The organism is Paracoccus stylophorae (assembly GCF_028553765.1).
GTDB classification, from domain to species: domain Bacteria; phylum Pseudomonadota; class Alphaproteobacteria; order Rhodobacterales; family Rhodobacteraceae; genus Paracoccus; species Paracoccus stylophorae.
In genome coordinates, this window is sequence record NZ_CP067134.1 from 3,030,879 (window position 1) to 3,084,097 (window position 53,219).

General features: G+C 67.5%; 63 protein-coding genes and 1 tRNA gene (1 of these 64 only partly in view). 17 read left to right on the top strand and 47 right to left on the bottom strand.

The genetic code is table 11. The features are described 5' to 3' along the window. Positions 1–737: the 3' portion of a TRAP transporter large permease gene (locus JHW45_RS14950; RefSeq protein ID WP_272858388.1), read on the top strand. Its footprint begins 565 nt before the window's first position; 737 of the gene's 1,302 nt are visible here — the last part of the coding sequence; its start codon lies beyond the left edge, outside the window; it ends in the stop codon at positions 735–737. Positions 738–815: 78 nt separating this feature from the next. On the opposite strand, the gene hflX is transcribed toward JHW45_RS14950, so the two are convergent. From hflX to dusB, 9 genes are all read right to left on the bottom strand, one after another. After that, positions 816–2,147, bottom strand: a complete 1,332-nt coding sequence (gene hflX, locus JHW45_RS14955; protein WP_272858389.1) for a GTPase HflX — start codon at positions 2,145–2,147, stop codon at positions 816–818. After that, the gene (hfq, locus tag JHW45_RS14960) at positions 2,148–2,381 is read right to left on the bottom strand and encodes an RNA chaperone Hfq (RefSeq protein WP_272858390.1); all 234 of its coding nucleotides are present in this window, start codon (positions 2,379–2,381) and stop codon (positions 2,148–2,150) included. Positions 2,382–2,491: 110 nt separating this feature from the next. Next, positions 2,492–4,120 carry a potassium transporter TrkG gene (locus JHW45_RS14965; RefSeq protein WP_272858391.1) on the bottom strand — a complete coding sequence of 543 codons (1,629 nt, stop codon included), beginning with the start codon at positions 4,118–4,120 and terminating at the stop codon, positions 2,492–2,494. Between the two features lie 11 nt (positions 4,121–4,131). Continuing rightward, on the bottom strand, positions 4,132–5,508 hold the full coding sequence (gene trkA / locus JHW45_RS14970) for a Trk system potassium transporter TrkA (protein ID WP_272858392.1): 1,377 nt from the start codon (positions 5,506–5,508) through the stop codon (positions 4,132–4,134). Between the two features lie 521 nt (positions 5,509–6,029). After that, positions 6,030–7,421, bottom strand: a complete 1,392-nt coding sequence (ntrX, locus tag JHW45_RS14975; protein WP_272858393.1) for a nitrogen assimilation response regulator NtrX — start codon at positions 7,419–7,421, stop codon at positions 6,030–6,032. Continuing rightward, the gene (locus tag JHW45_RS14980; RefSeq protein ID WP_272858394.1) at positions 7,418–9,682 is read right to left on the bottom strand and encodes a sensor histidine kinase NtrY-like; all 2,265 of its coding nucleotides are present in this window, start codon (positions 9,680–9,682) and stop codon (positions 7,418–7,420) included. The genes ntrX and JHW45_RS14980 overlap by 4 nt, the downstream gene beginning before the upstream one ends. A gap of 75 nt (positions 9,683–9,757) precedes the next feature. Next, positions 9,758–11,194: a response regulator gene (locus JHW45_RS14985; RefSeq protein WP_272858395.1), complete on the bottom strand. Its 1,437-nt coding sequence runs from the start codon at positions 11,192–11,194 to the stop codon at positions 9,758–9,760. Between the two features lie 12 nt (positions 11,195–11,206). Continuing rightward, positions 11,207–12,328 (bottom strand): two-component system sensor histidine kinase NtrB, encoded by a 1,122-nt coding sequence (locus tag JHW45_RS14990; protein ID WP_272858396.1) that lies wholly within the window; start codon positions 12,326–12,328, stop codon positions 11,207–11,209. Continuing rightward, on the bottom strand, positions 12,325–13,326 hold the full coding sequence (gene dusB / locus JHW45_RS14995) for a tRNA dihydrouridine synthase DusB (RefSeq protein WP_272858397.1): 1,002 nt from the start codon (positions 13,324–13,326) through the stop codon (positions 12,325–12,327). The genes JHW45_RS14990 and dusB overlap by 4 nt, the downstream gene beginning before the upstream one ends. Before the next feature lie 231 nt (positions 13,327–13,557). On the opposite strand from dusB, the gene JHW45_RS15000 reads away from it, so the two are divergent. The 4 genes from JHW45_RS15000 to JHW45_RS15015 all read left to right on the top strand — a co-directional run bounded on the left by JHW45_RS15000 (position 13,558) and on the right by JHW45_RS15015 (position 18,913). Next, positions 13,558–14,940 carry an L-serine ammonia-lyase gene (locus JHW45_RS15000; RefSeq protein WP_272858398.1) on the top strand — a complete coding sequence of 461 codons (1,383 nt, stop codon included), beginning with the start codon at positions 13,558–13,560 and terminating at the stop codon, positions 14,938–14,940. Between the two features lie 109 nt (positions 14,941–15,049). Continuing rightward, positions 15,050–15,958 (top strand): hypothetical protein, encoded by a 909-nt coding sequence (locus JHW45_RS15005; protein WP_272858399.1) that lies wholly within the window; start codon positions 15,050–15,052, stop codon positions 15,956–15,958. A 142-nt stretch (positions 15,959–16,100) separates the two neighbouring features. After that, positions 16,101–18,257 (top strand): YjbH domain-containing protein, encoded by a 2,157-nt coding sequence (locus JHW45_RS15010; RefSeq protein WP_272858400.1) that lies wholly within the window; start codon positions 16,101–16,103, stop codon positions 18,255–18,257. Then, a complete protein-coding gene (locus JHW45_RS15015; protein ID WP_272858401.1) occupies positions 18,254–18,913 on the top strand; it encodes a YjbF family lipoprotein in 660 nt (219 codons plus the stop codon). Before JHW45_RS15010 ends, JHW45_RS15015 begins: the two co-directional genes overlap by 4 nt. A gap of 174 nt (positions 18,914–19,087) precedes the next feature. Here the strand turns inward: JHW45_RS15015 and JHW45_RS15020 are convergent, their stop codons facing one another. From JHW45_RS15020 to JHW45_RS15035, 4 genes are all read right to left on the bottom strand, one after another. Continuing rightward, a complete protein-coding gene (locus JHW45_RS15020; RefSeq protein WP_419181811.1) occupies positions 19,088–19,291 on the bottom strand; it encodes a hypothetical protein in 204 nt (67 codons plus the stop codon). 197 nt (positions 19,292–19,488) lie between these two features. Beyond that, positions 19,489–20,271 carry a metal ABC transporter permease gene (locus tag JHW45_RS15025; RefSeq protein ID WP_272858402.1) on the bottom strand — a complete coding sequence of 261 codons (783 nt, stop codon included), beginning with the start codon at positions 20,269–20,271 and terminating at the stop codon, positions 19,489–19,491. 6 nt (positions 20,272–20,277) lie between these two features. Then, a complete protein-coding gene (locus JHW45_RS15030) occupies positions 20,278–21,078 on the bottom strand; it encodes a metal ABC transporter ATP-binding protein (protein WP_272858403.1) in 801 nt (266 codons plus the stop codon). Beyond that, on the bottom strand, positions 21,075–21,596 hold the full coding sequence (locus JHW45_RS15035; RefSeq protein WP_272858404.1) for a Fur family transcriptional regulator: 522 nt from the start codon (positions 21,594–21,596) through the stop codon (positions 21,075–21,077). The genes JHW45_RS15030 and JHW45_RS15035 overlap by 4 nt, the downstream gene beginning before the upstream one ends. 85 nt (positions 21,597–21,681) lie before the next feature. Here JHW45_RS15035 and JHW45_RS15040 point away from each other — a divergent pair, with 85 nt between their 5' ends. Next, a complete protein-coding gene (locus tag JHW45_RS15040) occupies positions 21,682–22,578 on the top strand; it encodes a zinc ABC transporter substrate-binding protein (RefSeq protein ID WP_272858405.1) in 897 nt (298 codons plus the stop codon). A gap of 143 nt (positions 22,579–22,721) precedes the next feature. Beyond that, a complete protein-coding gene (gene hemP, locus JHW45_RS15045) occupies positions 22,722–22,853 on the top strand; it encodes a hemin uptake protein HemP (protein ID WP_272860633.1) in 132 nt (43 codons plus the stop codon). Between the two features lie 28 nt (positions 22,854–22,881). Here the strand turns inward: hemP and JHW45_RS15050 are convergent, their stop codons facing one another. Further along, positions 22,882–24,432: a pseudouridine synthase gene (locus tag JHW45_RS15050; RefSeq protein ID WP_272858406.1), complete on the bottom strand. Its 1,551-nt coding sequence runs from the start codon at positions 24,430–24,432 to the stop codon at positions 22,882–22,884. 117 nt (positions 24,433–24,549) lie between these two features. Here JHW45_RS15050 and JHW45_RS15055 point away from each other — a divergent pair, with 117 nt between their 5' ends. Then, positions 24,550–24,999: a nucleoside deaminase gene (locus JHW45_RS15055; protein ID WP_272858407.1), complete on the top strand. Its 450-nt coding sequence runs from the start codon at positions 24,550–24,552 to the stop codon at positions 24,997–24,999. Positions 25,000–25,065: 66 nt separating this feature from the next. Further along, positions 25,066–25,139 (top strand) — tRNA-Gly (locus JHW45_RS15060). A gap of 77 nt (positions 25,140–25,216) precedes the next feature. On the opposite strand, the gene pheT is transcribed toward JHW45_RS15060, so the two are convergent. Next, positions 25,217–27,604 carry a phenylalanine--tRNA ligase subunit beta gene (gene pheT / locus JHW45_RS15065; protein WP_272858408.1) on the bottom strand — a complete coding sequence of 796 codons (2,388 nt, stop codon included), beginning with the start codon at positions 27,602–27,604 and terminating at the stop codon, positions 25,217–25,219. A 211-nt stretch (positions 27,605–27,815) separates the two neighbouring features. On the opposite strand from pheT, the gene JHW45_RS15070 reads away from it, so the two are divergent. After that, entirely contained in the window at positions 27,816–28,136 is a 321-nt protein-coding gene (locus JHW45_RS15070; protein ID WP_272858409.1) for a TM2 domain-containing protein, read from the top strand. A 29-nt stretch (positions 28,137–28,165) separates the two neighbouring features. On the opposite strand, the gene JHW45_RS15075 is transcribed toward JHW45_RS15070, so the two are convergent. The 7 genes from JHW45_RS15075 to JHW45_RS15105 all read right to left on the bottom strand — a co-directional run bounded on the left by JHW45_RS15075 (position 28,166) and on the right by JHW45_RS15105 (position 32,698). Continuing rightward, positions 28,166–28,603: an acyl-CoA thioesterase gene (locus JHW45_RS15075; protein WP_272858410.1), complete on the bottom strand. Its 438-nt coding sequence runs from the start codon at positions 28,601–28,603 to the stop codon at positions 28,166–28,168. Between the two features lie 67 nt (positions 28,604–28,670). Then, on the bottom strand, positions 28,671–29,654 hold the full coding sequence (locus tag JHW45_RS15080; RefSeq protein WP_272858411.1) for a magnesium transporter CorA family protein: 984 nt from the start codon (positions 29,652–29,654) through the stop codon (positions 28,671–28,673). 98 nt (positions 29,655–29,752) lie between these two features. Continuing rightward, on the bottom strand, positions 29,753–29,959 hold the full coding sequence (locus JHW45_RS15085; protein ID WP_272858412.1) for a CsbD family protein: 207 nt from the start codon (positions 29,957–29,959) through the stop codon (positions 29,753–29,755). A gap of 79 nt (positions 29,960–30,038) precedes the next feature. Further along, positions 30,039–30,989: a 2-hydroxyacid dehydrogenase gene (locus JHW45_RS15090; RefSeq protein WP_272858413.1), complete on the bottom strand. Its 951-nt coding sequence runs from the start codon at positions 30,987–30,989 to the stop codon at positions 30,039–30,041. Beyond that, entirely contained in the window at positions 30,989–31,321 is a 333-nt protein-coding gene (locus tag JHW45_RS15095) for a tRNA-binding protein (protein ID WP_272858414.1), read from the bottom strand. Before JHW45_RS15095 ends, JHW45_RS15090 begins: the two co-directional genes overlap by 1 nt. Next, the gene (gene proC / locus JHW45_RS15100; protein ID WP_272858415.1) at positions 31,318–32,133 is read right to left on the bottom strand and encodes a pyrroline-5-carboxylate reductase; all 816 of its coding nucleotides are present in this window, start codon (positions 32,131–32,133) and stop codon (positions 31,318–31,320) included. The genes JHW45_RS15095 and proC overlap by 4 nt, the downstream gene beginning before the upstream one ends. A 61-nt stretch (positions 32,134–32,194) precedes the next feature. After that, a complete protein-coding gene (locus JHW45_RS15105; RefSeq protein WP_272858416.1) occupies positions 32,195–32,698 on the bottom strand; it encodes a type III secretion system chaperone family protein in 504 nt (167 codons plus the stop codon). Between the two features lie 217 nt (positions 32,699–32,915). Here JHW45_RS15105 and cobD point away from each other — a divergent pair, with 217 nt between their 5' ends. From cobD to JHW45_RS15135, 6 genes are all read left to right on the top strand, one after another. After that, positions 32,916–33,881: a threonine-phosphate decarboxylase CobD gene (gene cobD, locus JHW45_RS15110; RefSeq protein ID WP_272858417.1), complete on the top strand. Its 966-nt coding sequence runs from the start codon at positions 32,916–32,918 to the stop codon at positions 33,879–33,881. A 191-nt stretch (positions 33,882–34,072) separates the two neighbouring features. Next, entirely contained in the window at positions 34,073–34,579 is a 507-nt protein-coding gene (locus JHW45_RS15115; RefSeq protein WP_272858418.1) for a hypothetical protein, read from the top strand. Between the two features lie 130 nt (positions 34,580–34,709). Further along, a complete protein-coding gene (ppk2, locus tag JHW45_RS15120; RefSeq protein ID WP_272858419.1) occupies positions 34,710–35,615 on the top strand; it encodes a polyphosphate kinase 2 in 906 nt (301 codons plus the stop codon). A 69-nt stretch (positions 35,616–35,684) separates the two neighbouring features. After that, the gene (locus tag JHW45_RS15125; RefSeq protein WP_272858420.1) at positions 35,685–36,578 is read left to right on the top strand and encodes a PhzF family phenazine biosynthesis protein; all 894 of its coding nucleotides are present in this window, start codon (positions 35,685–35,687) and stop codon (positions 36,576–36,578) included. Next, positions 36,575–36,874: a DUF1330 domain-containing protein gene (locus JHW45_RS15130; protein WP_272858421.1), complete on the top strand. Its 300-nt coding sequence runs from the start codon at positions 36,575–36,577 to the stop codon at positions 36,872–36,874. Before JHW45_RS15125 ends, JHW45_RS15130 begins: the two co-directional genes overlap by 4 nt. 39 nt (positions 36,875–36,913) lie before the next feature. Next, positions 36,914–37,381: a tellurite resistance TerB family protein gene (locus JHW45_RS15135; protein ID WP_272860634.1), complete on the top strand. Its 468-nt coding sequence runs from the start codon at positions 36,914–36,916 to the stop codon at positions 37,379–37,381. On the opposite strand, the gene JHW45_RS15140 is transcribed toward JHW45_RS15135, so the two are convergent. Genes JHW45_RS15140 through JHW45_RS15150 form a run of 3 tightly spaced genes read right to left on the bottom strand, consistent with a single transcriptional unit; the run spans position 37,378 to position 40,738 of the window. Continuing rightward, positions 37,378–38,688 (bottom strand): NAD(P)/FAD-dependent oxidoreductase, encoded by a 1,311-nt coding sequence (locus JHW45_RS15140; RefSeq protein WP_272858422.1) that lies wholly within the window; start codon positions 38,686–38,688, stop codon positions 37,378–37,380. The genes JHW45_RS15135 and JHW45_RS15140 overlap by 4 nt on opposite strands. Beyond that, complete coding sequence (locus JHW45_RS15145) at positions 38,685–40,043, bottom strand: glutamine synthetase family protein (RefSeq protein ID WP_272858423.1); 1,359 nt, start codon at positions 40,041–40,043, stop codon at positions 38,685–38,687. The genes JHW45_RS15140 and JHW45_RS15145 overlap by 4 nt, the downstream gene beginning before the upstream one ends. Continuing rightward, positions 40,040–40,738 carry a type 1 glutamine amidotransferase gene (locus tag JHW45_RS15150; RefSeq protein ID WP_272858424.1) on the bottom strand — a complete coding sequence of 233 codons (699 nt, stop codon included), beginning with the start codon at positions 40,736–40,738 and terminating at the stop codon, positions 40,040–40,042. The genes JHW45_RS15145 and JHW45_RS15150 overlap by 4 nt, the downstream gene beginning before the upstream one ends. Positions 40,739–40,938: 200 nt before the next feature. Between JHW45_RS15150 and JHW45_RS15155 the strand changes: the two genes are divergently transcribed. Further along, entirely contained in the window at positions 40,939–41,559 is a 621-nt protein-coding gene (locus JHW45_RS15155) for a hypothetical protein (protein ID WP_272858425.1), read from the top strand. A gap of 3 nt (positions 41,560–41,562) precedes the next feature. Here JHW45_RS15155 and JHW45_RS15160 read toward each other — a convergent pair whose 3' ends face one another. From JHW45_RS15160 to tuf, 22 genes are all read right to left on the bottom strand, one after another. Next, entirely contained in the window at positions 41,563–42,276 is a 714-nt protein-coding gene (locus JHW45_RS15160; RefSeq protein WP_272858426.1) for a hypothetical protein, read from the bottom strand. A 142-nt stretch (positions 42,277–42,418) separates the two neighbouring features. Next, positions 42,419–42,607, bottom strand: coding sequence for a 50S ribosomal protein L30 (gene rpmD, locus JHW45_RS15165; RefSeq protein WP_272858427.1), 189 nt, complete (start codon positions 42,605–42,607; stop codon positions 42,419–42,421). 10 nt (positions 42,608–42,617) lie between these two features. Then, positions 42,618–43,214 carry a 30S ribosomal protein S5 gene (gene rpsE / locus JHW45_RS15170; RefSeq protein ID WP_272858428.1) on the bottom strand — a complete coding sequence of 199 codons (597 nt, stop codon included), beginning with the start codon at positions 43,212–43,214 and terminating at the stop codon, positions 42,618–42,620. A gap of 111 nt (positions 43,215–43,325) precedes the next feature. After that, positions 43,326–43,685 (bottom strand): 50S ribosomal protein L18, encoded by a 360-nt coding sequence (rplR, locus tag JHW45_RS15175; protein WP_272858429.1) that lies wholly within the window; start codon positions 43,683–43,685, stop codon positions 43,326–43,328. A gap of 12 nt (positions 43,686–43,697) precedes the next feature. Further along, positions 43,698–44,231: a 50S ribosomal protein L6 gene (gene rplF, locus JHW45_RS15180; RefSeq protein ID WP_272858430.1), complete on the bottom strand. Its 534-nt coding sequence runs from the start codon at positions 44,229–44,231 to the stop codon at positions 43,698–43,700. A 12-nt stretch (positions 44,232–44,243) separates the two neighbouring features. Beyond that, positions 44,244–44,642, bottom strand: a complete 399-nt coding sequence (rpsH, locus tag JHW45_RS15185) for a 30S ribosomal protein S8 (RefSeq protein ID WP_272858431.1) — start codon at positions 44,640–44,642, stop codon at positions 44,244–44,246. Positions 44,643–44,653: 11 nt separating this feature from the next. Then, a complete protein-coding gene (gene rpsN / locus JHW45_RS15190) occupies positions 44,654–44,959 on the bottom strand; it encodes a 30S ribosomal protein S14 (RefSeq protein WP_272858432.1) in 306 nt (101 codons plus the stop codon). Positions 44,960–44,978: 19 nt separating this feature from the next. Beyond that, positions 44,979–45,539: a 50S ribosomal protein L5 gene (gene rplE, locus JHW45_RS15195; protein WP_272858433.1), complete on the bottom strand. Its 561-nt coding sequence runs from the start codon at positions 45,537–45,539 to the stop codon at positions 44,979–44,981. Beyond that, positions 45,539–45,844: a 50S ribosomal protein L24 gene (gene rplX / locus JHW45_RS15200; protein WP_272858434.1), complete on the bottom strand. Its 306-nt coding sequence runs from the start codon at positions 45,842–45,844 to the stop codon at positions 45,539–45,541. Before rplX ends, rplE begins: the two co-directional genes overlap by 1 nt. Continuing rightward, positions 45,844–46,212, bottom strand: coding sequence for a 50S ribosomal protein L14 (gene rplN / locus JHW45_RS15205; protein ID WP_101499588.1), 369 nt, complete (start codon positions 46,210–46,212; stop codon positions 45,844–45,846). Before rplN ends, rplX begins: the two co-directional genes overlap by 1 nt. Positions 46,213–46,288: 76 nt before the next feature. Continuing rightward, complete coding sequence (gene rpsQ / locus JHW45_RS15210) at positions 46,289–46,534, bottom strand: 30S ribosomal protein S17 (RefSeq protein WP_272858435.1); 246 nt, start codon at positions 46,532–46,534, stop codon at positions 46,289–46,291. Between the two features lie 12 nt (positions 46,535–46,546). Next, on the bottom strand, positions 46,547–46,753 hold the full coding sequence (gene rpmC / locus JHW45_RS15215; protein ID WP_272858436.1) for a 50S ribosomal protein L29: 207 nt from the start codon (positions 46,751–46,753) through the stop codon (positions 46,547–46,549). 205 nt (positions 46,754–46,958) lie between these two features. Continuing rightward, on the bottom strand, positions 46,959–47,372 hold the full coding sequence (gene rplP, locus JHW45_RS15220) for a 50S ribosomal protein L16 (protein ID WP_272858437.1): 414 nt from the start codon (positions 47,370–47,372) through the stop codon (positions 46,959–46,961). Between the two features lie 12 nt (positions 47,373–47,384). Beyond that, positions 47,385–48,095: a 30S ribosomal protein S3 gene (rpsC, locus tag JHW45_RS15225; RefSeq protein ID WP_272858438.1), complete on the bottom strand. Its 711-nt coding sequence runs from the start codon at positions 48,093–48,095 to the stop codon at positions 47,385–47,387. Then, positions 48,095–48,475 carry a 50S ribosomal protein L22 gene (gene rplV / locus JHW45_RS15230; protein WP_272858439.1) on the bottom strand — a complete coding sequence of 127 codons (381 nt, stop codon included), beginning with the start codon at positions 48,473–48,475 and terminating at the stop codon, positions 48,095–48,097. The genes rpsC and rplV overlap by 1 nt, the downstream gene beginning before the upstream one ends. Positions 48,476–48,480: 5 nt before the next feature. Next, entirely contained in the window at positions 48,481–48,759 is a 279-nt protein-coding gene (rpsS, locus tag JHW45_RS15235) for a 30S ribosomal protein S19 (RefSeq protein WP_272858440.1), read from the bottom strand. A 3-nt stretch (positions 48,760–48,762) separates the two neighbouring features. Further along, positions 48,763–49,599 carry a 50S ribosomal protein L2 gene (rplB, locus tag JHW45_RS15240; RefSeq protein WP_272858441.1) on the bottom strand — a complete coding sequence of 279 codons (837 nt, stop codon included), beginning with the start codon at positions 49,597–49,599 and terminating at the stop codon, positions 48,763–48,765. 95 nt (positions 49,600–49,694) lie between these two features. After that, the gene (locus JHW45_RS15245; protein ID WP_209055626.1) at positions 49,695–49,991 is read right to left on the bottom strand and encodes a 50S ribosomal protein L23; all 297 of its coding nucleotides are present in this window, start codon (positions 49,989–49,991) and stop codon (positions 49,695–49,697) included. After that, on the bottom strand, positions 49,988–50,608 hold the full coding sequence (rplD, locus tag JHW45_RS15250; RefSeq protein WP_272858442.1) for a 50S ribosomal protein L4: 621 nt from the start codon (positions 50,606–50,608) through the stop codon (positions 49,988–49,990). The genes JHW45_RS15245 and rplD overlap by 4 nt, the downstream gene beginning before the upstream one ends. Next, positions 50,605–51,471: a 50S ribosomal protein L3 gene (rplC, locus tag JHW45_RS15255; protein ID WP_272858443.1), complete on the bottom strand. Its 867-nt coding sequence runs from the start codon at positions 51,469–51,471 to the stop codon at positions 50,605–50,607. The genes rplD and rplC overlap by 4 nt, the downstream gene beginning before the upstream one ends. Before the next feature lie 11 nt (positions 51,472–51,482). Next, positions 51,483–51,791 carry a 30S ribosomal protein S10 gene (gene rpsJ, locus JHW45_RS15260; RefSeq protein WP_042247848.1) on the bottom strand — a complete coding sequence of 103 codons (309 nt, stop codon included), beginning with the start codon at positions 51,789–51,791 and terminating at the stop codon, positions 51,483–51,485. A 184-nt stretch (positions 51,792–51,975) separates the two neighbouring features. Next, positions 51,976–53,151, bottom strand: coding sequence for an elongation factor Tu (tuf, locus tag JHW45_RS15265; RefSeq protein WP_272858444.1), 1,176 nt, complete (start codon positions 53,149–53,151; stop codon positions 51,976–51,978). Positions 53,152–53,219 lie beyond the last annotated feature (68 nt).

Here is a 53,219-nt window from a genome sequence, read left to right on the forward strand (position 1 = left end):
TGTTTGCGGGCTATGTGGCGGTGCGCGCCTGGATGAACCCCGACCTGATCCCCGCCATCGACCAAAGCTTTTCGTTCCGGCAGAAGATCGTGGCCTCGCGCCGGCTGATCCCGGTCGCGCTGCTGATCGGCGGGGTGATCGGGTCCATCTATGCGGGGCTGGCCTCGCCCACCGATGCGGCGGCTTTGGGGGTGGTGCTGGCGACGGGTCTGGCGTTTGCGTCGGGATCTTTCAGCTGGCGGCTGTTCGGCGCGGCGGTGATGTCGGCCACCCGGACCTCGTGCATGATCGCGCTGATCCTGCTGGGGGCGGCGTTCCTATCGGTGTCGATGGGCTTTACCGGGTTGCCGCGCAATCTGGCCGCGTGGATTTCCGACATGAACCTGTCCGCCACCGCCCTGCTGATGGCGCTGACCGTGTTCTTCGTCGTGCTGGGCTGTTTCCTTGACGGCATTTCGGTGATCGTGCTGACCACCTCGATCATCATGCCGATGGTGTCGGCGGTGGGCATCGACCCGTTGTGGTTCGGCATCTATCTGGTGATCGTGGTCGAGATGAGCCAGATCACCCCGCCGGTCGGCTTCAACCTGTTCGTCATTCAGGGCTTGACCGGCATCGACATCCTGCGCATCGCCAAGGCCGCGTTTCCGTTCTTTCTGCTGCTGCTTCTGGGCGTCGTCCTGATCTGGGTATTTCCGCAGATCGTCACGTTCCTGCCCGGCCTGATGAGCGGCTGAGGATGCGACGGGCGGCGGGGCCGGGTTGCACGACGCTGATGACCGGCGATCCGCAGGCCCGTGCCGGACGGATACCCGTCACTCCTCGGGGGTGTCCAGCGCCTCGAACCCGGCCTTCTGCCGGGGCGTCCAGCGCAGGCGCAGGACAAGCCCGTCTTCGCCGGTCTCTTCCTGCTCGACCACGCCTGCCTCGTGCAGCCAGGCCCGTTTGCTGCCGTCGCCGAACCCAAGCCGGACGGTCGCCGTCTCGCGCGTTTCGTCCAGCGCGCGCGCCAGATGCGCGTCCATCGCCGCGATCAGATCGTCCAGCCCCTCGCCGGTCAGCGCGCTGACGGCCTGCACGCCTTCGGTGCGGGAATCGGTGCGGCGCAGCGCGGCGCGCGTGTCGGCCGACAGCGCGTCGATCTTGTTCCACACCTCGATCAGTTCCACATCCTCGTCCACGCCCAGGCTTTCCAGGATATCGGCCACGTCCGCGGCCTGTTCCTCGGTCTCGGGATGGCTGATGTCGCGCACATGCAGGATCAGATCGGCCTCCAGAACCTCTTCCAGTGTGGCGCGGAACGCCGCGACCAGTTCCGGCGGCAGATCGCTGATGAAGCCCACCGTGTCCGACAGGATGATCCTGCGCCCAGACGCGCCGCCGCCCGCATCGGGCAGCCGGATCGCCCGCATGGTCGGGTCCAGCGTCGCAAACAGCATGTCCTTGGCCATCACCCGCGCCCCGGTCAGCCGGTTGAACAGCGTGGATTTGCCCGCGTTCGTGTATCCCACCAGCGCGACGATGGGATAGGGTACGCGGGCGCGCGCCGCGCGGTGCAGCGTGCGGGTCTTGACCACCCGTTCAAGCTGGCGGCGAAGCCGGGTCATCTGGTCGTCGATGGCGCGCCGGTCGGCCTCGATCTGGGTCTCGCCCGGACCGCCGACGAATCCCAGCCCGCCGCGCTGGCGTTCCAGGTGCGTCCAGGCCCGCACCAGCCGCGTCCGCTGATAGGACAGGGCCGCCAGTTCGACCTGCAACACCCCCTCGCGCGTGCGGGCGCGGTCGGCGAAGATTTCAAGGATCAGCCCGGTCCGGTCCAGCAGCTTGACGCCCCATTCCTTTTCCAGGTTGCGCTGCTGAACGGGCGTGACCGGCCCGTCGACCAGCACCAGTTCCGCCTCGGCCTCTTCCAGACGCTGACCGATTTCGGCCAGCTTGCCCTTGCCCAGCAGCGTGCGCGGGTTGGGATCGCGCAGGCGCGCGACCTCCTGTCCCACGATCTCGGTTCCGGGCAGCGCATGGGCCAGCGCCACGGCCTCGGCCAGCGCATGTTCGGGCAGGCGTCGCTGTGTCCGCGCCTGCCCCAGATCGGGATGGATCACATAGGCGCGGGTCGGCCTTGCCTCGGTCGAGGTGGGTTCGGCCAATCAGTCCTCGCCTTCGTGCAGGTTGATCGGCTGGCCGGGCATGATGGTGCTGATCGCGTGCTTGTAGACAAGCTGGGACTGCCCGTCGCGGCGCAGCAGCACGCAGAAATTGTCGAACCAGGTGATGACGCCCTGCAGCTTGACCCCGTTGATCAGAAAGATCGTCACCGGCACCTTCGCCTTGCGGACATGGTTCAGGAACGCGTCCTGCAGGTTTTGTCTGTCACCGGCCATTTTTCGTTTCCCGTTTTTGTGCGGCGTGATCTTTCAGACATTTATGGCACGCCCTCACGCCATGCAAGCACCGGGAATGCCCGCACGTCAAGCCGCCAGTGCCGCGCGGATCAGCGGCGCCAGAACTCGGGCGAGAACAGCGCCAGGATCGCCAGCGTCTCAAGCCGGCCCACGATCATCGCGCAGGCCAGCACGATCTTGGTCAGCACGGGCAGGCCGGACCAGCCTTCCCACGGCGCGGAGGCGATGCCCGCCGTGCCGTCGAAGGCCGGGGTCAGCGGAATCACCGCCGCCAGCGGTCCGGTATTGGTCAGCGCCGCGATGGACAGGATGGTGGCGGTCTCGAACTCGATCTGCTTGATCGACACCAGCGCGACCGTGACCGCGATGGAGGTGGCAAACAGCATGAAGAAGATGAAGGACAGATACGCCCCCTCGTGCCGCAGCCGCCGCGCGATCCGCCCGCCCCCGGCGACCGAGCTGGGATGGATGATCCGCTCCATCTCGCGCTCGCCGTGGCGGGACAGGGCGTAAAGCCGCAGCAGCTTGACCCCGCCCGCCGTGGTGGCGACGCCCCCGCCCATCATCGCCAGCCCAGCCAGGATCAGGCCGGGCGATGACAGGCCCGACCACGCCCGCGCCCCCTGCCAATCGACCGAGTTCCAGCCCGTCGTGGTCAGATAGCTGAGCGCGTTGAACAGCCCGCCCCAGAACGCGGCCAGCGTGTTGCGCAGATCGGCCAGCATCCGCGGCGCTTCGGGTTCGGCGACGCCGGTTTCGATGGCGCCGATGAAGTGGCGCAGGAACAGCACCGTCGCCACCGTCCCGACCAGTGCTGCGGCCATGCGCAATTCTGGGTCCTCGATCAGCCGTTCGGTGGCGCGCAACTCGCCGCCCCCCGGCCAGAACCGCCGCGACAGCGCCGGGATCAGGAACAGGAACACCACCATTTCGCCCGCGACGCCCGAACTTTCCCCCGCCGGGCCGATCACGGGCGATATCCCGCTGGTCGCCAGCGTGCCCATCGCCCGGCACAGCGCGACCAGCGATTCGTCGCCCAGAAGCAGCAGGATCAGCCACATCGTCAGCGTCAGCCCGGCATAGACCGGCAGCACCGCCTGCGCGCTGCGCAGCAGGCGCAGGGCGGGCGCGTTCAGATCGGTGGTAAAATCGGGGGCGGACAGATGCGGCTGCGGCTCTCTGGGGTCGGCGGATTCTGGCAGACGCTCGAACTGTTCGCTGCGGCCATAGGGCGAGGACATGATCTCGAACCCGCCGACCCGCAGCGGCGCCAGAATGGCGATTGCCGCCACCAGCATGAAAAAGCCGCCCATCCAGCCGACCATCGCCCGCCACAGATGCAGCGGCGCGGGCAGCAGATCGGCCGAATACAGCGAGGCACCGGTGGTTGTCAGCGACGACACCATCTCCCACCAGGCGTTGAACAGCCCGGTATCGGGCAGGCTTTCCGCGAACGGCACCGCCAGGATCAGCGGCAGGACCGCCATCGCGGCCAGCATGTTCAGCAACGTGTCGCGCGCGCCCTGCCGCCTGCGATTGGCGACGGTGGCCAGCCCGATCATGCCCGACAGGATCAGCGCCAGCAGCGCGGTATACAGGAAATGCCGCGCAATCGCGTTCTCGTCCACGACCGAGGCGTAGGAGGCCGGCACCAGCATCGCCAGCGCCGCGATCACGGTCAGCTGGATCAGCAGGGGCTGGCGCGAAAAGGACGACACGGGCGGCTGTCTCAGAAAAAGTCGATCGAGACCTGCAGAAGGCGTTCGACCTCCGGCACGTCTGGGGTCAGGGCGAAGATCAGCACCAGATCGCCTTCCTCGATCCGCGTGTCCGAGGACGGCTTGATGATCCGGTCGCCCTTCTGGACCGCGCCGATCAGCACGCCTTCGGGAAATTCGATGTCGCGGATCGCGCGGCCGGACATGGGCGAGGTGGACAGCACCTGCGCCTCCATCACCTCGGCCTCGGCGTCGCCGATGGAATAGATGTCGCGCACGCGGCCGTGGCGGATATGGCGCAGGATGGTCGAGACGGTGGTGGCGCGCGGATTGATATAGGCGTCGATGTCCAGCGCCCCCATCAGCGGCACCAGCGTCGGATCGTTGATCAGCGAGATGACCATCTTCGCGCCCGCCTGCTTGGCGCGCACCGCCGCCAGGATGTTGGTCTTGTCGTCGTCGGTCACCGCCAGCACGGCGTCGGCGGTGGGCACCGCCGCCTCTTCCAGCAACTCGGCCGACAGGCCGTCGCCGTTCAGCACGATGGTCCGTTCCAGCCGGTCGGCGGCGAATTCGGCCCGCGCGCGACCCTTTTCTATCAGCTTGGCGCGGATGCGGTCCACCCGCGCCTCCAGCGCCCGCGCGACGGCAAGACCCACATTGCCCGCGCCGATGACGACCACCCGTTCCTGTTTCTGCGGCGGCTTGCCGAAGATTTCCAGCGTGCGGTTCACGTCGTCGATATGGGTGAAGATATAGACCTGATCGCCCGCGAACAGCTGATCGCCCGGGTCGGGCGCGAACAGCCTGCCGTCGCGGCGCACCCCGGTCACGATGGCCCGCAGGCTCGAGAAGATCTCGTTCAACTGGCGCAGCGGCGTGTTCAGCGCCGGACAATCATCCTCCAGCACGATCCCCAGAAGCTGGATCTTGCCGTTCAGGAATGTCTCGACATCGAAGGTCGAGGGCGCGGACAGGCGTTGCAGCGCGGCCTTGGCGACCTCGCGTTCGGGGCTGATCACCACGTCGATGGGCAGGTGGTCGGTGCGGTAGAGATCGGAATAGATCGCGTCCAGATAGGCGCTGCTGCGCAGGCGCGCGATCTTGCGCGGGACCTGGAACACGGAATGGGCGACCTGACAGGTGACCATGTTCACCTCGTCCGAATGGGTGGCCGCGATGATCAGATCGGCGTCGCGCGCCCCGGCCCGGTCCAGAACGTCGGGATGGCTGGCAAAGCCGGTCACGCCCTGCACGTCCAGCGCATCGGTCGCGCGGCGGATCAGTTCGCCGTTATTGTCGATCACGGTGACATCGTTGCGTTCGCCCGACAGATGCCGCGCGATCTGCCAGCCGACCTGCCCTGCCCCGCAGATGATGATCTTCATCCCAGTCCCCGTTCCCGCGCGGCGCACCGCCCTGATCTTTGCCTATGCCGCACACAGCCAGCGCGCAACCGTCTTGCGAAACGCGGCCCGCAAGTCCGGTGCCGCGACCGGGTCGGGCCGCAACCCTGAATTGCGATCCAGCCGCCGCCGCACTTGAAAAGAGAGCGGAAATCGGGTAGTTTAAATCCTTCGATCCTGAAGATTGCGGATGGCGCATCCACGGCGCGCGGGTCGGGCTGTTGCCGTCTGCCACCCGCAGGATCGGGCACGGGGCCTTGGGAAAAAGGCTCGTGAATCGGACCAGATGACACAACGCACGGAGATGGAGAATGCAGAAGGTGTTCGGCCGCGGTTTCCGTCTGCGTCCGTCGTCCGGCGCCTTGCCGCATCGTGTTTGTTCCCCCGAACGCCGTCACCCGTCAGGCTGATCCGGGCGCGGTCGGCGGTGCTGGCTGGCAGCGCATCGCCGACCTCGTTTCACGTCGCGACCGGACGGCGTACGCCAGCACCGATACCGCGATCTATTTGCCGGCCAGCATCTCTTCCTCGTTGCGCATCCCGCCCACCACGCCAAGCGATTTCAGCTTGCGGTGCAGGGCGCTGCGCTCCATCCCCACGAATTGCGCGGTGCGGCTGATATTGCCGCCGAACCGGTTGATCTGGGCCAGCAGATATTCGCGTTCGAACATCTCACGCGCCTCGCGCAGCGCCATGGCGGTGATCTGCGGCCCCAGGCTCAGCGCGTCGCTGTTGTCGGGCGTGGCCCCCTGCGGCTCCAGCTCGGATGGCTGGATCGGGCCGCTTTCCTCGGTCAGGATCAGCACGCGCTCGATCACGTTGCGCAGCTGCCGGATATTGCCCGGCCAGCGCATCGACTGCAACGCGGCCACGGTTTCCTCGGGCAATTCGCGCGCGGGCAAGCCCTGCGTGCGGTTGAACTGCTCGATGAAGCTGCGCGCCAGCAGGGCGATGTCGTCGCGCCGGTCGGCCAGCGACGGCACCGCCACGGGCACCACGTTCAGCCGGTCATACAGCTCCTGCCGGAACCGCCCCGCCGCGATTTCGGCCGGCAGATCGCGGTTGGTGGACGAGATCACGCGCAGATCGACGCGCACCCGGTCCGATCCGCCCGCCCGCATGAACTGCTGCTCGGTCAGGACGCGCAGGATCTTGGGCTGGGTCCCAAGCGGCATGTCGCCCACCTCGTCGAAATAGATGACGCCGCCATGCGCCTGTTCCAGCAGGCCCGGCTCGATCCCGCGTTCCGGGCTCTCGCGGCCGAACAGCACCTCTTCCATGCGTTCGGGTTCGATACTGGCGCAGGGAACGGTGACAAACGCCGCGCCTGCCCGCGGGCTTTGGGCGTGGACATAGCGCGCGGCCAGTTCCTTGCCCGCCCCCGGCTCGCCCGACAGCATCACCCGTCCGTTCGACTTGGCGACCTTGTCCAGATTGTCGCGCAGACGCTTGAACGCCGCCGACTGGCCCAGCATCTCGGTCGCGCGGTCGCCGCCCCGGCGCAGGCTGCTGTTCTCGCGCCGCAGCCGGCTGGTTTCCATCGCCCGGTTCACCACCACCATCAGCTGGTCGATGTTGAACGGTTTTTCGATGAAGTCATAGGCGCCCTGCCGGATCGCGGCGACCGCGATCTCGATATTGCCGTGACCCGAGATGATGATGACCGGCACATCGGGGTTGTTGCGCTTGACCTGCTTGAGGATGTCGATCCCGTCCATCCGGCTGTCCTTCAGCCAGATATCCAGCACCATCAGCGCCGGTTCCTGTTCGTTCAGCGCGTTCACCGCCTCGTCGGAATTGGCGGCCAGCCGCACCTCGAACCCCTCGTCCTTCAGGATGTCCGCGATCAGTTCGCGGATATCCCGTTCGTCGTCGACGATCAGAATGTCGCTCATATCGTTCCCGCCTCGTCCTTGTCATGCCTGTTTCTGGGTTGTGCGCCGCGCACCGGGTGACGTTCGCGCGGCAATCGGATCTCGGCCATGGCGCCATCGCGGCCGGGCGCATCGGTCAGCGCCAGGCTGCCGCCATGTTCCTCGACGATCTTCTTCACGATCGGCAGCCCCAGCCCGGTGCCCTGCGGCTTCAGCGTCACATAGGGCTCGAACAGCCGGGCGCGATCGCCGGGCAGGCCGGGGCCGTTATCGGTGATGCGGATGGTGACGCTGTCGGGACCCGCGCTCATCGTCACCTCGACCCGCGGGGCCCAGCCGTCCGCCGCGTCGGCGGCGCGTTCCTCGACCGCCTCGCCCGCGTTCTTCAGCAGGTTGGTCAGCGCCTGGCGCAGCATGCCCGCGTCGCAATCCACGATCACCGGCCGATCGGGAATGTCCTCGACCAGCGCGCCCTGCAGCGCGTCGCGTTGCAGCAGCACCGTCTCGCGCAGCAGCGCGGCCAGATCGGTCTCGACCCGGTCGGGTTCGGGCATCCGGGCAAAGCGGCTGAATTCGTCCACGATCCGGCGCAGATCGCCGGTCTGGCGGATGATCACGTCGACATACTGATCCAGCGACACCTTGTCCTCGGGTCCGGCCAGCGGCCCGAACTTGCGCCGCAGCCGTTCCGCCGACAGCTGGATCGGCGTCAGCGGGTTCTTGATCTCGTGCGCGACGCGGCGGGCGACGTCGCCCCACGCCGCCATGCGCTGCGCGCTGACCAGCTCGGTCACGTCGTCGAAGGCCACGACATAGCCTTCCAGCCCGCCATCGGTGCCGCGCCGCACCGCCATCCGCACCAGCAGGCTTTCGATCCGCCCGTCGCGCGCCAGCCGCACCTCGTCCTGGATCGTCTCGGCGACCGAGGCCGACAGCCGCGCAAACAGCGGCGCGAATTCGGGCACCGCCTCGGACAGCAGCGCGTCGATATCGCGCATCGGGTCCAGCCCCAGAAGCCGCGTGGCCGAGCGGTTGACGAAATCGATCTCGCCCGCCGCATCGAGGCCGATCACGCCTGAGGTGACCGAACTCAGCACATTGTCGAACAGGCGGCGCTGTTCGTCGCTGGCGCGATAGCTTTCGACCAGCTCCTCGCGCTGCGTCTTCAACTGCCGGGTCATGCGGTTGAAGCTTTCGCCAAGGGTCTGGATCTCGTCGCCGGTATCGGGTTCGGGCACCTGCACGTCCAGATTGCCGCGTCCGACCTGTTCGCTGGCCACGGCCAGCGCGCCGATGGGCCGCGACAGGCGGCTGGCGAACCACAGCCCCAGCCACACCGCCGCCGCGACCAGCAACAGCGCAAAGCCCAGATAGACCAGCGAGAATTCGAACAGCACCTGCCCGCGCGTTTCCTCAAGCTGGCGGTAATCGCCGACGGTGGCGCGGGTCTCGTCCAGCAGACCCAGAAGATCGCCGTCCACATCGCGTGTGACGTAAAGGAACCGGTCGGCCAGCGGCGGCAGCGGGACCAGGGCGCGGAACTCGTTGTTCTGCCAGTCCTCGATCAGGACCAGCCCCTCGGTCAGCGCCCGATCCAGCTGCTCGCCGGTCGGCGCCTCGTACCAGAACAGATAGCTTCGTTCGCCGCGCGCGCGGATCTCGCCCGCGCCGTTGACGATATAGGCCTCGCGCAGGCCGCGCTGGATCAGGGCCTGCCCCTGCACCAGCAACTGCCGCATCTCGCCGTCGTCGATCATCGGGTTGCTGCGGCCCGCCTGCGTCAGCACCCCGGCCAGCGCGCGCGCATCCTCGGTCAGGTCGCGGCGATGTTCCTCCTGATAGGCTTCGGCCGCCGCCTGCGAGGTGGTGACGACCTGCTGGACCCGGTCCGAGAACCATCCCTCAAGCCCGATATTGACCAGCAGCCCCGCGAACAGCGCCACCAGCACCGTCGGCACCAGCGCCAGCCCCGCAAACACCGCGACCAGCCGCGAATGCAGCCGCGATCCCGCAGCCGAGGCCCGCCGCGCCGAGATCAGGCGCGCCATGCGGGCCACCACAAGGCCGATCAGGCAGATCAGATACAAAAGATCCAGCAGCAGGATGAAGCGCAGCACGCGGCTTTCGACGCCGTGGCTCAGCGGCCCCAGCACGGTCATGGTCGCGACCGCCAGCAGCCCGCCGACCAGCAGGACGCCCCAGCTGAGAACGCCGCGCCACTGACGCGGAATCCTGATCCGTGCCAGCCTGTCCCAGCTCAGCCCTGATGCGGACTCTGCCATGTCCCCCCACTCGCCGTCTTGCGCGGCTTTGCCTGTTGCAGCTCCGTGACTCTGGCGCTGCCACCTGTGGCGGTTTTACATCAGTTTGCGGCGCCGTGTCACCTCGATATTCAGCTCGGTCAGCTTCTTGCGCAAAGTATTGCGGTTTATTCCCAACAGATCGGCGCAACGCAGCTGATTTCCGCCGGTCGCATCCAGCGCGATCTGCAACAGCGGGCGTTCGATCTCGCGCAGGATTCGCTGATACAGGCCGGGCGGCGGCAATTCGTCGCCATGCAGATCGAAATAGCGTTGCAGATGCGCCTCGACCGAATCCGACAGCCTGGCATTGCCCGGCGGCAGCGTCGCGCCCCATCCGGCGGATGCGGCGGCCCCGTCGCCCGCGGCAATCGCCGGCGGGTGCGGCGCCGATGTCTGGCTCAGCGTCTCGCGCATCTCGGCGCCGGTGACGGTCGCGCCGGTCGAGGTCAGCGCCAGCCTGCGCATGATGTTTTCCAGCTCGCGCACGTTTCCCGGCAGCGGATGCGCCCGCAGCAGCGCCGCCGCCTCGTCGGACAGGCGGCGTTCGGGCAGACCCTGCGCCGCCGCGCGGCCCAGCAGGTGATCGGCCAGCGGCAGGATGTCGTCGACACGCGCGCGCAGCGGCGGCACCGCGATGGTCACCCCGGCCAGCCGGTAATAGAGGTCCGAGCGGAGATAGCCGGCGGCGACATCGGCCTGCGGATCGGGGCCGCAGGTGGTCACGATGCGCGGCGCGCCCGGCTGGTCAGGTCCGGCTTCCAGCGATTCGATCAGACCGATCAGCCGCGCCTGCGCCGCAGGCTCGAACCCGGCCGGGTTCTCGATCACGATGGTTCCGCCCTGCGCCGCGTCCGCCGCGCGCGCGATCGCCCCGGCACCGGCATCGGCGGCAGTCAGGACCGCCATGCCGCGATCTCGGCGGTCCGACAGGTCGTGAAAGGACCGCGCGATGGTGCTTTTGCCGACGCCCGGCTCGCCCGCGATCAGCACCGGCAGATCGGCGTTCAGCACCCGCGCGACCATGCGAAACAGCGCCTGCATCGCCGGCGCCCGCCCGATCAGCGGCATGTCGCGGTCGGCGCCCCGGCCCAGCGTCGCGGGCGCGGGATCGGTCGCCGGTCTGCGCGGCCGGCTGGACAGCGCCGCGCGCGCCTTGGCCATCAGTTCGGGCAGATCGAAGGGCTTGGGCAGATATTCGAACGCCTCGGCCTCGGTCGCGCGGATTGCGGTGACGATGGTGTTCTGGGCCGAAATCACGATCACCGGCAGATCGGGCCTTGCCTGACGGATCGCGGGGATTCGGTCGATGCCGTTGCCGTCGGGCATCATCACGTCGGTGATGACCAGATCGCCGCGCCCCTCCTCGACCCATTTCGACAACTGCCCCAGGCTGCCGGTGGCGTGGACCCGGCAGCCCGCGCGGGTCAGCGCCTGCGTCAGCACCGTGCGGATGGTGCGGTCGTCGTCGGCGATCAGAACGGTTCCGTCCATGGCGTCAGGTCCTCATGCCTTGGGCAGCGAAATGCGAAAGCGCGTGCAGCCGGGGCGCGAGTTCACCCGGATCAGCGCGCGGTGATCGGTGACGATCTTGCCGACCAGCGCCAGTCCCAGCCCGGTCCCGTTCTCGCGCCCCGACACGAACGGCTCGAAGATCTGGTCGGCGATGGCCGCGGGCAGGCCCGGCCCGTTATCCTCGACCACGATCTGCAAGGGCAGCGGGCGTCCGGCGGGATCGTCCGCATCGGGCGGCAGGCGCAGGGCGTGGTCGTAAAAGCTGTGCAGCCGGATCGTCGGCCGGTCGGTGGCCGCCAGCGCCTCGGCGGCATTCTTCACCAGGTTCAGGCAGACCTGCGTCAACTGGTCGGCATCGGCCAGCGCCGGCGGCAGCGAGGGATCGTAATCCGCCAGCAGCGCGATCCGGCGCGCGAACCCGGCCTTTGCCAGCCGGCGCACGTTTTCCAGCACGTCATGGACATTCACCGCCGCCAGATGCGGCGGCGAGGTGTCGCCGAACCGTTCCACCTGATCCAGCAGCGACACGATCCGGCGCGTCTCGCCGACGATCATGTCGGCCATCTCGCGATCCTCGGGCGCGGCATTCATGCCCAGGATCTGCGCCGCGCCGCGGATTCCGGCCAGCGGGTTCCTGATCTCGTGGGCCAGCATCTCGGCCATGCCGACGGCGCTGCGCGCGGCGGTGCGCACGGCCCGGTTCTGATGCAGCATCCCGGCATCGTCGGCAGCAGGCACCAGCAGCAGCGCGACGGTCCCGCCGCCGCCGCCGGCCGGTCCGGCATGGACGGCGGCGCGCCGCGCGCGGTGGCCCCCGGCCCGGTCCGCGATCTGGAAACAGATCTCGGCCTGATACAGCGTCTCGCCGGTGCGCATCGCGCGGCCGATCAGATCGCGCAGCGACGGCCGGATGCGCAGCCGCCCGGCCACCGCCTCGGACTCCAGCGTCCTGCCAAGGGCCGAGTTGCGCGACAGGTTCAGCCACGATTCGGCCGCGTCGTTCATCGCCGCGATCCGCCCCGTCTCGTCCAGCACCAGGGCCGGCAGCGGCAGCGCGTCCCACCCCGGACCCGGCCGCGCCGGATGAAAGAAGCGGGCGGGCGCCGCCGTCATGCCGCCAGCCCCGGCGCATCGGCAAAGGCGCTGCGGATCAGCGCGACCGTCGCCGCCGGGCTGTCGGCGCGCAGCATCTCGGCGCGCAGGGGGGCGTCGTTCGCCTGCGCATACCAGCCCAGATGCTTGCGCGCGACGCGCAGGCCCAGCTCGGCGCCGTAAAAGCCCAGCATGTCGTGGTAATGCTCCTCGACCGCATCGGCCAGCTGCGCGCCGCGCGGGACGGCCGGGGCGGGCGTGCCCCACAGGCGATGCGCGATCCCGGCCAGCCGCCACGGCGCACCCTGCGCCCCGCGTCCGACCATGACCGCATCCGCGCTGGACTGCGCCAGCGCCGCGCGGGCCGAGGCCGCATCGACGACATCGCCATTGGCGACCAGCGGCGGACGGCCGGGAATCGCCGCGACCCGGGCAATGCGCGACCAGTCGGCCCGGCCCTTGTAGAACTGCGCCCGCGTCCGGCCATGCACGGTCAGCATCCGCACCCCCGCATCGCGGGCACGCGCCGACAGGTCGGCGGCGTTCAGGCAGGTGTCGTCCCATCCCAGACGCATCTTCAGCGTGACCGGCACCTGCACCGCGCCGACCACCGCGTCGATCAGGCTCAGCGCGTGGTCCAGATCCCGCATCAGCGCGGCACCCGACAGCCCGCCCGTCACCTTCTTGGCCGGGCAGCCCATGTTGATGTCGATGATCGCCGCCCCCATCCCCTGCACGATCCGGGCGGTTTCGGCCATCGCCCCGGCCTCGCGGCCCGCGATCTGCACGCTGACGGGCAGCGCACCCCCGGTCAGGGCCTTGGCCCGGATCGCCGCGCGGGTCGAGGGGCGCGGCGTCACCATCTCGGATGCGGGCACCATCTCGCTGACCATCAGCCCGGCGCCGTGCCGCGCCACCGCCCGCCGGAACGGCAGGTCGGTGATCCCGGCCATGGGCGCCAGAAAGACCGGCGGCCCAAGCCGCGTGTCGCCAAGGATGATCGGGTCCGGCAAATGCATCGTCATGTCCTTCGCCCGGCATCGCCCCTGTCGCAAGAATCGCCTCGGGGCGGCGGGTCCGCCTGTCTGCTGCGCGCGGGTCATTGCACAAGATACAGGCATCATGCAAATTTATCGGGCAGGCGCGACGCGCGTTTCACCTTGGCTCCATTCCGTGCCAAGGTCGCGTGCGGGCCGGCCGCGCGGGCCGCGCCTTGCGTCTTTTTCGCCACCTTCCTGCAAGGGTGCCACATGTTTCTGTCGGTCTTCGATCTGTTCAAGGTGGGCGTCGGCCCGTCATCCTCGCACACCATGGGTCCCATGGTCGCGGGCGCGCGGTTTCTGGATGCGCTGCGGCAACAACCGTTCCGGGCAAAGGGGCTGAAAGCCAGCCTGCATGGCAGCCTGGCCTTTACCGGCAAGGGCCATGCCACCGACCGGGCGACGATCCTTGGGCTGGCAGGTTTCGTGCCCGCCACGATGGACGCCGAAAAGGCCGAGGCCGCGCTGGCCGCGAACCGCGAATCCCGCGTCCTGACGCCCGAGGGGCTGGGCGAAGTGCGATTCGATCCCGAGGCCGATCTGCGCTTCGATTATGACCACGCCCTGCCCGGACACGCCAACGGCATGACGCTGGCCGCGACCGATGCGCAGGGCGACGTGATCTTTCGGCAGGTCTATTATTCCGTCGGCGGCGGTTTCGTGCTGACCGAAGAGGAGCTGGCCCGCAAGGGCGACGAGGATCGCAGCGACGCCGTCTCGCAGGTGCCCTTCCCCTTCGCCAGCGCCGCCGAGATGCTGGACATGGCCCGCACATCGGGCAAATCCATCGCCGACATGAAGCGCGCCAACGAACTGGTCTATCGCGACCCGGCCGATCTGCGCGAGGGTCTGATGCGGATCTGGCAGGTGATGCGCGACTGCATGGACCGGGGGCTTGCGGCCACCGGCACCCTGCCCGGCGGGCTGAACGTGCGCAGGCGGGCGCACGCGATCCATGAAAAGCTGTTGGCCGAACGCGGCATGAACCTGACCGCGCCGCATGTCATCAACGACTGGATGTCCACCTATGCCATGGCCGTGAACGAAGAAAACGCCGCCGGCGGACAGGTCGTCACCGCCCCCACCAACGGCGCGGCGGGCACGGTGCCGGCGGTGATCCGGTACTGGCTGGATCATGTGCCGGGCGCGTCCGAACGCGACCTGCCCGATTTCCTGCTGACGGCTGCGGCGGTGGGCGGGCTGATCAAGCACAACGCCTCGATCTCGGGGGCGGAATGCGGCTGTCAGGCCGAGGTCGGCAGCGCCTCGGCCATGGCCGCCGCCGGGCTGGCCGCGGTGCTGGGCGGGACGCCTGAGCAGGTGGAAAACGCCGCCGAAATCGCGCTGGAACATCATCTGGGCATGACCTGCGACCCGGTGAAGGGGCTGGTGCAGGTGCCCTGCATCGAACGCAACGGTCTGGGCGCGATCAAGGCGGTCAGCGCCGCCAGCCTGGCCCTGCGCGGCGACGGCAGCCATTTCGTGCCGCTGGACGCCGCGATCGAGACGATGCGCCAGACCGGCCGCGACATGTCCGAGAAATACAAGGAAACCTCGCTTGGCGGGCTGGCCGTCAACGTCCCCAATTGCTGAGACCCGGGCGACGGGCGATCTGCCGCCGCAGGCTGCGCACGACGCTTGCCCCGAGGGGCGGCGATTGCTAACGCTTTTGACAGTGATCCAAAATCAAAAAGGCCGCCCGATGTCCTCGCGTCTCGCCCTCATCGCCCTTGTGACCCTGCCGCTTGCCGCCTGCGAAGGCACCGGCCTGCCGGGTCTGGGCAGCCAGCAGGAAGCCCAGGTTCAGGGCCATCAGGGGCCTCCGGGCGTCTCGCCGCTGGAACAGCCGATCGAAACCGGTGCCGCCGAGGCCCGCGCCGTCGCCACCGCCGAGGCCGCGACCTACAACACCAACGCGTTCAGCGCGCGCGGCAATGAGCCCGCCTGGTCAGTGGACGTGGCCGGCAGCACCGCGATCTACACCACGCCGGAGAACCCAAAGGGGCGAGCGGTGCGCGTGGACCGGCTGGCCTTCGCCAAGGGGGTGGAATATGTGGGCGTGCTGAACGGCCGGCCCTTCGCGCTGACCGTGCGCGGCACGCCCTGCCGCGACAGCATGTCCGGCCAGCGTTTCACGATGTCGGCGGAACTGAAGGTCTCGGGGCGCACCGAACGCGGCTGCGCCGCGCCGGCCTCGGCCGACGTGGCATCGGCGGTGGCGGCAACCCGCGCCCCGGCCCCCGCCGCGCCCAAAGCGGCCGCGCCGAAACCCGCAGCCTCGCGCCCCGCCGCCGCAAAACCGGCCCCCGCACCGGCACCGGCCCCCGCCCCCGCACCGACCCCGACGCCTTCGCCCGCCGATGCGGCCCAGACCGCGCCCGCGTCCGACACCACCCCGGCAACGACCGGCGACAGCGCCACCCAGGGCAACGCGGCGACGCAGACGCCCGCGCCCGACAGCGGCCCCGCCACCCCTGCCGTGCCCGATCTGCCGCTGCGCCTGCCGTCCACCCCGCCCTCGGTCGCGGCACCCGCCGATGCGGCACCCGCCGATGATGCACCCGCCAATGCCGCGCCTGCGGACGACGACGCGGCGGACAGCACCGAATAACGCGCCCGACCTGCGGCGCAGATGACGCACCAGCCGGCATTTCGTGCCGGCGGCCTGCCAATCGCCCGGCGTCGCGACTATGATCGCGGCACCTGCTGAACGAGGAACACCGATGCGCCGAACCCCGCTTTTCAGACGTCTGATGGCGACGACCCTTCCGGCCGCGCTTGTCATCGGCTCGGCCACGTCGGTGGCGGTGGCCGACCCGATGCTGGCGCGCAACATGTCCAGCTTCGGCACGCCGGGCGGGATCGACACGCCCACTGCGGAAACCCTGCCCGACGGCACGCTGTCCGGCACGATTTCCTATTCCGATTACGCGCGCAGGGCCAATGTCAGCTTTCAGGCGCTGCCCGGCCTGACCGCCGTGCTGCGCTATGCGCGGGTGGACGGCATCAACGATTACCGCAACGACGGCTATATCTCGGACCGCTCGTTCGATCTGCATTACCAGATCTTCGACGAACAGGGATGGCGGCCGGCGGTCGCGGTCGGTCTGCGCGACTTTCTGGGCACCGGCGTCTATTCGGGCGAATACATCGTCGCCAGCCGCAACATCACGCCCACCATCCGCGCCTCGGCGGGCCTGGGCTGGGGCACGCTGGCGGGCAAGAACCGGGTCATCGACGTCGATGACGAGGGCGGGACGCCGAATGTCGAGGACTGGTTCTCGGGCAGCCCGAAGCCCTTCGGCTCGATCAGCTGGCAGGTCAACGACCGGCTCAGCCTGGTGGCCGAATATTCCAACGACGAATATGTGGCCAGCTACAGCAACGGTCGCGTCTATCAGCAGGGCGAGGAACCCGACAGCAACCTCAACCTTGCCGCCTATTACAAATTCGGCCGCGCCTATGAGGTCGGACTTTACACGATCGGCGGCAAGACGTTCGGGGCGCAGTTCTCGGTCGCGCTGAACCCGCGCGAGGCGCCCTATCCCTCGGGTCTGGAAAAGGCACCCGCCCCCGTGCGCACGCGCCCCGCGCCTGCCGCAGACCCGGAAGGCTGGTCGGGAAGCTGGTCGCAGGACCCGACCGCGCAGCCCGCGATCCAGACGGCGCTGGCCGATGCGCTGGCCGACGAGGGGCAGATCCTGGAATCGATGGCGCTGTCGGCCAACCGCGCCGAGGTCCGGATCCGCAACCAGCGTTACGTGAACCAGGCCGAGGCGGTGGGCCGCACCGCAAGGCTGATGACCCGCGCGCTGCCGCCCTCGGTCGAGACGCTGGTGATCACATCGACCGCCGAGGGCGTGCCGACATCCTCGGTGACGCTGTCGCGCTCGGACGTCGAACGGCTTGAGAATACCGAGGCCGGGCGGATCGCCGCCGCCTCGACAATCGCCGACGCCGCGCCATCGCCCGCAGGTCTGGTCCGCAGCCCCGACATCTATCCGCGGTTCCGCTGGAGCGTGAAACCCTATCTGGATCTGGGCATCTTCAGCGCCGAGGACGGCCTGACCTATCAGGTCGGCGGCGAAGCCCGCGCCAGCTATGAAATCGTGCCCGGTCTGGAACTGACCGGCGCGCTGCGCCAGCGCGCCTTCGGCAATATCGACCAGCGCGGGCCGGGCATCCCCGGCGAACGCGGCGAACACTATACCCCGCAGGAATATCTGGCCGATCCGGGTCTTGAAACCACGCCCGAGGGCGTGCCGCGGGTGCGATCCGACACGCGCATGTATACCGGCAACACCGATCCGGTGATCCCGGAACTGACGCTGGCATGGTATGCAAAGCCCGCGCAGAACGTCTATACTCGCGTGACGACCGGCCTGCTGGAACGCGCCTATGGCGGCGTGTCGGCCGAGGTGCTTTGGAAGCCCGCCGACTCGGCCTTCGGCTTCGGGGCCGAAATCAACCGCGTGAAGAAACGCGATTTCGACCAGCTGTTCAGCTTCCGCGACTATGAGGTGACGATGGGCCATGTCTCGGCCTATTACGAATTTTCGCAGGGCTTCACCGCGCAGCTTGACGTCGGCAAGTATCTGGCCGGCGACAAGGGTGCGACGCTGACCTTGACGCGCGAATTCGCGAATGGCTGGCAGATCGGCGCCTTTGTCACCAAGACCGACCTGTCGGCCGAAGAATTCGGCGAAGGCAGCTTTGACAAGGGCATCACCCTGTCGATCCCGCTGGCCTGGGCCACCGGCCAACCCTCGCGCGAACGGGCGACCACGACGCTGCGATCCCTGTCGCGCGACGGCGGCGCGCAGCTGAACGTGAACGGTCGTCTTTACGACCGCGTCCGCGACAGCCATTCGGTCAAACTGTATCAAGGCTGGGGGAGGTTCTGGCGATGACATCCGCGCCCAAGTTCACGCTGGCGGCGGCTGCGCTGGCCGCGCTGTCGGCCTGCGGCAACGCCACCGGCGACGAGGCGGGCTATGGCCCGCTTGGCGTGCTGGCCAGCACCGCGCAGCAGACCATCGCGTCCCGAACCGCGCGCGATCAGCCCGCCGCACCCGCCCGAACGCCGCAGGAACGCGCGGCCGAGGCGCTGCGCGTCAATCCCGGCCCGCTGATCATGGCCGGGTTTGAAAATCTGGGCCAGACCCAGATCATGGCGATGACCGGACAGAATGGCGGCCAGCGCACCTATATGACCCCCGCCGAAGAGGCGTTGATCCTGCGCGGCGGCATGCTGGTCGGCACGCGCGGTCTGGGCCATGATCTGTCCGTCGCCGAACCGGGAACCGAGGCGCTGATCCGCGCGGGCAGCGCCGGACGCGGCCAGCGCGTGATGCGCTATTTCAGCGGCGACGGTCGGGAACGCCCGCTGCAATTCGACTGCACGGTCGGCGCCGGACCCAATCCCGGCGTGCTGGTCGAAGATTGCCGGGGCCACGGCACCAGCTTCCAGAACAGCTATATGGTGCAAGGCGGCCAGATCGCGGTATCCCGCCAGTGGATCGGCCCGGCCCTGGGTTATGTGACGATCCAGACCTTGCGGCCCTGAGACGCGTCCACAGGTTCCGACAGAAAGAAACCGGCCCTTGCAGGCCGGTTTTTTCGTGACCGGAGTTCACGCCGCCGGTCGACTATCGCGGCCGGCCGGACCGCACAAGAAAAGGGGGCCGGCCCGAAGGCCAGCCCCCTTGAAACAGACCGGAAGGTCCGGTCCGTCCCGAAATCAGCTGTCGTCGTCGTCCGAAGCGACGGCGGCAATCACGCCCAGCAGCAGCAGGGCGGGGACAACCAGGCCGGCATTCGACGAGGCGGGCTGTTCTTCCACCACGACGGGCTCGACGTCCACGACGGGGGCAACATAGCCACCGGCCAGAGCCGAAGATGCGGTCAGGCCGAGGGCGGCAGCGAAAGTAGCGAATTTGGTCATGATCATGCTCCGTTTCGTTGAAAGCTGCCGTCTCCGGCAACATCGATGTGACAGTTACACAATCCCCGACGGTTGAAAAGCAGCATTAAATCAAATCCGCCGAGGGGTTGCGCCCACTGTTGCATATTGGCCAACACATGGCGCGCCAACGGGTTCCAGTGTCGCCGGACCCTGCGCGACTCTGGGGCAACCCGGGCCTAATTGCGACGGAAAAACAGGCTCAGCAGGAAAAAGACTGCCGCCGCCACCACGATGGACGGTCCGGCCGGGCTGTCCAGTTTCAGGCTGGCCCATAATCCCGCCCCCACCGACGCGGCCGCGATCAGCGCGGCGATCGCCGCCATGCGTTCCGGCGTGGGCGCCAGACCGCGCGCGGCGGCCGCCGGCACGATCAGCAGCGCCGAAATCAGCAGCGATCCGACCACCCGAATCGCCAGCGCGACGACCACGGCCAGCGCGATGGACAGCGCCAGACGTTCGGTTCGAGGGTCGATGCCGGCGGCCATCGCCAGCTCCTCGTTCAGCGTCGCCGTGACCAGCCGCTGCCAGCGCCACAGCAGCAGCCCCAGCACCAGCGCGCCCCCACCCCAGATCAGCGCCAGATCGGCGCGCCCGACCGCCAGAATGTCGCCGAACAGATAGCTGTTCAGATCGGCCCGCGCCGCCGGGACGAAGCTGATCGCGACCAGACCGATAGCCAGCGCCGAATGGGCCAGCACGCCCAGCATCGTGTCCATCGCCTGCCCGCGCGCGGCCAATACCGACACCAGCAGCGCCATCGACAGCGCCACCAGCAGCGTGCCGGCATAGATCGACACCTGAAACGCCAGACTCAGCGCGACGCCCAGAATCGCCGCATGGGCGGTCGAATCGCCGAAATAGGCCATGCGCCGCCAGACCACGAAACTGCCAAGCGGTCCGGTGACGACCGCCAGCCCCAGACCGGCCAGCAGGGCGCGCATGAAGAAATCGTCCAGCATCGTGGCTCAGCCCTGACCGTGTTGAAGATGGCCGTGCCCGTGCCCGTGCCCGTCGCCATGGTCATGGGCATGGTCATGGTCATGGTCATGGTCGTGATCGTGGTCGTGATGATGGCGATACAGCGCCAGCGTGCCCTGCGCATCGGCCCCGAACAGCGCGCGATAGGCGGGATCGACGCTGACATCCTGCGGCGTGCCCTCGCAGCAGACATGACCGTTCAGGCAGATCACCCGGTCCGAGGCGCGCATGACCACCAGCAGATCGTGGCTGACCATCAGCACCGCCGCGCCGGTCTGGCGACGCACATCCTCGACCAATTGGTAAAAGGCGACCATGCCGGGCTGATCCAGCCCCTGCGTCGGCTCGTCCAGAACCAGCAGGTCGGGCCGATGCAGCAGCGCGCGCGCCAGCAGCACGCGCTGGAACTGTCCCCCCGACAGCTGCGTCAGCTGCCGTCGCTGCAACCCCGGCACGCCGGTGCGCGCCAGCACCGCGGCGGCATCGCGATCCGCGATCCGGCGCGGCAGCGACAGGAACCGGCGCACGGTCATCGGAATCGCCGTGTCGATCTGCACGCGCTGCGGCACATAGCCGATGCGCAGCCCGGTTTGTCGCGCAACCCGACCGCCAGCCAGCGGCGCATGTCCCAGAAGCGCGCGCACCAGCGAGGATTTGCCCGACCCGTTCGGCCCGACCACGGTGACGATCTCGCCCGCAGCGATCCGGAAATCGACGTCGCGCAGCACCGTCTCGGCGCTGCCGGGGCGCTGGATGGTCAGGTCGCGCGCCTCGATCAACGCGCTCATGCGGCCTCGCCGTTCATGCAGGCGGGACACAGCCCCACCGCCTCGATCGTCGCCCGCTCGACGCTGAAGCCGTTGCCGCGGGCCATCCGGGCCAGCGCCTCGCGCATGGGGGCGGCGGTCAGTTCGGCCAGTTTCTGGCAGGACCGGCAGATCAGAAAGGCCGGCGCATGATCCCGATCCGGGTGCAGGCAGGCGGCAAAGGCGTTCAGCCGCTGCAACCGGTGCGCCAGCCCGTGCTGCACCAGGAAATCCAGCGCCCGATAGGCGACCGGCGGCTGATGCCCGAACCCTTCGGCGGCCAGCCGCCCCAGCACCTCATAGGCACCCATGGCGCGATGCGATTCCAGCAGGATCTCCAGCGTGCGGCGGCGCACCGGGGTCAGCCGCGCGCCCTGCGCCGCGACCCGGGCCAGCGCCGCCTGCAGCGCCTGCGCCTGGCAGGCGCCGTGATCGTGCGGGGCAAAGGCCGCGCCGGGGTCGGGGGGCGGTGTGGGATCAGGGGCTGGGACGGGGGACATGGTGTGTAACTTTATAACAGGACGGTTGACTTGTTATCCTATCACATAGACAGCATCGCCCCGCAATCTGTCTCAAGGAGTGTTCATGCGCTTTCTGCTTTCCGCCGCCCTGCTGGCCATGCTGACCGGTCCCGCCCACGCCGCACCGCCGCAGATCGTGACCGACACCGCGATTTCAGGCGCGCTGGTGTCGCAGATCATGGGCGATCTGGGCCAGCCCCATGTGCTGCTGCCCACAGGCAGCGGCGTTCACCATTACCAGATGCGCCCCTCGGACGCGCGGGCGCTGCAATCGGCGCAGCTGCTGGTGTGGTTCGGACCCCAGCTGACACCGTGGCTGGACCGCGCCGCCGGCGGGCGCGACGATCAGGCCGGACAGCTGCAATTGCTGAGCGTCCCGGACGCGACCCTGCGCGCGCTGAACCCTGCCGACGCGCATCATCACGATCACGACCATGGCGACACCGACCCCCATGCCTGGCTGGACCTGTCCAACGCGCCGGTCTGGCTGGACCACATCGCCCGCCGCCTGTCGGAACTCGACCCGCCGAACGCCGCCATCTATGCCGACAATGCGGCGGCGGCCGCGCGCGAATACCGCGCGCTGGACGAGCGGATCGCGGCGACGCTGGCGCCGCTGGAAGACGCGGATTTTGCCGTCTTTCACGACGCTTACGGCTATTTCACCGACCGTTACGGGCTGCGCCCGGCCATCGCCGTCCTGCCGGGCGATGCCACCAGCGCATCGGCGGCGCGGGTGCAGGCGGTGCGCGCGCAGATCGCCGAATCGGGCGCGCGCTGCGCGTTTCCCGAATACGGCCACGACCCCGTCCTGATCCGCACCGTGACCGAGGGCACGGATGTCACCGTCGGCGGCGAACTGGACCCCGCCGGGGCGGGCGTGCCCCAGGGCCCGTCGCATTATCTGGACACGATGCGCGGTCTGGCCGACACGCTGTCCGGCTGTCTGGACAAGGGGTGATCCGGCCGCCGATGGATTCCTGACTGTTTTACTTTGACATCTGTCGCGGAATTTGCCAGCTTCGGCGGCGACGCAACCACCACCGCAAGAGGCCTGCAATGACCGCTGCCCGACCCGCCGATTTTTCCGGCTCTGCCACCCAGATGCTTGCCCGGATTCCGCAGCATGACGCGACGCAACTGACCCGTGGCGGCAATCAGGCCCTGATCGTGCTGGACGACCAGATCTATCAGCTGCGCATCACCCGCGCGGGCAAGCTGATCCTGACGAAATGAAAACGGGGCGCCGCATGGCGCCCCGTCTTCATCGTTTCGGCCCCGAGGGTTTGCCTCTCGGCGCACCGCCCGGCTTGCTGCCGGGTTTCGCACCGGGGCGACCCGTCGGCCGTCCGGCCCCGCCCCGATCCGCACCCTTGAAGCCCGGTTTGCCACCCTGCGGCTTGCCGCCCGGTTTGCCATAGGGTTTGCGCGCCCCGTCACGCGGCCCCTGCCCGCCTGCGGGCCGATCCCCGAAATCGCGGCGCGGACGCTCGCCCGCCTCGCCCTCGGCGCGTGGACCGCGCGGGCGGTCGGGTTTCTCCCACGGCTTGCCGGCGCGGGCCGGGCGATCCCCGCCGGGCCGGTCGCCAAAGCTGCGGCGCGGACGCTCGCCCGCCTCGCCCTCGGCGCGCGGTCCGCGCGGGCGGTCGGGCTTTTCCCACGGCTTGCCGGCGCGGGCCGGACGATCCCCACCCGGCCGGTCGCCAAAGCTGCGGCGCGGACGCTCGCCCGCCTCGCCCTCGGCGCGTGGACCGCGCGGGCGGTCGGGCTTTTCCCACGGCTTGCCGGCGCGGGCCGGACGGTCGTCCTTGCCCCAACGCGGCTTGTCGCCCCGCCCCTCAGGCGATCCCGCATCGGTCTTGCCGCGGAAACCGCGCGGCGCCTCGCCCTCCTCGCGGCGCGGACGCTTGGCCTCGAACCGGCGCGGACGGTCGGTCCCGTCGCCGTCGCGGGCGGGTCGGCGCGCGCCGCCCCCCGGCCGGTCGCCCGGCTTGCCGAACGGTCGGCCCGACGCCTCGGCCCCGCGCGGCCGGATCTCGCGCTCTTTTTCCGACGCCTCGCCGGTCAGCAGCCCGCCCAGCTGATCGCGCAACACCTTGCGCTTGACCTCGCTGACCTGGTTCTTTTCCAGCCCGGTCAGCCGGAACGGGCCATAGCCCACGCGAATCAGCCGGTTCACCTGCAACCCGACATGCGCCATCGCGCGCCGGATCTCTCGGTTGCGGCCTTCGCGGATGCCCACGGTCAGCCACGCATTCGCGCCCTGCTGGCTGTCCAGCTTGATCTCCATCGGCGCGAATTCCTCGCCGTCGATGATCGCGCCCCGGCGCAGCGGCGCGAAGGTGATGTCACTGGGGCTGCCGTTGACCCGCACGCGATAGCGCCGCAACCACCCGGTGGACGGCAGTTCCAGCCGGCGTTTCAGCTCTCCGTCATTGGTCAGCAGCAGCAACCCTTCCGAAGTCAGGTCCAGCCGCCCCACCGTCATCACGCGCGGCAGATCGCGCGGCAGCGCGTCGAACACGGTCTGGCGGCCCTTTTCATCGGATTCCGTCGTCACCAGACCGACCGGCTTGTAATACAGCCACAGCCGCGTCTCCTGCTTCTCGTCCAGCTTCTTGCCGTCCACGGTGATGCGGTCGCCGGGCATCACGTCCAGCGCGGGGCTGTCGATCTTGCGTCCGTTCACGGTCACGCGACCCTCGACGATCATGCGCTCGGCCTCGCGGCGGCTGGCAAGGCCGGCGCGGGCGATCACCTTGGCGATGCGGTCGGCCTCGGCCGGTTTGTCGGGATTTTCGGGGGTGTCGGTCATGCGATCTCTCCTGCGCATCTCTGCGGTGGCAAAGCAGGCGTTCTACATGGTTGCGCGTCGCGGGGAAAGGTCCGGCCGGCCGCTTGCGCGCACCGGGCGGCGCTGCGACAAGCGGGAATGGCGTTCACGTCGCATATGGCGCAGGCCCTGGCCGAGGCGCGGGCGGCCGCAGATCGCGGCGAGGTGCCGGTGGGCGCGGTCCTCGTCGCGCCCGGCGGTCGGGTCGCGGCGGCCGCGGGCAACCGCACGCGCGAAATGTCCGATCCGACCGCGCATGCCGAAATCCTGGCAATCCGCGCCGCCTGCGCCCAAGCGGGGTCGGAACGCCTGCCCGGCCACACGCTGTGGGTCACGCTGGAGCCGTGCCCGATGTGCGCCGCCGCCATCGCCGCCGCCCGGATCGAGGTGCTGTATTACGGCGCGTCGGACCCGCGCATGGGCGGGGTCGCGCATGGCGCGCGCGTCTTCGATCACCCGCAATGCCATCACCGCCCGCATATCTATGACGGCATCGGCGCGGCCGAATCGCGTCGCCTGTTGCAGGATTTCTTCGCCCAGCGCAGGTAAGCTTGCGCCATTCGACCGGATCGGACGGCTTGCACCCCGCCGCCCGCGCGCCTATACGAAGTGTATGCGGGTGTAGCTCAATGGTAGAGCAGCAGCCTTCCAAGCTGAATACGTGGGTTCGATTCCCATCACCCGCTCCAATCCCTGCCCCTGCCCCACGACACGGCGCCGACCGGGCGGAACGTGACGATTCGTCGTCCCGCCCGCCCCCGCCGCGTCAGGTGCGCAGGACGCCGCCGGTGGCCTTTTCGACCTTTTCCACGATCTTGCGGCTGACGGCCTCGATCTCGGCATCGGTCAGGGTCTTGTCGCGCGGTTGCAGGCGCGCGGTGATGGCGATGGATTTGCGGCCATCCTCAAGCCCGGTGAACTGGTCGAACACCGTCACCCGTTCGATCAGCTGCTTATCGGCGCCCTGCGCGGCATTGGCCAGCGTCAGCGCCTCGATGTGCGGATCGACCACGAAGGCGAAATCCCGTTCGACCGCCTGCAACTCCATCAGCTCCAAAGGCGGGCGCGCGGCGGATTTCGCCTTGGGGAACGGGATATTGGCCAGCCGGATGGTGAAGGCCATCGCCGGGCCCTTCACATCCAGATCGCGCAGCACCTTGGGATGAACCTCGCCGAACGTGGCCAGCACATTGGGTCCAAGCGCGATGTTGCCCGCGCGGCCGGGATGCCACCAGCCGTCCAGCTTGCGGTTGATCTGCGCACGGGCGGGCGCGCCAAGCGCCGCCAGCACCGCCAGCGCATCGGCCTTGGCGTCATACAGATCGACCTTGCGGCGGCTGCCGAACGGATCGCGCGGCGCGGTCGCGCCGACCAGCAGCCCGCTAAGCTGCGTCACCTGTTCGCCCGGCTCGCCGCCGGTGAAGACCGGCCCGATCTCGAACAGCGCCAGATCGGCGAACCCGCGCGCCTGGTTGCGGGCGGCGGCGGCCAGCAGGCCGGGCAGCAGATCGGGCCGCAGATGCGTCATCTCGCTGCTGATCGGGTTCTCGACCCGCACATCGTCGCCGCCCCCGCCGAACAGCGCCGCCGACGGCCGGTCGATGAAGCTGTAGGTCACGCATTCGTGATACCCCAGCGCCGCCGCCTGCCGCCGGGCCGCGTTCTCGCGCATCTGCAACGGCGTCAGGATCGGTCTGGGCACGCCGGCCTGCGGACGCGGCAGCGGCTGGCCCTCAAGCCCGGTCAGGCTGGCGATGCGGGCGATTTCCTCGACCAGATCGGCCTCGCCCAGCACGTCGGGCCGCCATGACGGCACATGCGCCAGATCGCCGTCCATCCGGAACCCCAGCGCCTCCAGCGTGGCGCGTTGGCGGTCTGCCGGAATGTCCAGCCCGACAAGGCTGGCAGTGCGCGCCGGGTCCAGACGATAGGCGCGGTCGCAATCGGGCAGCGCGCCTGCGGTCACCACCTCGGACGCTTCGCCGCCGCACAGCTCGATCACCATCTGCGTCGCCAGATCCAGCCCCTGCAAAGTGAACTCAGGGTCGATCCCGCGTTCAAAGCGATAGCGGGCGTCCGAATTGATCTTCATCGCCCGCCCGGTCGCGGCGGTGGCGATGGGATCGAAATACGCCGCCTCGATGAACACGTCGGTCGTGTCCGCCTGCGCCCCCGAGGCCGCGCCCCCCATCACCCCGGCGATGCTTTCGGGGCCGGAATCGTCGCAGATCACCACCGCGCCCTGCGGCAGGGTGTAAGTCTTGTCGTCCAGCGCCACGATCCGCTCGCCCTCCTGCGCGGCGCGCAGCACCAGATCGCCGCTGATCCGGGCCGCGTCGAAGACATGCAGCGGCCGGTTCAGGTCGTAGGTGAAGAAATTGGTGATATCGACCAGCGCGTTGATCGGACGCAGCCCGATGGCGCGCAGCCGTTTCTGCAACCATTCCGGCGCCGGACCGTTCGTGATCCCGCGCACCACCCGACCGCTGAAGAACGGCGCCTTGTCGGCGATCTCGGGCTGGATCGTCACGCCGATGGGGCAGGGAAAGCGCGCCTGAACCTGCGCCTGCGGCACCGGCTTCAGCACGCCCAGACCGCGCGCGGCCAGATCGCGGGCGATGCCGTGCACGCCCAGCGCGTCGGGCCGGTTCGGCGTGATCTTGACATGGATCATCGGGTCGATCCGCTCGGGCGCGTGGGCGGCCAGCCAGTCCACGAAAGGCTGCCCGACCTCGCCCGATGGCAGCTCGATGATCCCCTCGTGCTCGTCCGACAGTTCAAGCTCGCGTTCCGAGGCCATCATGCCGTGGCTTTCGACGCCGCGGATCCGCCCCACGCCAAGCGTCACGTCGATGCCCGGCACGTAATCGCCGGGCTTGGCCAGCACGACCGTGATCCCCGCCCGCGCATTGGGTGCGCCGCAGACGATCTGGCGTTCGCCCTCATCGGTCAGCACGCGGCAGACCCGCAGCCGGTCGGCATCGGGATGCTGTTCGGCCTCCAGCACGCGCGCCAGGGTAAAGGGGCGCAGCCTCGCGGCCGGGTCCACGATCTCCTCGACCTCAAGGCCCAGATCGGTCAGCGCCTCGGCGATCTGGTCCAGGGGCGCGGTGGTTTCAAGATGCTCTTTAAGCCAGGAAAGCGTGAATTTCATGTCGCAACCGTCCGTTCGGGCCTGCGCCCGCCATCGTTTGTCCGGCTGGTTAGCGCATGACGCGCGGGATTGGTAGGGCGCGCGGCACCTGCCGCCCCGCCCCCTCGTCCGAAACCGCAACGACCGGCGCGGTCTTGCGCGACCGGCCCCGCGCCCTATCTAAAGCGGGCGCGCGGCGTTTTCGCGCAGGCAGACACGAGGATGGACAGGAATGGAAACCGGCCGCCAATTGCTGATCGAACAGCGCGTGACGAACGAGGCGAAATCGCCCTTCGTCGCCTATCTTCTGGCGATCCTGCTGTGGGGATTCGGCGCGCACCGGTTCTATCTGGGCCGCTATCTCAGCGGCTTCGTGATGCTGCTGCTGTGGGGGCTTGGCTGGCTGACCGCGCCGATCCTGATCGGGTGGGTGCCCATCGCCTTCGTCACCATCTGGGCGCTGATCGACCTGTTCCTGATCCCCGGCATGATCCGCGAGGATCAGGCGATGCTGCGCCAGCGCCTGACCGCCGAAGAGGCCGGTCGCCCCTGATCCCGTGCCCCTCCCGGCCCCCGCGCACCCTAGCCCGGCGCGGCAGTCGGCTGCCTGACCGGACGGGCGCGCCCTTCGGCATCCAGCGCCACGAAGGTAAAGACCGCCTCGGTCACCTTCTCGCTGCCGGCATGTTCGCGCTGGCGACGCCATGCCTGCACCCGGATCTGCATCGAACTGCGCCCCAGCCGGACAAGATCGGCGAACAGCGACACCTCGTCGCCCACCTTGACCGGGCGCAGGAACTTCATCCCCTCGACCGCGATGGTGGCGCTGCGGCCATGCGAGGTCAGCGCCGCGACGGTGCCCGCGGCAAGGTCCATCTGGCTCATCAGCCAGCCGCCAAAGATGTCGCCGGCCGGATTCGTGTCCGCCGGCATCGCGATGGTGCGGATGGTGGGGCTGCGGTCGGGCGGCTGGCCGTCGCGGCCCGCGCCGTCCTGCGGCGTCCGGTCTGATGATTCCATGCCTGCGTCCCCCGTCATCCCCGACGATCATGGCCCATCGCGGCCCCGGCGCAAGGCGCAGCCGGGACTAAAGCCAGTTCTTCCAGCGCAGGAACAGCCAGATCGCGACCGACGTGGCCAGCATGAAGCCCAGCGTCGCCGGATAGCCCCACCGCGTGTCCAGTTCCGGCATATGGGCAAAGTTCATGCCATAGATGCTGGCGATCAGCGTCGGCGGCAGGAACAGCGCCGCGATCACCGACAGGATGCGCGCCGTGTTGTTCTGTTCCAGATTGATCATGCCCAAAGTCGTGTCCACGGTCAGGCTGACGCGCGAGGACAGGAAATCGGCGTGAACCTCCAGCGCCTGCACATCGCGCAGATACCCCTTGATCACCGGGCGCAGCCGCGCGGAACCGTTCCGGTCCGCGACCACGGCAAGGTGGAACGCTAAAATCCGCTCGATCGTCAGCAGGCCCAGCCTCACATGCGCCATCAACTCGGCCTCGCGCCCGACCACGGCCAGCGCCTGTTGCAACCGCTCGGCCACACCGCGACGCGGCCGCGCATCCCGCGCCGCCGCCCCGCTGCCAAAGACGCCCGCGCTGGTTTCGTCCAGCACCCGGCCCGAGCCTTCCAGGATATCGGCCAGCCGTGAGATGATCTCCTCGATCAGGCTCAGGAACAGCCTGTCCGCCGTCGCGCATCCCAATGCGGACCGCTCGGCGTGGTCGGGAAAGGTCAGAAACGGGCGCGGCGCGTGGTGGCGCACCGTCACCAGCCGGGAGGGCGACAGGATGAAGCTGACCGGCATCGCGGCGCGCGTGCCGTCGCCCCGCTCGCCCGGCAGCACGGCGGTCATGTAATCCACCCCGCCCTCGCGATACAGCCGGTTCGAGATCTCGATTTCCTCCATATCCGCCAGCGAGGGCACATCGACGCCCAGACCGCGCAGCGCCGACACCTCGTCGTCGTCGGGCTGGATCAGGTCGATCCAGACGGCCTGCGCCAGATCGTCGCCCGCCGCCAGCCGGAACAGCCGGCCATCGCGTGTGGCATAGGCGTAAAGCATGGATCGCCTCCGTCGCGGGGCCGCGTGTCAGGCGGGAACCTGCGCGCCGACATGAAAAAGGGCGCCCCCAAGGCGCCCTTGTATCCGGTCTTCCGCGATCAGCTTCCGCCGTGCTGGCGCGAGAAATCGTCGATCTGCTTCTCGGCCTCGTCCTTGGACCAGCCGTATTTTTCCTGCAGCTTGCCTGCAAGCTGGTCCTTGTTGCCGTCGACCTGATCGATCTCATCGTCGGTCAACTCGCCCCATTTTTCCTTCACGGAGCCCTTCATCTGCTTCCATTTGCCTTTGACGACGTCCCAGTTCATGTGATCCTCCTTCGGATGCATGCTTTCATATGACAGCAAAACGAACCAGCGCCGCCCGGGTTCCAAGACGCGGCAAATGTTATGTGACCAGATCCGGGGGCTGCCGCCCCTCATCCACCGCGATCAGGTTGTCCAGCGCGCGCAGCGCCATGTCGGTCCTGACCTCTTCGGTGGCCGTGCCCAGATGCGGCAGCAGCGTGGCGTTCGGCGCCGCGATCAACGCCTTCGGCACATGCGGTTCACGCTCATAGACGTCCAGCCCGGCCCCGGCGATGGCGCCCGATTGCAGCGCCGCGATCAGCGCCGCCTCGTCCACCACGTCGCCGCGCGCGATGTTGACCAGAAACCCCTCCGGCCCCAGCGCGGCCAGTTCCTCGCGCCCGATCATGTGCCTTGTGCCCGCCCCGCCCGGAACCGCGATCACCGCGACATCGCACGCCGCCAGCGTCTCGTGCAGGCCGGGCATCTGCCGCGCCGGGATGTCCAGCGCCGAGACGGCCGAACGGTTGTGAAACACCACCCGCATCCCGAACCCCAGATGACAGCGCCGCGCGATGGCCTTGCCGATCCGCCCCATGCCGACGATGCCCACCGTCGCGCCGGTGACATGCGCGCCCAGAAACTGCGTGGGCGTCCACCCGCCCCACTCGCCCGCCCGCAAAACGCGCTCGCCCTCGCCGGCGCGGCGCATCGTCATCAGGATCAGCGTCAGCGCGATGTCGGCGGTTGCATCCGTCACCACGTCGGGCGTGTTCGTGACCGCCACCCCCGCCGCCCGCGCCGCCACCACGTCGATATGGTTGAAGCCCGCGCCGAAATTCGCCAGAACCCGGCACCGCAGATCGCCGCCCGCAAAGGCATCGGCGCCGAAATCGTCGCCCAGCGTCGGCAGGATCGCGTCGTATTCGCGCAGGGCGGCCCCCGCCGCGGCCGCATCCAGCGCGCCGCTGTCGCGAAACGTCGCCTCGAATCGCGCGGCGATGGACGCGGTCGCGCGTTCGGTCATCCTGCGTGTCACCAGCAGCTTCATCAGTAAAGCCTTCCCCCGTTCGGCACATCCAGATCGGGCCGGACCAGCACCACCTCGCCCTCTGCGTCGGGCACGCCCAGCACCAGCACCTCGGACATGAACGGCCCGATCTGGCGGGGCGGAAAATTCACCACGCACAACACCTGCCGCCCGACCAGGCTGTCGGGCCGGTAATGCCGCGTGATCTGAGCCGAGGATTTGCGCTCGCCCATCTCGCCCAGATCCAGCCACAGCCTGATCGCGGGCTTGCGCGCCTCGGGGAACGGCTCGGCGCGGGTGATCGTGGCGGCGCGGATATCGACCTTCAGGAAATCGTCGAAGCCGATCGTCACGCCGCGCCCTTTCCCAACTCGCGCCCGCGCGCGGTGGCGGCGGCGACGGTGCGCGCCATCAAGGGCGGCAGGCCCGTCTCGGCATCCATCAGCACCTTCAGCCCCGCCGCCGTGGTGCCGCCGGGCGAGGTCACGTTCTCGCGCAGCACGCCCGGGTCCTCGTCGGCGTCGATGGCCAGCGCGCCCGCGCCCGCCACCGTCATCCGCGCCAGTTCCAGCGCCAGACCGGCGGGCAGGCCCTGCGCCTCGCCGGCCTGCGCCATCGCCTCGATCAGGTGAAAGACATAGGCCGGGCCGCTGCCCGACAGGCCGGTGACCGCGTTCATCTGATCCTCGTGTTCCAGACGCACGACCCGGCCCACGGCGCGCATCAGCGTCTCGGCCAGGTCCAGATCGGCATCGCTGGCGCGGGCATTGCCGATCATCGCCGATATGCCCTTGCCGATGGCAGCCGGCGTGTTGGGCATCACCCGCACGATGGGCGCGTCGGGAAACGCCGCCTCGTAGGTGGCGATGGTGGTGCCCGCCGCGACCGACACGACCAGCGTGTCGCGCAGACGCGGCACCTCGCCCAAAGCGTCCTTCATCATCTGCGGCTTGACCGCCAGCACCAGAACGGCGGGATCGTCGGGCAGATCGGCGTTCACGCGCAGCCCCCTGTCCTGCCATTCCGGGGCCAGTTTCGGGTCGATCACCGTGACGGCGCCGGGTTCCAGCCCGCGCGCCAGCCAGCCTTTCAGCATCGCCCCGCCCATCCGGCCGCAGCCGACCAGAACCAGACCGCGCGCATTGATATCCGCAAATTCGCTCATCCGCCTGCCCTTTCGCTGTCCCGCGCGGGGCGCGCGATCCGCCCCGTCAGACCGGCCCCCGTCAGGCCCGTCCGTAGGCCTGGCCCAACGCGATGTCCAGCGCCGCGGCCGGCGCGGTATTGCCCCACCCGACCAGCTGGAACGACGGGTAGAACCGTTCGCAGCCGACCAGCGCGGCGCCGATCATCCGGTCGATCTGCCCGGTCGAGGCGACGGCATCGCCCGCCAGCACCAGCCCGTAACGCCACACCATCAGCCGCTGCTTGCTCCAGAAGGTGAAACCGCCATCCCAGACCTGATCGTTGGCCAGGTTCAGCGTCTCGTGGATCAGCGGCAGCCGGTCGGCGGGCGGGTCCAGCTCAAAGCTGCAGATCAGCCGCAGCACCTCTTCGCGCGCCGACCAGGCCAGCGTCAGGGAATAGCTGCGCCACTGCCCCTCGACCACCATCGCGATCTGGTCGTCGGCCAGCCGGTCGAAATCCCAGTCGTGATGGGCGGCCACCGCCTCGACAATGTCGATCGGGTGAACCTCGTCATCGGGAATGAAATGATCGGTCTGTGCCATGGCCTGCTTCCTGCCTCTGCGCGCCCGCGACTCCGCAAGCGCTTGGTGGCGTCACAACACCGGGCATGGGTGCCCGAATGTTCCTACCATATATCGTGGGGATGAACGCGGCAGGTGTAAAGTGAAATCTGCCGCGGCGATTGCACGGGGAACGACGCTGGCCTACCAGATGCGGGGACCAGAATGGCGGGGGACCAGAATGGCGGGGGACCACCTTATGCGCCGGGACCATGGCGGAGACATCGACGCGGCCGCAGCCCGATACGGCGGCGGCGACTGGATCGACCTGTCGACCGGCATCAACCGCAGGCCCTGGCCCATCGGCGCCCTGCCCGACCATGCGTGGCGCGCCCTGCCCACCGCCGCCTCATGCGACCGGCTTGGCCGCGTCGCCGCCGACTGGTTCGGCTGCGACCCGGCCCATGTCCTGCCGGTGGCGGGCGCGACGGCGGCGATCCAGCTGATCCCCCGGCTGCTGCCGCCCGGCCGCGCCGCCGTGCTGTCGCCCAGCTATAACGAACACGCGGCCAGCCTGCGCGCGGCGGGCTGGTCGGTCACCGATGCCCCGGACCCTGACGACATGGAGGGCGCCGATCTGGCCGTGGTGGTGAACCCCAACAATCCCGACGGGCGCGAATTCAGCCGCGCGAGGCTGACCGATCTGGCCGGGCGCGTCGGCCGGCTGATCGTCGATGAAAGCTTTGCCGACCCGCGCCCCGACCTGTCGCTGGCCGGCGCCGTCCCCGACAATGCCGTGATCCTGCGCAGCTTCGGCAAGTTCTGGGGTCTGGCCGGGCTGCGACTGGGATTCGTCATCGCCGCCCCCGACCTGCTGGCCCGCATCGCGCAGGCGGCGGGGCCGTGGTCGGTGAACGGCCCGGCACTCGAGATCGGGGCACGGGCGATGGCCGACCGGGCGTGGGCCGACGACGCGACCGTCTATCATTCCGAGGCCGGGCTGCGCCTTGACCGCATCGCCCGCCGCGCCGGCTGGCACAGCGTCGGCGGCACGCATCTGTTCCGCCTCTACGACACGCCCGACGCCGCCGCGGCGCAGGACGCGCTGGCGCAGGCGCGCATCTGGACGCGGCGGTTTCCCTATTCCGACACCTGGCTGCGCCTGGGGATTCCCGGCAACCGCGCCGAATGGGACCGCCTGATCGCAGCCCTTGGCCCCGCCTGAGCGTCCGGCCGCGCCCGTCCCTCGCACTCTTTCCAAATACCTCGGGGTGAATTGGCCGCAGGCCAAGAGGGGCAGCGCCCCTTGACCCCCGCCCGCAACCACAGCCCCGCCCGCAGGCGCACGCCGATGCTTGCGACGAATCCTGCCGCGTGCCAGTGATGGGCCTGTGATCCCGCAGATACGGATGGACGATGCCGACCCCGCCCCTGCCCCTGCCCCTTGCGATCCGGTCCCTCGCGACACTTTCCGTCGCGGCCTGCCTGCTGCTGCTGACCGCGCCGGTCCGTGCCGATGCGCCGCTCATCGTGCTGGACCGGACGCAGCTGCCCTTCGATCTGGGGCCGGGCCATCCGGCGAACAATCCGGCGCGGCCGGCGAACTCGCCCCACGCCGCCGGCAACTCGGCCGGGAACACCGCGAACTCGCCGCAGGCATGGGAGAACCGGCCGACCAACCCGGCCAACGAAAAGCGGCTGATCATCACCGGCGATGGCGGGGTGCTGGGCTATTACGCCACGAACGCGGTCGGCGTGCTGAACCTGTTCGACGTGAACGGCAGGCGCATCGCCTATCGTCCGGCGCGCGGCACGCGCAGCCTGTTCACGACCGGCGGCGCGTGGTGCGGCACCGTCGACGGCCGGGGCGGCGCCATCGTGCTGGCGGTGACGCAATCCTGCGCGCGGCTGTTTTCCCGATGAGGCAGCCGCCAACACGCAACGCGCAACGCGCGCAAGCTGTGCACATCCGGTGCACATGCTGTGCCCGCAATGTGGCCGGGATGTGCGCGCCATGCCCGGCCCGGACGCGCCCGAAAGGACCGACAGAGAGATGAGCGAGAATTCCAACGACTGGCTTGACGCCGAATTGCAGGACACGCTGGACGAGGATTACGAGATCGAACTGGAAGACGCGGTGCTGTCCGCCGAAATCCGGCGCATCTATCGCGAGCACCATCCCGACCAGATGGACAGAAAGCTGTATTTCCAGGAACTTCTGCGCCTTCAGTCGGAACTGATCAAGCTTCAGGACTGGGTCGGCCACCACAAGGAAAAGATCGTCGTGCTGTTCGAGGGCCGCGATTCCGCCGGCAAGGGCGGCGCGATCAAGCGCATCACCCAACGCCTGAACCCCCGCATCGCCCGCGTCGTGGCCCTGCCCGCGCCCTCGGACCGCGAAAAGACCCAATGGTATTTCCAGCGCTACGTCCCCCACCTTCCCGCCGGCGGCGAGATCGTGCTGTTCGACCGCAGCTGGTACAACCGCGCCGGGGTCGAGCGTGTGATGGGCTTCGCCACCGAGGACGAGGTGGAACAGTTCTTTCAGGACGTGCCCGAATTCGAACGGATGCTGGTGCGGTCGGGCATCAGGCTGGTGAAATACTGGTTCTCGATCACCGACGAGGAACAGCAGATGCGGTTCCTGATGCGGATCCACGACCCGCTGAAACAGTGGAAACTGTCGCCCATGGACCTGCAATCGCGCGTCCGGTGGGAATCCTATACCAAGGCCAAGGAAGACATGTTCGAACGCACGAACATCCCCGAGGCGCCGTGGTATATCGTGCCGGGCAACGACAAGAAACGCGCGCGGCTGAACTGCATCAGCCATCTTCTGGGGCTGATCCCATACACCGACGTGCCCCAGGAAGAGGTGCATCTGCCCGACCGCGTCTTCAACCCCGACTATGAGCGCGAGGTCCTGCCGCGCGAGCTGTATGTGCCGCAGAAATACTGAGCCTGCGGCGCGGGAACCGACGGCGAAAGGGGGCGCTGCCCCCGTCCCTTCGGGACTCCCCCGGGATATTTGAACACCGAAGATGAGGCGGTCGTGCTGGAATTTCATATCTGGGACGTGTTCACCGACCGGGCGTTCAGCGGCAATCCGCTGGCCATCGTGACCGGTGCGGACGGGCTGTCCGCCGAACAGATGCAGGTGCTGGCGCGGCAGTTTAACCTGTCCGAGACGATCTTCGTCATGGCCCCGCGCGATCCCGCACACGCAGCACGGGTGCGCATTTTCCTGCCCACCGCCGAGATCCCCTTCGCAGGCCACCCCACCATCGGCTGCGCACTGCATCTGGCGGGCGGGCGCGACGGCAGGTTTGTGCTTGAGGAACAGGCGGGGCCGGTGCCGGTCAAGATCGCGGATGGCGTGGCCGAGTTCGTGGCCCCGGTCCTGCCCGTCGCGCATCCCGGACGGGCCGATCCGGACCTGATCGCGCGCGCGCTGGATCTGGACCCGGTCGCGATCGGGTTCGGCGGACATCGCCCGCAGATCTGGCAGGGCGGGCCGGCCTTTCTGTATGTGCCGCTGCGCGGGTCGGCGGATCTGCGCGCCGCGCGACCGGTCGAGCCGTCCTGGTCGCAGGCGATGGAGGCGGCGCAGGTTTTCGGCGCCTATCTTTACACGCCCGACGAGGATGGCTATCGCGCGCGGATGTTCGCGCCGGGGGCGGGCATCCCCGAGGATCCGGCGACCGGCGCGGCCTCGGCCATTCTTGCGGCGCAGTTGCTGGCCAGCGGCGCCATCGGACCCGGCGTGACGCGGATCGACCTGCGCCAGGGGATCGAGATGGGGCGGCCGTCGCGGATCGGCATGGCAGCCGTTGTCGAGAACGGGAAACTGCGCGAGATACGTGTTCGCGGCCGTGCCGTGCCGGTGGCACAGGGCCGCATCGCCATTCCGGAGGACAGATGACGAAAGCTTACTGGATCGCGCATGTCAGCATCGACGACCCCGATGCCTATGCCGAATACCGGCGCGCCAATGCCGCGGCCTTCGCCGCCCATGGGGCGCGGTTCCTGGTGCGCGGCGGGCCGCAGCAGGTGGTCGAGGGGCAGTTGCGCCCGCGCTGCGTGGTGCTGGAATTTCCGTCGTTGCAGGCGGCGCAGGAGTGTTACCGCAGCCCGGAATATCAGCGCGCCAAGGCGTTGCGCGATCCGGTCAGCGACGCCGATCTGGTGATCGTCGAGGGATGGCCCGGCGACGACTAGCCGCTTGTCGCGGCTGCTGAATCACGTATGATCGTCGATATGTTTCGCAACCTGCTGTATCGCCTCTTTTCCGATGATGTCGAGCCGCGCCCCCTGGCCGCGGAGGATGCCGAGGTGGCCATCGCCGCGCTGCTGGTTCGGGTCGCGCGGGCCGACGACCATTACGAAACCTCGGAAAAGCAGCGGATCGACCGGGTTCTGGCGCGCCGGCGCGGGCTGAACGCCGACGAGGCCGCCGAGCGGCGCGCCGCCGCCGAGATGCTTGAGGCCGAGGCGCCCGATACGGTCCGGTTCACCCGGCTGATCAAGGACCGGATCGCGCTGGAGGATCGCAGCGGCGTCATCGGCGCGATGTGGGAAATTGCCTATGCCGACGGACGGCGCGACATGGATGAGGAATCCATGGTGCGGCTGGTGTCGGGCTTGCTGGGCGTTCCCGACCGCGATTCGGCGCTGATCCGGCAGAAGGTTCTGGACGATATGGGTCTGCAGGGCGACCGCGCCTAAAGCCCCAGCCTGTCGCGCAGCCCGTACCACGCCATCCCCGCCACCAGCAGCGGCGTGCGCAGCGCCCGGCCACCCGGAAACGCCCGTGTCGGCACGGCCTGCATGGCGTCGAACCCCTCGGCCTGACCCGCGACCGCATCCGCCATCAGCCGCCCGGCCAGCGTGGCCATGGCGACGCCGTGTCCGGAAAAGCCGCTGGCCGACAGGCAGTTCGCGGCGGGGCGGGCGAAGCAGGGCATGCGGTTCATCGTGATCGCCAGCGTGCCGCCCCAGCCATGGGTCAGGCGCACATCCGCAAGCTGCGGATAGACGGCCAGAAGATGCGGCCGCACGATGCCGGGGATATTCTTTGGAAAGCGATAGGTCACCGTCTCGCCGCCGCCGAAGATCAGCCGCCGTTCGTCGTCCAGCCGCCAGTAATTCACCACGAATTTCGTATCCGCGGCCGCGGTCCCCTGCGGCAGGATTTCGGGAAATCGGTCGCCCAGAGGTTCGGTCGCCACGATATAGTTGTTGATCGGCATGACCCGCGCGGCAACTTTCGGCGCAAGATCGCCCTGATAGCCGTTCCCGGCCAGCACGACATGATCGCAGATCACCCGACCGGTATCGCAGTGAAGGATGGATTTCCCGTCGGCCCTGTCGGCATGGGTGATGCGATGGACATGGCTGTTTTCGTGAATCCGCACGCCCGCCGTTTCGGCCAGCCGCGCCATGCCAAGCGCCAGATTCAGCGGATGCACGTGCGCTGCACCCCGATCCACGTCGCCGCCGGCATAGGCGTGGCTGCCCAGCAATGCGGCCAGTTCGTCGCGGTCCAGCGGCTCGATCCGGTCATAGCCGTAATCGCGGGCCAGACGCTCGGCCATGTGGCGCGCATGCGCGACCTCGGATTCCGTGCGGCAGGCATGGGCGATCCCGTCGCGCACCGGCACGCCCGCCTCGGCCGCCAGCGACCGGACCAGCGTTTTCGCATCCTCGGCCAGATCCCACAGACGCCGCGCGGCGTCGCGGCCCAGATGTTCCTCCAGCCAGTCGACGTCCTGGCGCTGCCCTGACCCGATCTGCCCGCCATTGCGGCCGGATGCGCCGAAGCCCACCCGATGCGCCTCGATCAGGGCGACGACGTATCCGCGCCGCGCCAGATGCAGCGCCGCGGACAGGCCGCAATACCCGCCCCCGACCACGGCCACATCGGCCCGCGTCTCGCCGCGGATGCGGGCAAACGGGTCCAGCGTCAGCCGCGTGTTGGCATAGATGCTGGGCGGATACTTTCCCCGGCGGTCGTTCAGGAACAGCAGGTTCATACGTTCAGCAACAGATGTTCGCGTTCCCAAGGGCTGATGACTTGCAGGAATTCCTTGTATTCGTTGCGTTTCACCGCCTCGTAGACGTCCAGAAACTCGTCGCCCAGCACCTCGCGCATGGGCTGGCTTTCGGACATGATGTCCAGCGCGTCGCCCAGGTTATAGGGCAGCTCGTCCCGCGACATATAGGCGTCGCCCAGACATTCCGCGCGCGGCCCCTCTTGTTCCAGCAGGCCCAGATAGCCGCAGGCGAGGCTGGCGGCGATCCCCAGATAGGGGTTGCAGTCCATCCCGGCCAACCGGTTCTCGATCCGCCGCGCCTCGGGGCTGGACACGGGCACGCGCAAGCCGGTGGTGCGGTTGTCGCGGCCCCATTCCAGATTGATCGGGGCGGCGAAATCGGGGACATAGCGGCGATAGCTGTTCACATAGGGTGCCAGCAGTGCGACCGCCGCCGGCAGATGGCGCTGCATCCCGCCGATGAAATGCAGGAAGGCATCGGTTTCGCGCCCCTGTTCGTCCGAGAAGATGTTCCGGCCGGTCTTCAGATCGACGATGGAATGATGCATGTGCATCGCGCTGCCCGGTTCGCCCTCGATCGGCTTGGCCATGAAGGTCGCGAAACAGTCGTGGCGCAGCGCGGCCTCGCGGATGAGGCGCTTGAAATAGAAGATCTCGTCGGCCAGCGCGACCGGATCGCCGTGGTTCAGGTTGATTTCGACCTGGCCCGCCCCGCCCTCTTGCAGGATGCCGTCGATCTCGAATCCCTGCGCCTCGGCGAAATCGTAGATGTCGTCGATGACCTTGCCGTATTCGTCCACTGCCGACATGGAATATGCCTGCTTGGCGGCCGCCCGCCGGCCGGTGCGGCCCATGGGCGGGATGATCGGCTGGTTGGGGTCGATGTTGCGGGCGACCAGAAAGAACTCCATCTCGGGGGCGACGACCGGCGACCAGCCCTTTTCGCGATACAGCCGCACCAGCCGCTTCAGCACGTTGCGCGGCGCGATGGGCACCGGGTTGCCCTGCTGGTCCTGCGCGTCGTGGATCACCTGCATGGTCCAGTCGGCAGTCCACGGCGCCGCCGTCGCGGTGCTGTAATCGGGCGTCATGATCATGTCGGGTTCGGTGAACGCGCCCGAGGGGTTGTCGGCCCATTCGCCGGTGATGGTCTGCAGGAAGATCGAGTTCGGCAGATAGAACTTGTCCTGATGGGCGAATTTCGATGCGGGCATCGCCTTGCCGCGGGCCACGCCGGCGATGTCGGCGACGATGCATTCGACCTCGTCCAGCCGCCGTCCGGCCAGATATTCCCGCGCCGCCACGGGGGCGCGTTCGATCCATGCGGCGCTCATGCAGCCCCCTTTGCCAGCTTGCGCGGCTGCTTGAAGAACGCCTCGATCTTGTCGGCCACGAATTGCGCGCCGGTGGCCTGACCCATCCGCTGCGCGGCCTGATCCAGCACGTCCTGGGGCACGACGCCCTTGGCGCGGGTGTCCATCAGGCCCTGGATGAACGCATCCGCGAATTCGGGATGGGCCTGCACGGTATAGGCGCGGTCGCCATAGATCAGCGCGGCGTTTTCGCAAAACGCGTTGCGCCCGGCCACCTGCGCGTCCTGCGGCACGGTGACGACCTGATCCTGATGCCACGCGTTCAGCGTGACGGGCCGGCCGCCGAAATCGTAATCCTGCGCCCCCACGGCCCACCCGCCGGAATATTTCGCGACCTTGCCGCCAAGCGCCTGCGCGATGATCTGGTGGCCGAAACAGATGCCCACCATCGGCACGCCGTCGGAATAGGCGCGGCGGATGAAATCCTCCAGCGGCGCGATGAAATCGTGATCCTCATAGGCGCCGTGACGCGAGCCGGTCAGAAGCCAGCCATCCGCGTCGTGCACGCTGTCGGGAAATTCCATCTTCTCGACATGCCAGTTGCGAAACTCGAAGCCGCGCCCGTCCAGAAGCCGGACGAACATGTCGGGATAGTCGCCCAGATCGTCCTTCAACTGCGCGGGCGACTGACCGCATTGAAGTATGCCGATACGCATGAAAAACCTGCGATGTTGCCAATCCCGCCAAGGTAGTCCTGCGCGGGGGGGTCCTGCAAGGACCGCCGCGTCGCACCCGGCCTGAATCCTGCCGGCGACGGGTTGTCACAGCTGCGTGACGGCGCGATCCTGGCCATTGCAGGGCGTCGCGGCATCGTCCCATGCTGATGCGCCCTGACCACGATCTTCGGTGACCCGTCATGTTGCGTTCCGCGTTCTGCATCCTTCTGCTGGCCAGCGCCGCCGCGCCCGCCCATGCCGCACAGCCGTCCTTCTGCACGACACGGATCGACGGCAAGGACGTGCCAATGGCCTATGATCCGAAAGAGCCCAGCCTGCGCGACAATTACAGCCTGCGCGAGATCGTGTTCACGCAATGGGGCCGCGATACCTGCCCCAGCTATGTCGTGCTGCGCAGCCTGACGCCGGGACTGACCGATGAGGAACGCGCCCCGTTCTGCCTGCGCCACGACAAGAAGACCGAATCGATCATCGGCTATGATCTGGGCAAGCGCGATGCCTATGGCCGCTGCGACAAGCCCGCCCGCACCGCCTGCCAGCGTGTCAACGCGACCAGGAACGCGGCGGTCGCCCTGTCGTCGGCGGCCGCGCGCGGGGCTGCGGGCGGGCTGCGCGCGCTGCCGGACGGGTCGGGGGCGGTGATTCTCAGCGGATCGCAGGTACATATCTCGGCGGTGCTGTCCTCGATTGGCGGTGCGGCGGCCGGCCTGGCCGCATCGCCCGCCATCGTCGCGGGCGCCGCCGTGTCGGTCGTGGCCGTGGGCGGGGCGGTCTATGCCTGCCGGGACCGGGCGCGTTGAGGGTCAGAACTCCAGCCAGGTGCCGATCTTGACGGCGCGCGCGCCGGGGCCGGCGACGGGCAGGATCAGGCCCAGTTCGATCTTGGCCGGCCCGCCCAGATCCTGCACGACCGACCCGACCAGCTTTTGGGACAGCGCCTCGTGGGGTCGCCGCTCAAGCCGCAACTGGCTGATGACCATCAGCCCGTCGACGGGACGCAGCCCGAACGTCACCTCGGCCTTGGCCACGGTCTCGGGCGTCAGATAGCTGTCTTCGGTCGGCGTCAGCCCGCGTGCCAGGCCGGCCAGATCCATCCCGCCCGCGATTTTCACCCGCCCCTCGACCGTGATCCAGCCATCGCCAAGCCGCGTCTGGACGCCGCGCCCCCACCCCGCGCCGATCTGGCCAAGCGGATGAACCCGCCCGTCGCGTTCGACCGCGCCCAGGCCAAGCGACGCGCTGAACCGGTTCGGCCCCTCGCCCGCGTCCAGCGCGCGCTGAAGCCAGATCAGGCCGGTGGTCTCGCCGACGCTGGCGCGGCCGATTTCGACGCCCACGGTGTTCCGCGGGCTGAGGCCGTATTCCGCGTAAAGCCCGGAATAAAGATTGCCGTTGCGGTCGCGTTCCGCAGACAGCGAGGTGAAGACGCCGCCCGGCTCGCGGGGCCACGGACCGGCCTGCGCGACGCCGGGCAGGGCCGCCAGAAGAAAAAGACTGACCAGAAACCGCCGCACCATGCTCCTTCCGAAATCACCCTTAGGTTGAACGAAAGCTAAGCAATTCGTGGCGACGTGGCGAGAGCGGAAATGGGCCCCGCGACAGAAAAAAACGCCCCGAAGCGATTTCGGGGCGTTCTAAAGCTTCGTTCGGACGGCTGGTTCAGCCGCGTTCCTCGATGATTTCCACCAGATGCGAGATCTTGGCGACCATGCCGCGGATGGCCGGAGTATCCTCCAACTCGCGGGTGCGGTTCATCTTGTTCAGGCCCAGTCCCTTCAGCGTCTCGCGCTGGACGGCCGGGCGGCGGATCGGGCTGCCGATCTGTTTGACGACGATGGTTTTGGCCATGACCTGCTCCTTACGCCTGCGCCGCCGACGTCACGGTCGCATCCGTGCCGACGGTCGCCTCGGGCGATTTTTCCTGCGACGGCAGGATATCGGCCACCTTCTTGCCGCGACGCTGCGCGACCGAACGGGGGCTGGATTCCCTTCTCAGACCGTCCAGGGTGGCGCGGATCATGTTATAGGGGTTCTGCGAGCCCTGCGATTTGGCCACGACATCCTGCACGCCCAGCATCTCGAACACGGCGCGCATCGGGCCGCCGGCGATGATGCCGGTGCCGGGAACCGCCGTCCGCATGATCACCTTGCCGGCGCCGTGACGGCCCTCGACATCGTGGTGCAGGGTGCGGCCGTCGCGCAGAGGCACGCGCATCACCGCGCGCTTTGCCTGTTCGGTCGCCTTGCGGATCGCCTCGGGGACCTCTTTGGCCTTGCCCTTGCCGAAACCGACGCGGCCGCGCTGATCGCCGACGACGACGAGTGCCGCAAAGCCAAAGCGCTTGCCGCCCTTCACCGTCTTCGACACACGGTTGATCGCGACCAGACGATCCTGAAATTCCGGGTTCTCGTCGCGGTCGTCGCGGCGGCCCCGGCGGTTGTCACGTTCTGCCATCAGGCAATCCTTCACATTCTGGCGCGATCCGCGCCGTTAAGCCAATCCAGGTGGATCGCAGATCCCCGGATCATCGGGACGGCGCGCCAGACCGGCGCGCCGCCCGCAACATCAGAACTTCAGTCCGCCTTCGCGGGCGGCGTCGGCCAGCGCCTTCACCTTGCCGTGGAAGATGAAGCCGCCGCGGTCGAAGACGACTTCTTCGACACCGGCCTTCTTCGCGCGTTCCGCGATGGCGGAACCGATCTTCGCCGCGGCCTCGACATTGTTCTTGCCGATGACGCCCAGATCCTTCTCGAGCGAGCTGGCCGAGGCCAGGGTCACGCCGTTCAGGTCGTCGATGACCTGAACCGAGATGTTCTTGGACGACCGGTGGACCGACAGACGCGGGCGACCGTTATTCTCGGCCCGCAATTTGTTCCGCACGCGCAGGCGGCGCTTCTGGAACAGCTGTTGCTTTTTCAGTGCCATTTCTCGCGCCCCTTACTTCTTCTTGCCTTCCTTGCGGAAGACATATTCGCCCTTGTAGCGGATTCCCTTGCCCTTGTAGGGCTCGGGCTGACGCCACTCGCGGATGTTGGCGGCCACCTGGCCGACGACCTGCTGGTCGATGCCTTCCACAACGATTTCGGTCTGCTTCGGCGCGGTGATCGTCACACCCTCGGGCGTTTCGAAGTTCACGTCGTGCGAATAACCCAGTTGCAGCTTCAGGGTCTTGCCCTGCATCTGCGCGCGATACCCCACGCCCTGGATCTCCAGCTCTTTCTTGAAGCCGTCCGACACGCCGACGGTCAGGTTCTCGACCATCGACCGGGTCATGCCCCATTGCTGGCGCGCCCGCTTGGACAGGCCGCGCGGCGTCACCTGAACCGCGCCGTCTTCCAGCGACAGGGTGACATCGTCGGCCGCGGTGAAGCTGCGGGTGCCTTTCGGACCCTTCACCTCGATCGTCTGGCCCTTGATTTCGGCCGTCACGCCCTTGGGCAGTTCGACCGGTCGTTTACCAATCCGAGACATCTGCTGCCCTCCTCAGAATACGGTGCAGAGAACTTCGCCGCCGACATTGGCGTTGCGAGCCGCTGCATCCGACATGACACCTTTCGGGGTCGACACGATCGAAACGCCCAGACCCTGACGGACCTGCGGCAACTGCCGTGCGCCGGCATAGACGCGACGACCGGGTTTCGACACGCGCGACAATTCCCGGATCACCGGGGTGCCATCGTGATATTTCAGACCGATTTCCAGCTCGGTATGGCCGGTGTCGGTCGTCACTTCTTCATAGCCGCGGATATAACCTTCGGCTTTCAGCACATCCAGAACCCAGGCACGCAGCTTGGAGGACGGGGTGCGAACGGTCGATTTGCCGCGCAACTGCGCATTGCGGATGCGGGTCAGCATATCGCCGAGAGGATCGTTCATGTTCATCTTGCGCCCCCTTACCAGCTGGATTTGACCATGCCGGGAATCAGACCGTTCGAGGCAAGCTCGCGCAGTGAGATCCGGCTGAGTTTCAGTTTCCGGTAATACGCCTTGGGGCGCCCGGTCAGCTGGTCGCGGTTATGCAGACGCGTCGGCGAGGAATTGCGCGGCAGTTCGGCCAGCTTCAGCGTGGCCTTGAAGCGCTCTTCCATCGGGCGGGACTGATCCTTGATGACCTCGTTCAGGGCCGCGCGACGGGCGGCGTATTTCTGAACCAAGGCCTGGCGCTTCTTTTCGCGCTCGATCATCGATTTCTTTGCCATATCTCTTTCCCTCCGCGACTCAGCTGCTGAACGGCATGTTGAAATGCTTCAACAGCGACTTCGCTTCCGCGTCGGTCTTCGCGGTGGTGCAGATGATGATGTCCATCCCCAGAACTTCGTCGACCTGATCGAAGTTGATTTCCGGGAACACGATGTGTTCTTTCAGGCCCATGGCATAGTTGCCGCGACCGTCGAAAGCCGTGCCCTTGACGCCGCGAAAGTCGCGGACGCGCGGCAGCGCGATGTTGATCAGGCGATCCAGGAATTCATACATCCGGTCGCCGCGCAGCGTCACCTTGGCACCCAAGGGCATTTCTTCGCGGACGCGGAAACCCGCGATCGAGTTCTTGGCCTTGGTGATGACGGCTTTCTGGCCGGCAATCAGCGACAGCTCCTCGGCGCCCTGCTTGACCTTCTTGGTGTCCTTGACGGCCTCGCCGATGCCCATGTTCAGGACGATCTTGTCCAGACGCGGGATCTGCATGTCGTTCTTGTAGCCGAACTCTTCCTTCAGCGCGGCCTTGATCGTCTCGCGGAACTGCGCCTTCAGGCGCGGCGTGTAATCGGTCTTGTCCAGCATCAGATCACGTCTCCCGTGGTCTTGGCGAAACGGACCTTCTTGCCGTCTTCCGTGCGGAAGCCGACGCGGGTCGCTTTGCCGTCCTTGTCCATCAGGGCCAGATTCGACAGATCGATGGGCATGGCCTTGGGCTGGCGGCCGCCCTGATTGTTCTGCGTCTGACGCTGGTGACGGATCGCGATGTTCACGCCGTCCACGATTGCCTTGTTGTCCTTGGGCATGACCTGGGTGATCTCACCCTGCTTGCCCTTGTCCTTGCCGGCCAGCACGACGACCTTGTCGCCCTTTTTCAGCTTGGCAGCCATCACAGCACCTCCGGCGCAAGCGAGATGATCTTCATGAAGTTCTTGGCCCGCAATTCGCGCACGACCGGCCCGAAGATCCGGGTGCCGATGGGTTCGCCCTGGTTGTTCAGGATGACGGCGGCGTTGCGGTCGAAGCGGATCGAGGTTCCGTCCTCGCGCTTCACTTCCTTGGCGGTGCGGACGACGACGGCCTTGCGGACATCGCCCTTCTTCACCCGGCCCCGCGGGATGGCTTCCTTGACGGACACGACAATGATGTCGCCCACCGACGCATAGCGACGGTGCGAACCACCCAGGACCTTGATGCACTGAACCCGGCGTGCGCCAGAGTTGTCAGCGACATCCAGATTGGTCTGCATCTGGATCATTTGGTTTCTCCCGACCTTTGGGGACTGCGCTTTGCAGCCCCAGGGTTTCGATCATTTCTGATCTGTGATGATGGACTTATGCGGAAACCGCGTCGTCCGTCAGGACAGTCCAGCGTTTCGTCTTCGAGATCGGGGCACATTCGACGATGCGAACGGAATCCCCCACCTTGAACTGGTTTTCCGCGTCATGGGCGCGGAATTTCTTCGAGATCCGAACCGTCTTGTGCAGCAGCGGATGCTTGAAGCGGCGTTCGACCAGGACGGTCACGGTCTGCTCGTTCTTGTCCGAGACGACCTTGCCTTGCAGGATGCGTTTGGGCATGGCTCAGCCTCCTCAGTTCGATGCCGCGGCGTCGGCCGCTTTCTGGTTCAGAACGGTCTTCACACGGGCCACGTCACGGCGCACGGCGCGCATGCGGGCGGTGTTCTCAAGCTGGCCGGTCGCCTGCTGGAAGCGCAGGTTGAAGGCCTCTTTCTTCAGCGAGACAAGCTGTTCCTTCAGCTGGTCCGGCGTCTTCGATTTCAGTTCCTGCGCGTCCATTGCGCGATATCCTTTTCAACATCACCGGAGAGCCCCGGCCTGTCCGGGCCACCCTGATTCCGGTGGAGTTTCGTGATGAAGGCCGTCCCATACAGCCGGCTTCCGGTTTATGCAACCCCCTTCGGCCGGGGATCGGCGAAATGGCACGCCCCGCCGTTTCCGGCGGGGCGTCTTTCACGGTCCACGTGCGCGGCACGCAGCGGCGTTACCAGTCCGCGCGCTCGACGATGCGGGTCTGGACCGGCAGCTTCATCGCGCCCAGACGCAGCGCCTCGCGGGCGATGTCGTCGCCCACGCCGTCGATCTCGAACATGATGCGGCCGGGATGCACGCGGGCGGCCCAGAAATCGACCGAGCCCTTGCCCTTGCCCATCCGGACTTCCGTCGGCTTCGACGATACCGGCACGTCCGGGAAGATCCGGATCCAGACCCGGCCCTGACGCTTCATGTGGCGGGTGATCGCGCGGCGTGCCGCCTCGATCTGGCGGGCGGTGACACGCTCGGGCTCGACCGCCTTCAGCGCGAAGGAGCCGAAGTTCAGGTCGAACCCGCCCTTGGCGTTGCCGTGGATCCGGCCCTTGTGCTGTTTGCGGAACTTCGTCCGTTTCGGTTGCAGCATTTGTCGTTCTCCTTACCGGGCGTCGCGGCGCGGACCGCGCGGGGCCGGACCTTCCTGCGCCTCGGCGGCGCGGCGGTCATGGGCCTGCGGGTCATGCTCCATGATCTCGCCCTTGAAGATCCACACCTTCACCCCGATGATCCCGTAAGGGGTCGAGGCTTCGGCCAGCGAATAGTCGATATCGGCGCGCAGCGTATGCAGCGGCACACGGCCCTCGCGATACCATTCGGTCCGCGCAATCTCGGCGCCGCCCAGACGGCCGGCGACGTTGACGCGGATGCCCAGGGCACCCATGCGCATCGCGTTCTGCACCGCACGTTTCATCGCACGCCGGAACGAGACCCGGCGCTCAAGCTGCTGCGCGATCGATTCGGCGACCAGGGCCGCATCGACTTCGGGCTTGCGGACCTCGACGATGTTCAGGTGCAGTTCGCTGTCGGTGAAGTTCGCCAGCTTCTTGCGCAGTTCCTCGATATCGGCGCCCTTCTTGCCGATGATCACACCGGGCCGCGCGGCATGGATGGTCACGCGGCACTTCTTGTGCGGACGCTCGATGATGACGCGGCTGATGCCGGCCTGCTTGGCCTCTTGCTTGATGAAGTCCCGGATCTTCAGGTCTTCAAGCAGCAGATCGCCATAATCCTTGTCATCGGCATACCAGCGGCTGTCCCAGGTGCGGTTGACCTGCAGGCGCATTCCGATCGGGTTGACCTTCTGACCCATTACGCTTGCTCCTCGACTTGGCGCACCTTGATGGTGATTTCCGAAAACGGCTTCATGATCTTGCCATAGCGGCCGCGTGCCCGCGGACGGCCACGCTTCATCACCAGGTTCTTGCCGACCCAGGCTTCGGCGACGACCAGGTTGTCGACGTCCAGCCCGTGATTGTTCTCGGCGTTCGCGATGGCAGACTGAAGACACTTCCTGACGTCGCCGGCGATCCGCTTGTGCGAGAAGGTCAGATCGGCCAGCGCACGATCGACTTTCTTGCCCCGGATCAGCTGCGCCACAAGGTTCAGCTTCTGCGGCGAGGTGCGAAGCATCTTCGTCTTGGCGAAGGCCTCGTTCTCCGCCACGCGGCGCGGATTGTTTTCCTTACCCATGACGATTACTTCCTCTTGGCTTTCTTGTCCGCCGCGTGACCGTAATAGGTCCGCGTGGGCGAATATTCACCGAATTTCTGGCCGATCATCTCTTCGCTGACATTCACGGGGATATGTTTTTGCCCGTTATAGACGCCGAAGGTCAGACCGACGAATTGCGGCAGGATGGTCGAACGACGCGACCAGATCTTGATGACGTCGGACCTGCCGGCCTCGCGCGCCTTTTCCGCTTTCCTGAGCACATAGGCATCAACAAAGGGGCCCTTCCAAACAGAACGTGCCATCGATTAACGCCCCTTCCGTGCATGACGCGACCGCAGGATATACTTGTCGGTCGACTTGTTCGTACGGGTCTTCTTGCCCTTGGTGTCCTTGCCCCAGGGCGTGACCGGTGTGCGCCCGCCCGAGGTGCGGCCTTCGCCGCCGCCATGCGGGTGGTCGATCGGGTTCATCGCGACGCCGCGCACCGAAGGACGAATGCCCTTGTGGCGGTTGCGGCCCGCCTTGCCCAGATCCTGGTTCGAATGATCGGCATTCGACACCGCGCCGATGGTGGCCATGCATTCCTGACGGACCATGCGCAACTCGCCCGAGGACAGGCGGATCTGGGCATAGCCGCCGTCGCGGCCGACGAACTGGGCATAGGTGCCGGCCGAACGCGCGATCTGGCCGCCCTTGCCGGGCTTCAGCTCGACATTGTGGACGATCGTGCCGATCGGCATGCCGCTGAAGGGCATGGCGTTGCCGGGCTTCACGTCGACCTTGGTGCCGGCGACGATCTTGTCGCCCACCGCCAGACGCTGCGGCGCCAGGATATAGGCGCGCTCGCCATCCTCATAGCTGATCAGCGCGATGAACGCGGTGCGGTTGGGATCGTATTCGATCCGCTCGACCACCGCGGTCACGTCGAACTTGCTGCGCCTGAAATCGACGATGCGATACAGACGCTTTGCCCCGCCGCCCTGGCGACGCATGGTGATCCGTCCGGTGTTGTTCCGGCCGCCCTTCTTGGTCAGACCCTCGGTGAGGGATTTGACAGGGCGCCCTTTCCAAAGCTCCGAACGGTCGATCAGAACCAGCCCGCGCTGGCCAGGCGTCGTCGGTTTATACGACTTCAATGCCATCTTTCTGTCTTCCGTTGCTTTGGACCGAGGTGGTCCGTTTCAGTCAAACGACCGCGGCCCCGGACGCGCCGGGGCCGCAGATTCGCAGCCGTCTATCAGAGTCCGGTGGACACGTCGATAGTGTTCCCCTCTTCCAGGGTCACATAGGCCTTCTTCACATCGCTGCGGCGGCCAAGCTGGCCCCGAAAGCGTTTCTGCTTGCCCTTGGTGATGGTGGTGTTGACCGCCTTCACCTTGACGCCGAACAGCGCCTCGACCGCTTCCTTGATCTGCGGCTTGGTGGCGTCGTTGGCGACCTGAAAGACAACGCCGTTGTTTTCCGAGGTCAGCGTCGCCTTTTCGGTGATCACCGGCTTGACGATGACGTCGTAATGTTCCGCTTTCGCGCTCATTTCAAACGAGCCTCCAGAGCTTCGACACCCGCCCGCGTGATCACAAGCGTGTCACGCTTCAGGATGTCATAGACGTTGGCGCCGATCGACGGCAGGATGTCCACGCCGTCAAGGTTGCGGGCGGCGCGGGCGAAGCCTTCGTTGACTTCGGCACCGTCGATCACCAGCACGCGCTTCCAGCCGTTTTCCTTGACGGCCTTGGCGACGGCGGCGGTCTTGGCGTCGGACAGGTTCAGATCCTCGACCACCACCAGCTCGCCCGCATTGGCTTTCGCCGACAGGGCGTGTTTCAGGCCCAGGGCGCGCACCTTCTTGGGCAGGTCGAACGCGTGCGAGCGCGGGACCGGACCCTTGTAGATGCCGCCCTTGCGGAAGATCGGCGCGCCGCGGGACCCGTGGCGTGCGCCGCCGGTGCCCTTCTGGCGATAGATCTTCTTGGTCGAATAGGACACGTCCGACCGACCCAGGGTCGAATGGGTGCCCTGCTGCGCCTTGGCGCGCTGCCAGCGCACCACGCGCTGCAGCAGATCGCCGCGCGGCGACAGGCCGAACACCTCGTCGGCCAGCTCGATGGACCCGGCCTTGCCGGCATCCAGCGTGATCACGTCGAGTTTCATTCCTTGTCTCCTTCGGGCGCGGCGTCGCCGTCATCGGCCTTGTCGGCCTCGATCGAGGCTTCGGCTTCCTTCAGCGCGGCTTCTTCGGCGGCGGCGGCTTCGGCTTCGGCGGCCTTGCGGGCGGCTTCTTCCTCGGCGGCGGCCTGCGCGGCGGCTTCCTCGGCGGCGCGCTTGGCCTCTTCGGCGGCCGATTTCAGCGCGGCGGGATAGATCACGTTCTCGGGCACGGTCTTCTTGACCGCATCCTTGATCGTCACCCAGCCCCCTTTCGAGCCGGGAACCGACCCCTTGACCATGATCAGGCCGCGGTCGGCATCGGTGCGCACGACCTGCAGGTTCTGGGTCGTGACGCGCACGGCACCCAGATGACCGGCCATCTTCTTGCCCTTGAACACCTTGCCCGGGTCCTGACACTGACCGGTCGACCCATGCGAGCGGTGGCTGATCGACACGCCGTGGCTGGCGCGCAGGCCGCCAAAGTTGTGCCGCTTCATCGCGCCCGCAAAGCCCTTGCCGATCGACGTGCCGGCGATGTCCACGAACTGACCGGCAAAGTAATGGTCAGCCGTGATTTCCTCACCGACATTGATCAGGTTTTCCTCGGCCACCCGGAATTCCGCGATCTTGCGCTTGGGCGCGACCGAGGCTTTCGCGAAATGACCGCGCAGAGCGGCAGTCGTGCGCTTGGCCTTGGCGACGCCGGCGCCAAGCTGGACGGCGGTATAGCCGTCACGCTCGGCGGTGCGCTGATCCACGACCTGAAGATTGTCCAGTTGCAGGACGGTAACCGGAACCTGACGACCGTCCTCAAGGAACAGCCGGGTCATGCCCAGTTTCTTGGCGATAACACCAGTACGCAGCATGAGGACCTCCCTTAGACCTTGATCTCGACATCCACGCCGGCGGCGAGGTCGAGCTTCATCAGGGCGTCAACGGTCTGCGGCGTCGGATCGACGATGTCCAGCAGCCGCTTGTGCGTGCGGATTTCCCACTGGTCGCGCGACTTCTTGTCGATATGCGGACCGCGCAGGACGGTGAATTTCTCGATCTTGTTCGGCAGCGGAATCGGGCCGCGAACGGTCGCGCCGGTGCGCTTGGCAGTGTTGACGATTTCCTGGGTGCTGGCGTCCAGCACGCGGTAATCGAAAGCCTTCAGCCGGATGCGGATATTCTGGCTTTGCATGTCTTATCCCTCGGATGGGATTTCAGTTGAGAGGCAGACCCCGCACCATGCGACGCCTGCATCGAACCGTTGTAAAAGGCAGAGCGGCCAATTAGCGGCCGCTGTGCCCGATGGCAACCCCCTTTTCGGGGACATTCGCGATTGCGGTGAAAGCCGCGCCATGCGCGGCTTTCCGATCACATGATCACTCGATGATTTTCGACACCACGCCGGCGCCGACGGTGCGGCCGCCTTCGCGGATGGCGAAGCGCAGCTTTTCTTCCATCGCGATGGGCGCGATCAGTTCGACCTCGAATTTCAGGTTGTCGCCCGGCATCACCATTTCCGTGCCCTCGGGCAGCTTCACCGTCCCGGTCACGTCCGTCGTGCGGAAATAGAACTGCGGACGATAATTGGCGAAGAACGGCGTGTGGCGGCCGCCCTCTTCCTTGGTCAGGATATAGGCTTCGGCCTCGAACTTGGTGTGCGGCTTGACCGAACCGGGCTTGCACAGAACCTGCCCACGCTCGACCCCGTCGCGGTCGATGCCGCGCAGCAGCGCGCCGATATTGTCGCCCGCCTCGCCGCGGTCCAGCAGCTTGCGGAACATCTCGACGCCGGTGCAGGTGGTCTTCTTCGTCGGACGGATGCCGACGATCTCCAGCTCGTCGCCCACGTTCACCGCGCCACGCTCGACCCGGCCGGTCACGACCGTGCCGCGGCCCGAGATCGAGAACACGTCCTCGATCGGCATCAGGAACGGCTGGTCCACCGCCCGTTCGGGCGTCGGGATATAGTCGTCCACCGCCTTCAGCAGCTCGCGGATCGAGTTCTCGCCGATCTCGGGATCGCGGCCTTCCAGCGCCGCCAGCGCCGAGCCCTTGACGATCGGAATGTCGTCGCCCGGATAGTCGTAGCTGGTCAGCAGCTCGCGCACCTCCATCTCGACCAGTTCCAGCAATTCCTCGTCATCGACCTGGTCGACCTTGTTCAGATAGACGACCATGTAGGGGATGCCGACCTGGCGGCCCAGCAGGATATGCTCGCGCGTCTGCGGCATCGGGCCGTCGGCGGCGTTCACCACCAGGATCGCGCCGTCCATCTGCGCCGCGCCGGTGATCATGTTCTTGACATAGTCGGCGTGGCCCGGGCAGTCGACATGCGCGTAATGGCGCGCGTCGGTCTCGTATTCCACATGCGCGGTCGAGATGGTGATCCCGCGCGCCTTCTCCTCGGGCGCGCCGTCGATCGAATCGTAGGCCCGGAAATCGCCGAAATACTTCGTGATCGCAGCCGTCAGCGTCGTCTTGCCGTGGTCGACGTGACCGATCGTCCCGATGTTGACGTGCGGTTTGTTGCGTTCAAACTTTGCCTTTGCCATTGATTGGCTCCTTTTTCGTGTGACGGTGCGTGACGGGCACGCACCCTACGGGGGTGGTAGGGTGCGCG

Bases quoted from the DNA above. Each gene is read 5' to 3' on its own strand.
- JHW45_RS14980 (WP_272858394.1), bottom strand. From the start codon at position 9,682: ATGGCAGAGTCCGCATCAGGGCTGAGCTGGGACAGGCTGGCACGGATC.
- rplB (WP_272858441.1), bottom strand. From the start codon at position 49,599: ATGGCATTGAAGTCGTATAAACCGACGACGCCTGGCCAGCGCGGGCTG.
- rplE (WP_272858433.1), bottom strand. From the start codon at position 45,539: ATGCTGGACAAGACCGATTACACGCCGCGCCTGAAGGCGCAGTTCCGC.
- JHW45_RS15090 (WP_272858413.1), bottom strand. From the start codon at position 30,989: ATGAAGCTGCTGGTGACACGCAGGATGACCGAACGCGCGACCGCGTCC.
- rpmD (WP_272858427.1), bottom strand. From the start codon at position 42,607: ATGGCCAAAACCATCGTCGTCAAACAGATCGGCAGCCCGATCCGCCGC.
- JHW45_RS15140 (WP_272858422.1), bottom strand. From the start codon at position 38,688: ATGAACCTGCTGTTCCTGAACGACCGCCGGGGAAAGTATCCGCCCAGC.
- JHW45_RS15025 (WP_272858402.1), bottom strand. From the start codon at position 20,271: ATGCTGGACGATTTCTTCATGCGCGCCCTGCTGGCCGGTCTGGGGCTG.
- rpsH (WP_272858431.1), bottom strand. From the start codon at position 44,642: ATGAACATGAACGATCCTCTCGGCGATATGCTGACCCGCATCCGCAAT.
- JHW45_RS14990 (WP_272858396.1), bottom strand. From the start codon at position 12,328: ATGACGGCGGCGCCCGCCCGCTTCTTTCATCCGGCGCGGCCGGGTCCG.
- rpmC (WP_272858436.1), bottom strand. From the start codon at position 46,753: ATGGACGCGCAGGAACTGAAATCGAAGACGCCGGACCAGCTGAAGGAA.
- JHW45_RS15145 (WP_272858423.1), bottom strand. From the start codon at position 40,043: ATGAGCGCCGCATGGATCGAACGCGCCCCCGTGGCGGCGCGGGAATAT.
- rpsN (WP_272858432.1), bottom strand. From the start codon at position 44,959: ATGGCAAAGAAATCGATGATCGAGCGCGAAAAGAAGCGCCAGGCCTTG.
- JHW45_RS15105 (WP_272858416.1), bottom strand. From the start codon at position 32,698: ATGGCACAGACCGATCATTTCATTCCCGATGACGAGGTTCACCCGATC.
- JHW45_RS15160 (WP_272858426.1), bottom strand. From the start codon at position 42,276: ATGGTGCGGCGGTTTCTGGTCAGTCTTTTTCTTCTGGCGGCCCTGCCC.
- dusB (WP_272858397.1), bottom strand. From the start codon at position 13,326: ATGCATTTGCCGGACCCGATCATCCTTGGCGACACGCGGCTTGGGCCG.
- rpsS (WP_272858440.1), bottom strand. From the start codon at position 48,759: ATGGCACGTTCTGTTTGGAAGGGCCCCTTTGTTGATGCCTATGTGCTC.
- rplN (WP_101499588.1), bottom strand. From the start codon at position 46,212: ATGATCCAGATGCAGACCAATCTGGATGTCGCTGACAACTCTGGCGCA.
- rpsJ (WP_042247848.1), bottom strand. From the start codon at position 51,791: ATGCAAAGCCAGAATATCCGCATCCGGCTGAAGGCTTTCGATTACCGC.
- JHW45_RS15155 (WP_272858425.1), top strand. From the start codon at position 40,939: ATGTTGCGTTCCGCGTTCTGCATCCTTCTGCTGGCCAGCGCCGCCGCG.
- JHW45_RS14985 (WP_272858395.1), bottom strand. From the start codon at position 11,194: ATGGACGGAACCGTTCTGATCGCCGACGACGACCGCACCATCCGCACG.
- JHW45_RS15050 (WP_272858406.1), bottom strand. From the start codon at position 24,432: ATGACCGACACCCCCGAAAATCCCGACAAACCGGCCGAGGCCGACCGC.
- rplD (WP_272858442.1), bottom strand. From the start codon at position 50,608: ATGAAACTCGACGTGATCACGCTGGATGCCGGCAAGGCCGGGTCCATC.
- JHW45_RS15150 (WP_272858424.1), bottom strand. From the start codon at position 40,738: ATGCGTATCGGCATACTTCAATGCGGTCAGTCGCCCGCGCAGTTGAAG.
- JHW45_RS15035 (WP_272858404.1), bottom strand. From the start codon at position 21,596: ATGTCCCCCGTCCCAGCCCCTGATCCCACACCGCCCCCCGACCCCGGC.
- rpsQ (WP_272858435.1), bottom strand. From the start codon at position 46,534: ATGCCCAAACGCATCCTGCAAGGCAAGGTCGTCTCGGACAAGAACGAG.
- JHW45_RS15080 (WP_272858411.1), bottom strand. From the start codon at position 29,654: ATGCTTTACGCCTATGCCACACGCGATGGCCGGCTGTTCCGGCTGGCG.
- JHW45_RS15130 (WP_272858421.1), top strand. From the start codon at position 36,575: ATGACGAAAGCTTACTGGATCGCGCATGTCAGCATCGACGACCCCGAT.
- tuf (WP_272858444.1), bottom strand. From the start codon at position 53,151: ATGGCAAAGGCAAAGTTTGAACGCAACAAACCGCACGTCAACATCGGG.
- JHW45_RS15015 (WP_272858401.1), top strand. From the start codon at position 18,254: ATGACATCCGCGCCCAAGTTCACGCTGGCGGCGGCTGCGCTGGCCGCG.
- JHW45_RS15245 (WP_209055626.1), bottom strand. From the start codon at position 49,991: ATGAGCGCGAAAGCGGAACATTACGACGTCATCGTCAAGCCGGTGATC.
- rplP (WP_272858437.1), bottom strand. From the start codon at position 47,372: ATGCTGCAACCGAAACGGACGAAGTTCCGCAAACAGCACAAGGGCCGG.
- JHW45_RS15030 (WP_272858403.1), bottom strand. From the start codon at position 21,078: ATGAGCGCGTTGATCGAGGCGCGCGACCTGACCATCCAGCGCCCCGGC.
- hfq (WP_272858390.1), bottom strand. From the start codon at position 2,381: ATGGCCGGTGACAGACAAAACCTGCAGGACGCGTTCCTGAACCATGTC.
- rplV (WP_272858439.1), bottom strand. From the start codon at position 48,475: ATGGGTAAGGAAAACAATCCGCGCCGCGTGGCGGAGAACGAGGCCTTC.
- JHW45_RS15075 (WP_272858410.1), bottom strand. From the start codon at position 28,603: ATGGAATCATCAGACCGGACGCCGCAGGACGGCGCGGGCCGCGACGGC.
- JHW45_RS15010 (WP_272858400.1), top strand. From the start codon at position 16,101: ATGGCGACGACCCTTCCGGCCGCGCTTGTCATCGGCTCGGCCACGTCG.
- proC (WP_272858415.1), bottom strand. From the start codon at position 32,133: ATGAGCGAATTTGCGGATATCAATGCGCGCGGTCTGGTTCTGGTCGGC.
- ppk2 (WP_272858419.1), top strand. From the start codon at position 34,710: ATGAGCGAGAATTCCAACGACTGGCTTGACGCCGAATTGCAGGACACG.
- rpsE (WP_272858428.1), bottom strand. From the start codon at position 43,214: ATGGCAGAACGTGACAACCGCCGGGGCCGCCGCGACGACCGCGACGAG.
- rplX (WP_272858434.1), bottom strand. From the start codon at position 45,844: ATGGCTGCCAAGCTGAAAAAGGGCGACAAGGTCGTCGTGCTGGCCGGC.
- cobD (WP_272858417.1), top strand. From the start codon at position 32,916: ATGCGCCGGGACCATGGCGGAGACATCGACGCGGCCGCAGCCCGATAC.
- JHW45_RS15020 (WP_419181811.1), bottom strand. From the start codon at position 19,291: ATGACCAAATTCGCTACTTTCGCTGCCGCCCTCGGCCTGACCGCATCT.
- trkA (WP_272858392.1), bottom strand. From the start codon at position 5,508: ATGAAGATCATCATCTGCGGGGCAGGGCAGGTCGGCTGGCAGATCGCG.
- JHW45_RS15135 (WP_272860634.1), top strand. From the start codon at position 36,914: ATGTTTCGCAACCTGCTGTATCGCCTCTTTTCCGATGATGTCGAGCCG.
- JHW45_RS15040 (WP_272858405.1), top strand. From the start codon at position 21,682: ATGCGCTTTCTGCTTTCCGCCGCCCTGCTGGCCATGCTGACCGGTCCC.
- JHW45_RS15070 (WP_272858409.1), top strand. From the start codon at position 27,816: ATGGAAACCGGCCGCCAATTGCTGATCGAACAGCGCGTGACGAACGAG.
- JHW45_RS15005 (WP_272858399.1), top strand. From the start codon at position 15,050: ATGTCCTCGCGTCTCGCCCTCATCGCCCTTGTGACCCTGCCGCTTGCC.
- JHW45_RS15000 (WP_272858398.1), top strand. From the start codon at position 13,558: ATGTTTCTGTCGGTCTTCGATCTGTTCAAGGTGGGCGTCGGCCCGTCA.
- hemP (WP_272860633.1), top strand. From the start codon at position 22,722: ATGCTTGCCCGGATTCCGCAGCATGACGCGACGCAACTGACCCGTGGC.
- JHW45_RS15085 (WP_272858412.1), bottom strand. From the start codon at position 29,959: ATGAACTGGGACGTCGTCAAAGGCAAATGGAAGCAGATGAAGGGCTCC.
- pheT (WP_272858408.1), bottom strand. From the start codon at position 27,604: ATGAAATTCACGCTTTCCTGGCTTAAAGAGCATCTTGAAACCACCGCG.
- JHW45_RS15115 (WP_272858418.1), top strand. From the start codon at position 34,073: ATGCCGACCCCGCCCCTGCCCCTGCCCCTTGCGATCCGGTCCCTCGCG.
- rplF (WP_272858430.1), bottom strand. From the start codon at position 44,231: ATGTCTCGGATTGGTAAACGACCGGTCGAACTGCCCAAGGGCGTGACG.
- rplR (WP_272858429.1), bottom strand. From the start codon at position 43,685: ATGGCACTGAAAAAGCAACAGCTGTTCCAGAAGCGCCGCCTGCGCGTG.
- rplC (WP_272858443.1), bottom strand. From the start codon at position 51,471: ATGCTGCGTACTGGTGTTATCGCCAAGAAACTGGGCATGACCCGGCTG.
- ntrX (WP_272858393.1), bottom strand. From the start codon at position 7,421: ATGAGCGACATTCTGATCGTCGACGACGAACGGGATATCCGCGAACTG.
- rpsC (WP_272858438.1), bottom strand. From the start codon at position 48,095: ATGGGTCAGAAGGTCAACCCGATCGGAATGCGCCTGCAGGTCAACCGC.
- JHW45_RS15055 (WP_272858407.1), top strand. From the start codon at position 24,550: ATGGCGTTCACGTCGCATATGGCGCAGGCCCTGGCCGAGGCGCGGGCG.